At 73.3% G+C, this 54580-nt stretch carries 54 protein-coding genes and 1 pseudogene (1 of these 55 cut by a window edge); 28 read left to right on the top strand and 27 right to left on the bottom strand.

The features are described from left to right. The 7 genes from traB to ACIRRS_RS35125 all read right to left on the bottom strand — a co-directional run. On the bottom strand, positions 1-1769 hold the 5' portion of the coding sequence (gene traB / locus ACIRRS_RS35155) for a plasmid transfer protein TraB (RefSeq protein WP_402980014.1). Its footprint begins 277 nt before the window's first position; the window shows 1769 of its 2046 coding nt (coding positions 1-1769); it begins with the start codon at positions 1767-1769; the stop codon falls past the left edge of the window. Between the two features lie 134 nt (positions 1770-1903). Then, positions 1904-2536, bottom strand: a complete 633-nt coding sequence (traA, locus tag ACIRRS_RS35150; protein ID WP_402980011.1) for a plasmid transfer protein TraA — start codon at positions 2534-2536, stop codon at positions 1904-1906. Positions 2537-2558: 22 nt separating this feature from the next. Continuing rightward, a complete protein-coding gene (locus tag ACIRRS_RS35145; RefSeq protein ID WP_402980003.1) occupies positions 2559-3098 on the bottom strand; it encodes a hypothetical protein in 540 nt (179 codons plus the stop codon). Between the two features lie 18 nt (positions 3099-3116). Next, a complete protein-coding gene (locus ACIRRS_RS35140) occupies positions 3117-3476 on the bottom strand; it encodes an RRQRL motif-containing zinc-binding protein (RefSeq protein ID WP_402979998.1) in 360 nt (119 codons plus the stop codon). A 64-nt stretch (positions 3477-3540) separates the two neighbouring features. Next, positions 3541-5043, bottom strand: a complete 1503-nt coding sequence (locus ACIRRS_RS35135; protein ID WP_402979995.1) for a DUF2637 domain-containing protein — start codon at positions 5041-5043, stop codon at positions 3541-3543. Between the two features lie 101 nt (positions 5044-5144). Further along, on the bottom strand, positions 5145-5534 hold the full coding sequence (locus tag ACIRRS_RS35130; protein ID WP_402979992.1) for a WhiB family transcriptional regulator: 390 nt from the start codon (positions 5532-5534) through the stop codon (positions 5145-5147). After that, positions 5534-5791: a hypothetical protein gene (locus ACIRRS_RS35125; RefSeq protein ID WP_402979989.1), complete on the bottom strand. Its 258-nt coding sequence runs from the start codon at positions 5789-5791 to the stop codon at positions 5534-5536. Before ACIRRS_RS35125 ends, ACIRRS_RS35130 begins: the two co-directional genes overlap by 1 nt. 427 nt (positions 5792-6218) lie before the next feature. On the opposite strand from ACIRRS_RS35125, the gene ACIRRS_RS35120 reads away from it, so the two are divergent. Together ACIRRS_RS35120 and ACIRRS_RS35115 are read left to right on the top strand one after the other, a co-directional pair. Further along, on the top strand, positions 6219-7013 hold the full coding sequence (locus ACIRRS_RS35120; RefSeq protein WP_402979986.1) for a GntR family transcriptional regulator: 795 nt from the start codon (positions 6219-6221) through the stop codon (positions 7011-7013). Between the two features lie 154 nt (positions 7014-7167). Beyond that, positions 7168-7464, top strand: a complete 297-nt coding sequence (locus tag ACIRRS_RS35115; protein ID WP_402979983.1) for a hypothetical protein — start codon at positions 7168-7170, stop codon at positions 7462-7464. 60 nt (positions 7465-7524) lie between these two features. On the opposite strand, the gene ACIRRS_RS35110 is transcribed toward ACIRRS_RS35115, so the two are convergent. Continuing rightward, a complete protein-coding gene (locus tag ACIRRS_RS35110) occupies positions 7525-8142 on the bottom strand; it encodes a YdcF family protein (protein ID WP_402979980.1) in 618 nt (205 codons plus the stop codon). A 700-nt stretch (positions 8143-8842) separates the two neighbouring features. Continuing rightward, positions 8843-12361, bottom strand: coding sequence for an FxSxx-COOH system tetratricopeptide repeat protein (fxsT, locus tag ACIRRS_RS35105; RefSeq protein ID WP_402979977.1), 3519 nt, complete (start codon positions 12359-12361; stop codon positions 8843-8845). 9 nt (positions 12362-12370) lie between these two features. Here fxsT and ACIRRS_RS35100 point away from each other — a divergent pair, with 9 nt between their 5' ends. Then, positions 12371-12535 (top strand): hypothetical protein, encoded by a 165-nt coding sequence (locus ACIRRS_RS35100; protein ID WP_402979974.1) that lies wholly within the window; start codon positions 12371-12373, stop codon positions 12533-12535. Positions 12536-12600: 65 nt separating this feature from the next. Here the strand turns inward: ACIRRS_RS35100 and ACIRRS_RS35095 are convergent, their stop codons facing one another. Then, the gene (locus tag ACIRRS_RS35095; protein ID WP_402979971.1) at positions 12601-13107 is read right to left on the bottom strand and encodes a hypothetical protein; all 507 of its coding nucleotides are present in this window, start codon (positions 13105-13107) and stop codon (positions 12601-12603) included. Positions 13108-13269: 162 nt separating this feature from the next. Between ACIRRS_RS35095 and ACIRRS_RS35090 the strand changes: the two are divergent. The 3 genes and pseudogenes from ACIRRS_RS35090 (at position 13270) to ACIRRS_RS35080 (ending at position 17238) form a co-directional block, all read left to right on the top strand. After that, positions 13270-13847 (top strand): annotated as a pseudogene (locus tag ACIRRS_RS35090) (HAD family hydrolase). 72 nt (positions 13848-13919) lie between these two features. Further along, positions 13920-14648 (top strand): VIT family protein, encoded by a 729-nt coding sequence (locus tag ACIRRS_RS35085; protein WP_402979968.1) that lies wholly within the window; start codon positions 13920-13922, stop codon positions 14646-14648. Between the two features lie 85 nt (positions 14649-14733). Then, a complete protein-coding gene (locus ACIRRS_RS35080; protein ID WP_402980040.1) occupies positions 14734-17238 on the top strand; it encodes an ATP-dependent Clp protease ATP-binding subunit in 2505 nt (834 codons plus the stop codon). A 43-nt stretch (positions 17239-17281) separates the two neighbouring features. On the opposite strand, the gene ACIRRS_RS35075 is transcribed toward ACIRRS_RS35080, so the two are convergent. From ACIRRS_RS35075 to ACIRRS_RS35065, 3 genes are all read right to left on the bottom strand, one after another. Continuing rightward, complete coding sequence (locus ACIRRS_RS35075) at positions 17282-18148, bottom strand: metallophosphoesterase family protein (protein ID WP_402979965.1); 867 nt, start codon at positions 18146-18148, stop codon at positions 17282-17284. Positions 18149-18260: 112 nt separating this feature from the next. Next, positions 18261-18527, bottom strand: a complete 267-nt coding sequence (locus ACIRRS_RS35070) for a DUF4190 domain-containing protein (protein WP_402979962.1) — start codon at positions 18525-18527, stop codon at positions 18261-18263. A gap of 87 nt (positions 18528-18614) precedes the next feature. Continuing rightward, positions 18615-18770, bottom strand: a complete 156-nt coding sequence (locus ACIRRS_RS35065) for a hypothetical protein (RefSeq protein ID WP_402979959.1) — start codon at positions 18768-18770, stop codon at positions 18615-18617. Between the two features lie 130 nt (positions 18771-18900). Between ACIRRS_RS35065 and ACIRRS_RS35060 the strand changes: the two genes are divergently transcribed. From ACIRRS_RS35060 to ACIRRS_RS35035, 6 genes are all read left to right on the top strand, one after another. Beyond that, positions 18901-19530 (top strand): TetR family transcriptional regulator, encoded by a 630-nt coding sequence (locus ACIRRS_RS35060; RefSeq protein ID WP_402979956.1) that lies wholly within the window; start codon positions 18901-18903, stop codon positions 19528-19530. Positions 19531-19660: 130 nt separating this feature from the next. Next, entirely contained in the window at positions 19661-20488 is an 828-nt protein-coding gene (locus ACIRRS_RS35055) for a trypsin-like peptidase domain-containing protein (RefSeq protein ID WP_402979953.1), read from the top strand. A 283-nt stretch (positions 20489-20771) separates the two neighbouring features. Then, complete coding sequence (locus tag ACIRRS_RS35050) at positions 20772-22205, top strand: S28 family serine protease (protein WP_402980037.1); 1434 nt, start codon at positions 20772-20774, stop codon at positions 22203-22205. A 114-nt stretch (positions 22206-22319) separates the two neighbouring features. Further along, on the top strand, positions 22320-22937 hold the full coding sequence (locus tag ACIRRS_RS35045; RefSeq protein ID WP_402979950.1) for a TetR/AcrR family transcriptional regulator: 618 nt from the start codon (positions 22320-22322) through the stop codon (positions 22935-22937). After that, entirely contained in the window at positions 22921-24555 is a 1635-nt protein-coding gene (locus ACIRRS_RS35040; protein WP_402979947.1) for an acyl-CoA dehydrogenase family protein, read from the top strand. Before ACIRRS_RS35045 ends, ACIRRS_RS35040 begins: the two co-directional genes overlap by 17 nt. Beyond that, a complete protein-coding gene (locus ACIRRS_RS35035) occupies positions 24552-25493 on the top strand; it encodes an amidohydrolase family protein (protein WP_402979944.1) in 942 nt (313 codons plus the stop codon). Before ACIRRS_RS35040 ends, ACIRRS_RS35035 begins: the two co-directional genes overlap by 4 nt. Here ACIRRS_RS35035 and ACIRRS_RS35030 read toward each other — a convergent pair. Then, entirely contained in the window at positions 25486-26289 is an 804-nt protein-coding gene (locus ACIRRS_RS35030; protein WP_402979941.1) for an inositol monophosphatase family protein, read from the bottom strand. The genes ACIRRS_RS35035 and ACIRRS_RS35030 overlap by 8 nt on opposite strands. 92 nt (positions 26290-26381) lie before the next feature. Between ACIRRS_RS35030 and ACIRRS_RS35025 the strand changes: the two genes are divergently transcribed. After that, positions 26382-27365: an Lrp/AsnC family transcriptional regulator gene (locus ACIRRS_RS35025; protein WP_402979938.1), complete on the top strand. Its 984-nt coding sequence runs from the start codon at positions 26382-26384 to the stop codon at positions 27363-27365. Positions 27366-27459: 94 nt separating this feature from the next. After that, positions 27460-27882: a hypothetical protein gene (locus tag ACIRRS_RS35020; protein WP_402979935.1), complete on the top strand. Its 423-nt coding sequence runs from the start codon at positions 27460-27462 to the stop codon at positions 27880-27882. On the opposite strand, the gene ACIRRS_RS35015 is transcribed toward ACIRRS_RS35020, so the two are convergent. From ACIRRS_RS35015 to ACIRRS_RS35005, 3 genes are all read right to left on the bottom strand, one after another. Further along, a complete protein-coding gene (locus ACIRRS_RS35015; RefSeq protein WP_402979933.1) occupies positions 27879-28694 on the bottom strand; it encodes a helix-turn-helix domain-containing protein in 816 nt (271 codons plus the stop codon). The genes ACIRRS_RS35020 and ACIRRS_RS35015 overlap by 4 nt on opposite strands. A gap of 64 nt (positions 28695-28758) precedes the next feature. Then, complete coding sequence (locus ACIRRS_RS35010; protein ID WP_402979930.1) at positions 28759-29241, bottom strand: DUF2269 family protein; 483 nt, start codon at positions 29239-29241, stop codon at positions 28759-28761. Positions 29242-29442: 201 nt separating this feature from the next. Beyond that, the gene (locus tag ACIRRS_RS35005; protein ID WP_402979927.1) at positions 29443-29586 is read right to left on the bottom strand and encodes a hypothetical protein; all 144 of its coding nucleotides are present in this window, start codon (positions 29584-29586) and stop codon (positions 29443-29445) included. A gap of 100 nt (positions 29587-29686) precedes the next feature. Here ACIRRS_RS35005 and ACIRRS_RS35000 point away from each other — a divergent pair, with 100 nt between their 5' ends. Beyond that, positions 29687-30778 carry a DUF5937 family protein gene (locus ACIRRS_RS35000; protein ID WP_402979924.1) on the top strand — a complete coding sequence of 364 codons (1092 nt, stop codon included), beginning with the start codon at positions 29687-29689 and terminating at the stop codon, positions 30776-30778. On the opposite strand, the gene ACIRRS_RS34995 is transcribed toward ACIRRS_RS35000, so the two are convergent. Continuing rightward, positions 30775-31491: a 4'-phosphopantetheinyl transferase family protein gene (locus ACIRRS_RS34995; protein ID WP_402979921.1), complete on the bottom strand. Its 717-nt coding sequence runs from the start codon at positions 31489-31491 to the stop codon at positions 30775-30777. The genes ACIRRS_RS35000 and ACIRRS_RS34995 overlap by 4 nt on opposite strands. A gap of 267 nt (positions 31492-31758) precedes the next feature. Here ACIRRS_RS34995 and ACIRRS_RS34990 point away from each other — a divergent pair, with 267 nt between their 5' ends. After that, positions 31759-33348 (top strand): choice-of-anchor A family protein, encoded by a 1590-nt coding sequence (locus ACIRRS_RS34990; RefSeq protein ID WP_402979918.1) that lies wholly within the window; start codon positions 31759-31761, stop codon positions 33346-33348. A 94-nt stretch (positions 33349-33442) separates the two neighbouring features. Here the strand turns inward: ACIRRS_RS34990 and ACIRRS_RS34985 are convergent, their stop codons facing one another. Then, a complete protein-coding gene (locus tag ACIRRS_RS34985; RefSeq protein ID WP_402979915.1) occupies positions 33443-34075 on the bottom strand; it encodes a TetR family transcriptional regulator in 633 nt (210 codons plus the stop codon). 77 nt (positions 34076-34152) lie between these two features. Here ACIRRS_RS34985 and ACIRRS_RS34980 point away from each other — a divergent pair, with 77 nt between their 5' ends. Beyond that, positions 34153-35118 (top strand): SGNH/GDSL hydrolase family protein, encoded by a 966-nt coding sequence (locus tag ACIRRS_RS34980; RefSeq protein WP_402979912.1) that lies wholly within the window; start codon positions 34153-34155, stop codon positions 35116-35118. Positions 35119-35162: 44 nt separating this feature from the next. Here ACIRRS_RS34980 and ACIRRS_RS34975 read toward each other — a convergent pair whose 3' ends face one another. From ACIRRS_RS34975 to ACIRRS_RS34955, 5 genes are all read right to left on the bottom strand, one after another. Continuing rightward, positions 35163-35660: a hypothetical protein gene (locus ACIRRS_RS34975; RefSeq protein ID WP_402979909.1), complete on the bottom strand. Its 498-nt coding sequence runs from the start codon at positions 35658-35660 to the stop codon at positions 35163-35165. A gap of 121 nt (positions 35661-35781) precedes the next feature. Further along, positions 35782-36546 (bottom strand): glucose 1-dehydrogenase, encoded by a 765-nt coding sequence (locus tag ACIRRS_RS34970; protein ID WP_402979907.1) that lies wholly within the window; start codon positions 36544-36546, stop codon positions 35782-35784. Then, complete coding sequence (locus ACIRRS_RS34965; protein WP_402979904.1) at positions 36543-37178, bottom strand: TetR family transcriptional regulator; 636 nt, start codon at positions 37176-37178, stop codon at positions 36543-36545. The genes ACIRRS_RS34970 and ACIRRS_RS34965 overlap by 4 nt, the downstream gene beginning before the upstream one ends. 163 nt (positions 37179-37341) lie before the next feature. Continuing rightward, positions 37342-38574 carry a kynureninase gene (kynU, locus tag ACIRRS_RS34960; RefSeq protein WP_402979902.1) on the bottom strand — a complete coding sequence of 411 codons (1233 nt, stop codon included), beginning with the start codon at positions 38572-38574 and terminating at the stop codon, positions 37342-37344. A 62-nt stretch (positions 38575-38636) separates the two neighbouring features. Then, positions 38637-39467 (bottom strand): tryptophan 2,3-dioxygenase, encoded by an 831-nt coding sequence (locus tag ACIRRS_RS34955; RefSeq protein WP_402979899.1) that lies wholly within the window; start codon positions 39465-39467, stop codon positions 38637-38639. Positions 39468-39660: 193 nt separating this feature from the next. On the opposite strand from ACIRRS_RS34955, the gene ACIRRS_RS34950 reads away from it, so the two are divergent. The 4 genes from ACIRRS_RS34950 to ACIRRS_RS34935 all read left to right on the top strand — a co-directional run bounded on the left by ACIRRS_RS34950 (position 39661) and on the right by ACIRRS_RS34935 (position 43884). Next, positions 39661-40095, top strand: a complete 435-nt coding sequence (locus ACIRRS_RS34950) for an Lrp/AsnC family transcriptional regulator (RefSeq protein ID WP_402979897.1) — start codon at positions 39661-39663, stop codon at positions 40093-40095. Between the two features lie 213 nt (positions 40096-40308). Continuing rightward, positions 40309-40869: a DoxX family protein gene (locus tag ACIRRS_RS34945; RefSeq protein ID WP_402979894.1), complete on the top strand. Its 561-nt coding sequence runs from the start codon at positions 40309-40311 to the stop codon at positions 40867-40869. A gap of 265 nt (positions 40870-41134) precedes the next feature. After that, positions 41135-41752 (top strand): FxLYD domain-containing protein, encoded by a 618-nt coding sequence (locus tag ACIRRS_RS34940; protein ID WP_402979891.1) that lies wholly within the window; start codon positions 41135-41137, stop codon positions 41750-41752. A 293-nt stretch (positions 41753-42045) separates the two neighbouring features. Continuing rightward, on the top strand, positions 42046-43884 hold the full coding sequence (locus ACIRRS_RS34935) for a glycosyl hydrolase family 18 protein (RefSeq protein ID WP_402979888.1): 1839 nt from the start codon (positions 42046-42048) through the stop codon (positions 43882-43884). Between the two features lie 186 nt (positions 43885-44070). On the opposite strand, the gene ACIRRS_RS34930 is transcribed toward ACIRRS_RS34935, so the two are convergent. Beyond that, entirely contained in the window at positions 44071-44646 is a 576-nt protein-coding gene (locus ACIRRS_RS34930) for a MarR family winged helix-turn-helix transcriptional regulator (protein WP_402979885.1), read from the bottom strand. 154 nt (positions 44647-44800) lie between these two features. Between ACIRRS_RS34930 and ACIRRS_RS34925 the strand changes: the two genes are divergently transcribed. From ACIRRS_RS34925 to ACIRRS_RS34910, 4 genes are all read left to right on the top strand, one after another. After that, on the top strand, positions 44801-46105 hold the full coding sequence (locus tag ACIRRS_RS34925; protein WP_402979882.1) for an MFS transporter: 1305 nt from the start codon (positions 44801-44803) through the stop codon (positions 46103-46105). A 222-nt stretch (positions 46106-46327) separates the two neighbouring features. After that, positions 46328-47944: a dolichyl-phosphate-mannose--protein mannosyltransferase gene (locus ACIRRS_RS34920; RefSeq protein WP_402979879.1), complete on the top strand. Its 1617-nt coding sequence runs from the start codon at positions 46328-46330 to the stop codon at positions 47942-47944. Between the two features lie 14 nt (positions 47945-47958). After that, positions 47959-48738, top strand: a complete 780-nt coding sequence (locus ACIRRS_RS34915; RefSeq protein WP_402980034.1) for an ABC transporter permease — start codon at positions 47959-47961, stop codon at positions 48736-48738. Between the two features lie 209 nt (positions 48739-48947). Then, complete coding sequence (locus tag ACIRRS_RS34910; protein WP_402979876.1) at positions 48948-49535, top strand: TMEM165/GDT1 family protein; 588 nt, start codon at positions 48948-48950, stop codon at positions 49533-49535. A gap of 15 nt (positions 49536-49550) precedes the next feature. Here the strand turns inward: ACIRRS_RS34910 and ACIRRS_RS34905 are convergent, their stop codons facing one another. Next, on the bottom strand, positions 49551-50687 hold the full coding sequence (locus ACIRRS_RS34905) for a peptidoglycan-binding protein (protein ID WP_402979873.1): 1137 nt from the start codon (positions 50685-50687) through the stop codon (positions 49551-49553). 306 nt (positions 50688-50993) lie between these two features. Between ACIRRS_RS34905 and ACIRRS_RS34900 the strand changes: the two genes are divergently transcribed. Beyond that, positions 50994-53066: a DHA2 family efflux MFS transporter permease subunit gene (locus ACIRRS_RS34900; protein ID WP_402979870.1), complete on the top strand. Its 2073-nt coding sequence runs from the start codon at positions 50994-50996 to the stop codon at positions 53064-53066. 19 nt (positions 53067-53085) lie between these two features. Here ACIRRS_RS34900 and ACIRRS_RS34895 read toward each other — a convergent pair whose 3' ends face one another. Then, complete coding sequence (locus ACIRRS_RS34895) at positions 53086-53565, bottom strand: MarR family winged helix-turn-helix transcriptional regulator (protein WP_402979867.1); 480 nt, start codon at positions 53563-53565, stop codon at positions 53086-53088. A gap of 63 nt (positions 53566-53628) precedes the next feature. Between ACIRRS_RS34895 and ACIRRS_RS34890 the strand changes: the two genes are divergently transcribed. Both ACIRRS_RS34890 and ACIRRS_RS34885 read left to right on the top strand, forming a co-directional pair. Further along, positions 53629-54039: a cupin domain-containing protein gene (locus tag ACIRRS_RS34890; protein WP_402979864.1), complete on the top strand. Its 411-nt coding sequence runs from the start codon at positions 53629-53631 to the stop codon at positions 54037-54039. 34 nt (positions 54040-54073) lie between these two features. Further along, positions 54074-54397 (top strand): antibiotic biosynthesis monooxygenase family protein, encoded by a 324-nt coding sequence (locus tag ACIRRS_RS34885; protein WP_402979861.1) that lies wholly within the window; start codon positions 54074-54076, stop codon positions 54395-54397. Positions 54398-54580: the final 183 nt, after the last annotated feature.

Raw genomic sequence — 54580 nt, 5'->3', positions numbered from 1 at the left:
TCGACGGGCGGGAGTTCGGCGTCCGGGTCGATCCACTCGTCCTCGCCGTCCTCGTCGGCGGTCAGGTCGTAGTCGTAGGACACGGGGGTGTTCTCCTCCTGCTCGTAGATCCCGCCGTCCTCGTCGCCCATCGGTGCGGGGAGCGGGTATCGGGTGCGCTGGGTGAAGGCGGTTCCGGCGGCCTTGGCGGCGGCTGCGGCGGTGACCGGGTCGCACTCCGCGCGCAGGTGGGCGAACTCGGCGATGTTGCGCGTGATGGCGTCAACCGGGGTCAGGTAGGCGCGGCCCGGGGTGGCCCAGAACGTCTCCGGGATGCCGTTGGCGGTCAGGTAGGAGTAGCCGGGGCGCTTGTCCTTCCACGCCTGCGGGGACGCTCCGGCATCCATGGCCTCGTCCGGGAGAGCGAACATGGCATCCCGGTCGTCACGCAGGCCGAACACCCAACTGGAGCCGAGGGAAGCGCGGGTGTCGGTGCTCATCTGGTTGCCGGAGGCGCGCTGGAGAGAGATGACGATGCTGATGCCAGCGGAACGGGCTTCCTGGGCGGGGCCGGTGAAGGCGTCCTCGTCGATCTCCCGCAGGGTTTTGGCGGACTCCTCGGACCAGTAGAGCAGGTAGGGCATGCCCGGGGAGCCGTCGGCCTGGACCTCGGCGCAGGCAGGTTCCCACTGCTTGTAGCCGTACTTCGCCAGCCAGGACGTGCGGGCGGGGATGACGGCCTTGAGCGCGTTGACCATGGCCTTGGTCGACTTGATGTCGAGCGCGGCCCAGTCGATCGCGGGCAGCAGCGGGCCGAGGGTCTGCTCCGCCTTGGCGGGGTCGGACGCCCACACGATCACGTCGCGGCGGGTGATGACCTCGGTCAGCGCGGTGAGGCCGCCCTCGGACTTGCCGCTGCCGGTCATCCCCATGATCAGCAGGTGCATGGCGTTGCGGCCGGCCCCGGGGTCGCCGGGGAAGAACATCGCCATGTCTGCGCCGTCCTCGTAGATCCCGACGTGCACCGGGTCGGCGATGGAGCCTCCCGGGTAGGACGGGCCCGGGTACGGGGCTCCGGCCTTGAGCAGGTCGTTGGGCACCACGGTGAGCACGGCCCTGGACGAGTCGTCGGCATCGGGGGTCATCCGCACGGCGTTCTTGGCGACCTTGAGCGCGCCGGCGAGCCTGGGCAGGGCCTTGGACACGTCGTCCGGGGTCAGTTCGCCGCCGGGGAGCTGGAGGCCGAACGTCGCCTTGTTCGGCTGCACCGTTGCGCTGGTGACCATGGTCTTGGCCAGCCCGACCTTCTCCAGCAGACCCTTGTCCGCGCCCTCACCGGCACCTTCGGGGTTGACCCGCAGCAACTGGCGGATGTTCCACGTCGTGGCGAGCGCCGATCCCCCTATCAGGTAGAGGCCGGGCAGGGGGCCGGAGACGGGTCCGGCGAGGGCGGCGGCGGTGAACCACGACGTCCCGGCCGCGACCGTGATGGCGGAGTGGAGGCGGCGCTGCTGGCTGGTGGGCTTGCCCGCCCACCAGGTGGCGGCGGTGAGGCCGAGGGAGGCGAGGGTGAGCCCGACCGCAGCAGCGGCGGACTCGCCCCACATGGCGTGCGCGGGCAGCGAGAGGATGCCGGTGCCGGCGGCGACGATCCACGGCGGCAGGTAGGGCTTCATGCGGTGGAGCAGGTACTCGCCGACACCGCCGGCGTGCTGGTTGGGGTCGAGGTGCAGGTACCCGGCCTGCTGGCCGGTGTCGAAGTGGGCGACGGGCTGAGGCTGGCGGCGCACGGGCGGCCTCCCTGGGCAGCGCGGGAAGGGGAGCGGGGAGGGCCCGGCCGGGGCAGCGCGCGGCACAGCTCACCCGGCCACATGAGGGGCGGGGGGCGGTGCGCGCCCTGCCCCGGCCGGGGATCAGAGCGGGATCAGCCGCCGAAGTCGAACTTGCGGCGGGGCTGTCGGCGGGGCTGGGCCACGCGGGAGATCTCGGGGTCGTACTCGCGCTGGAACGCGGCGTAGGTGCGGGCGATCTCGGCGGCGCAGTCCTTCGCGTCGTCGGCGGCCTTCTTGAGGTGCCTGGCCACCCGGCGGGCGCGGGTCAGGGAGCCGAACGGGCGGCCGTCCGCGTCGGGGACCTCCTTGAGCACGGCGTTCAGCAGCTCGTAGGCCATGGCCAGGTCGAACGAGACCCGGGACAGCGCGGAGCGGCCCTGCTCGCAGTAGTTGCGCACGTCCTCGTTGGTGAAGAAGTCCGGGTCGCCGAGCGGGGAGTAGGCGGCCCCGCCTCCCGCGCCCCGGCCGCCGCCGGAGGGCTGGCCGATGCCGCCCGCCTGGGAGCCGCGACCGCCCGCGTAGCCTCCGCCCGGGGCTCCGCCGCCGGCGTACCCGCCCCCGCCGCCGGAGGTGTTGCGGGTGTAGTTGAAGTGGTAGCTCGGGCCGACGCGGGTGCGGGAGTTGCCGCCGCTCGGCGGGGACGGGGTCTTGCCACCGCTGCTGCTGTTGCCAGAGCGGCGCGGGGGCGGGAAGGGGCTGCTCGGGCTGCCGGAAGGGGTGCTCATCTGTGCTGCCTCCTAAGGGAGTTCAGGACTGCTGGGAGTCGAGCGGGGTGGTGGCGGCCTTGCGGCGGCGCTGCCACCAGAGCGTCTGCGCGGTGGCGGTGCCGGCCAGCCACGCGACGGCGAGGAGGCCGTTCACGGGGCCGAACCAGACGGCGAGCGCGGACCAGGCGAGGCCGATCGACCAGGCGGCGACGGAGCGGGTGCGGGCGCGGGCCTTGCGGCGAACGGCCGAGCGGGGGTGGCGGTGGACGATCAGCGCCCATCCGGCGGGGAGCAGCACCGCCGGGACGGCGAGGGCCAGCGCGGCGGCCGGGGCGGCGGACAGCACGCCCGCCGCCGCGAACACGCCGATCCCGGCCCACGTCGGCGCCCACGCGACCCGCCTGCGCCAGAGGGCGCGGCCGGTCGCGAGCGCCAACCGCCCGACGAGGGAGGGCTGTTGGGGGACGACGAGGACGACCGGGGCGGTGCCCCGGCCGAGGTCGACCACGTGAGCGGCGGGCGCTCCCCGCCGGCCACGCTGTGCGGGTATCTGGACCTTGGTGGTGCGGACACGAGCCATGGCGAACCTCCGGACGGGCTAGATGTCGTCACAGGTCAGGCAGGTACTGAGGTGCGCGGGCAGGACGTATCCGGCGTCCCTCCCGCAGGCGGGGCAGGTGCGGCGCGCGGCGTTGGCCTTGGCGAGGGCGGCGGCCCGCGCGGGGGTCATCGGCCGCACGGGCTTGGCGAGGGCGAGGCGGTAGAGGAATGCCGGGCGGGTGCCGCCGTAGCGGGAGCGCCACATGACCTGTGCGGCGACGTCCTGTCCGCCGGGGCGTAGGCCCTTGGCGCGGAGCTGACGGCGGGTGAAGTACCCGGCCGGGGCCATGCGCCACGGGTAGGTGGGAGTGCCGCCGTGGCGGGCGCCCTCGGGGTCCCAGTGCCGGGGGCGGCTCACCGCTCACCGTCCGGGGCGGGCAAGCGGACGCGGGCGGTGTTGTGGGCCTCGGTGCTGGTGCTGGTCACGCCTGGGTCCTTCCGAGGTTGTAGCCGGAGATGAGCAGGTCGGCGGCCTCCGCGCGGCGCCCCGAGGCGGTGGCGAGGGAGACGTCGAGGGCCTCGGCGATGGACTGGAGGGAGACGGCCTCGGCGTTGCCGCCGGCGGCGAGGATCATCCGGGCGACGCGGCGGGTGCCGCGCTGGGCGGGGGTCAGCTTCGCCGCGTCCTCCGCTTCGACCGCACGCAGCTCTGCTTCAGCCGCGCGACGGCGGGTTTCAGCAGCACGCAGCCGAGCCGCTTCGGCGGCATCTTCGGCGTCGGCCTGGGCGCGCTTGGCGGCGGCGGCGTCGCGCTCGGCTTCGGCCGTACGGCGGCCCGCTTCAGCGGTGGCCTCCTCGACTTCAGCGGCAGCCTTGGCCGTTTCAGCCGCACCGAGCCGGGCGGCCTGGAGGGCCTGCTCGTCCTCGGCGCGGGTCCGCTCGATGGCCACCGCCTCACGGTCCGTTTCAGCGGCACGGCGCCGGGTTTCAGCGGCGGTCCGCTCCGTTTCAGCGGCGGCTCGGTCGGTTTCAGCGGCGCGTTGGCGGGCTTCGGCGGCGTCCTGCTCGGCTTCGGCGGCGGCCAGTTCCTCCGTCGCCTGGTCGAGCCGCTCGGCGGCCTCCGCCTCCCGGCCAGCGGCTACGGTTCGGGCCTGGGCCTGGGCACGGGCGGAGGCCGTATCGGCGTCGACCTCGTACCCGGCGGCCTCCACCCGGCCCGCCGTACGCAGGCTGGAGATCTGCGCGTCCGCAGCCCGGGCCTCGGCCCTCACGCCGGCCTCGGCTTCGAACGCGGCTGTGCGTTCGGCTCGTCGTCGGGCGCTCTCCTCCGCCTCGATCGGCAGGGCGAGGGCCTCGTCCACGGAGAGCCCGAAGCGCTCCATGGTGAGGGGAAGGCGCTGGTCAGCGGGGGCTGTCTTGCGCCAGTTGCGTCCGTGCTGGCGTTCCAGCATCACCCGGTAGACCAGGCGCTCGCGCTCCAGCTCCACCGCCCGACCGTAGGAGGTGATGCCGTACAGGCGCATCCGCCGGAACATCATCCAGGACGGCCACGGGGCGAGCAGCCAGCGGTGCAGCGGAACGCCGTCGCGCTGGTGGCCAGCCTCGATCCGGGTGATCCGGATGACCAGGCGCCGCCCGGCCTCCACCACCGCAACGAACATGACCGGGATGACGGCGTGCATCGCCGTGCCGGTCGGGTTCTTCAGCAGCGGCCCGGCGGAAGCGGCGTTGAAGTAGATCGTCGCGCAGGTGAAACCGTGGGCCAGCAGCCGCAGCATCGGCCACGGGGCGCGCTTGCGGATCAGGTGCAGGTCCATCGCCAGCAGGGCCACGATCCCGGCATCCACACCGACCGGGAACGCGTAGCTGAAGTCCCCGAACCCGTGCCTGAACCCGAGGTCCCGCAGCGCGTTGTAGGAGCCGCTGAAGCCGATCCCGGCGAGCACCGCACCGCCGAGCGCGGCGAGGACCGTCAGCCCCAGCATCAGGGCCTTCGCGCCGTCGACCCGCGCGGTTGAAGCGGTCGGCCGCGCCGTTGAATCCGGGGCGGCCGGGGTCGAAACGCCCGTGGGCGCCGCCATCGTCGTCACCCGACACTCCCGGCGTTCGCCCGGGCCCGGTCGCGGGCTGCCCGCCGCAGCAAGCTGTTGCGCTCGTCTGCGTTCAGGCCGCCGAAGATCCCGTAGGGCTCCCGGCGGTCCAGCGCCCGGCCGAGGCAGAGCAGACGGACCGGGCACCCGGCGCAGATCATCTTGGCGCGACGCTCGGACCACTCAGCCGTCGCGAGGGCGGCCTCCATGTCCTCGGCGTCCTCGTCGACCTCCGGGTGGAACAGGCTCGGATCGACACTGGCGCAGGCGGCGCCGCGCAGGTCGCCGTCCGGGTTCGGGCGGTACTCGGCGAGCACGGTGGCCGCCGGACGGGCCCGGTGCGGGTTGCGGATGGCGGCCTTGAACCGCCGGACCTTGGCGCTCATCAGGCCGCCGCCTTCCAGGTCCGCACCCGGGAGCGCTCGGCGGTGTGCATCAGCGCGGACCCGAAGCCGGCCGCCGGGCCGTCCAGGTCCCGCAGGATGTCCCGCGCGGCGTCGAGCCGAATCAGGCGGTCCTCGTCCGACTCGTCCTCGCTGCCGATGAACAGCTCGACGTCGATGCCGACACCGAGCGCCAGCTCCATGAACTCCAGGGGCGTCAACGCCTCCTGGCCTCCGACGTACAGTTTCACTGGGTTCACCTCGTCAGATGGTGGGTGAGCCCGCAGAGCCGCCGCGCACCCGGCCAAGGACAGCGCGGCGGCTCGTTGCATGCAGGCCCAGCTACTCGTCACATCACGAGCAGCCATGGCCCCCGACCCGACCGACGAGCGGACGGATCGGGGACCAAAGACACTCGAAACGCTGCGGACGTCACCCGGTCCGCGCGGGGACGGGGCTGAGCCCCGTCGTGAAGCACTCTGTTGAGTTCTCAAAGGTCGAGCACTGCCTTCGGGGGGCTGTCACCCCACCCCTCCGGGCGCGTTTGTGCAGGTCAAAACAGGCCCCATGAGGCCTTTTGCTTCACAGTCCTGGGACTGCGGCGCTGATGAAGACATTGCCCCACGCGCCAGAGGATGTCAACAGTCCTGGGACTGTGCTTCACTGGCGGTGGATCGAGGAGGTCACATGGCGCCGAAGTGGCGAGAGCTGGCGGACCAGCTGGCAGAGCAGATCAGAAACGGTGAGTACGCCCCAGGGGAGCCGCTGCCGCACATCCGCGCCCAGGTCGACGCGGGCAAGGGGTCGAAATCCACCGTTCACGCGGCTTACAAGGCCCTGGAGGCGGAGGGGCTGGTCATCTCGTCACGCGGGCACGGGACCCTCGTCCGGGCGCAAACTCCGCTCAAGCGGATCGGCATCGAGCGCTACGACAAGGTCAAGTGGCGCGACGGGGATGAGGTCGCGTTCGTCGCCGACCGCGTGGCATCGGGGCGGGCATACCGGCGTGGCGAGCAGACCCAGACCGTCTCTCGCGTCGTCGCCCCGCCTGCCGCCGCTGCGGCTCACGGCCTGCCGGCCGGATCGGAGGTGTACGCCCGTGCACGACTGGTCAAGGAGGGAGAACAGCCCACCCACACCCTGACCAGCTACTACCGACCCGAGCACGTGGAGGGGACGAGGATCGTTGACCCGACCCCCGGCCCGGCTGGCCGTGGCGGCGGCTTCCGGGTGCTCTACGACGCGGGATACGAGATCGATCACATGCGGGAAGAGATCTTCGCTCGCGCCGCTACGCCGGATGAGGTGAAGGTGCTCCAACTTCCCTTTGGCGAACCGGTCGTAGAGCTTCACCGGACCACGTACACCGCCGACGGCACGGTGGTCGAGTTCGCCATTGGGGTGCACGCCGCTTCGTACTTCGCCTGGCAGTACGACTTCCAGGTCCCCGACTCCAGCAAGGACCGGCAGAAAGACAAGTGACCTCCCTCGTCCCCTGGGCCCCTAGAGTGGCCAGCAAGCAGCCGACCAACTCAGTCAGGAAGGTAGCAACGTGCCGAGTGAAGGCAGGCCCCGCGCGATCGACACCGCGACGATCGGCACCCCCGCCGACGTCCCACCTGCGAGCATCGGGGACATGGCTGACCGTCGCGAGCGGCACAATGCCCGGCTGACTGGCACTGGGACGGCTTGGGGTGCCCCGGAAGCCCCTGATGCCATCGCCGCTCTAGCCCTGGGTGTGGCCATCACTCAGGCCGTGGCAGCAGGGCAGCCCCTCCTCGTTCGGGAGGCCCTGCGGCATGGGAGTTCCTGGGAGCAGATCGGCGCCGCCCTCGGCACCACTCCGGCTGACGCTCGCGCGCTGTACACGGCGTGGTCCGAAAGCCTGGACCCCAAGGAGCGAGAAGCGGCCGACCAGCTAGCCGACCAGTGAACAGCCGCGCCCCCCGAGGATCCTCCGGGGGCGCCGCTCTTTGCCAGTCAGCCGGGAAGGTCAGCTGCGGATCAGACGGCTGTCGAAGCCTGCTGCGCTCAGGCGATCGAACGCGGCCCGCACGTCGTCCGGCACCTCCTGCGGGATGGTGAAGCCCTTGTCTGAGTAGAGAATCACCCGTTGCAGAGCCCCAGTGAGCATGTCGATGATCAGCTTGGCATCGCCGATGCCAGCGATATAGTCGCGGAACTCCACCGGCTCCGAGGCGCACACCACCTCCACCTCCGGCCACAACTGGCGGAAGGTCGCGAAGGACCGCCGTTCCTCGTACGGCTTGCAGACAACGAGCACCGAAGAGACCGGGATCCGCGCGGCGGCCAGTACCTCACGCGAGAAAGCGACGTTCTGGCCGGTGTTCGCAGCGTTCGGCTCAACCAGGATCGCCGAGTCGGGGACGCCGAGCTCCATCGCGCGTGCTCGGTAGTGAACGGCCTCACCCTGCGGGAAGCGGGCGGCGGTCGTCGGGCTGTTCCCTCCAGTGAACACCAGCACCGGGAACAGGCCGTCGTTGTAGAGCTCCGCAGAGTGCGTCGCCACTCCCAAGTCGTGGCTGCCCAAGCCGATCCCAGCCGAGCACGGCTTGAGCGTGTGGTGCATCAACTGGTACTCCCAGATCATCTGGGCGTCGCTCCACTCGCGGGGGGAGATCCCTCGTTCTCCGCAGTCCCTGTCCGTCAACTCGCGCTCCCTTGGCTACCGCGTCCTGTGCAGCCGCTTCCAGCCGCGTGACCACCGTATTCCTAGGCCGATGATGGTCTCAGTTCTGGTCTCAGCGCGCCCGTCAGGCGGCCTTCTTCGTACCGCCCGACTCGCCCGACTCGTCGTCGATGGAGGCTTTGAGCTGAGAGTCCTGTGGTGTCGGGCCCGGGCCGTATGGGCGCTCCGCTGGGGCCGGTGCGGGACGTGATGCTGACATCGCTTCCTGACATCAACACGCCCGGACGCCGACACACCTGCGCGTCCCCGTGAACACTCGGCGTTGGCGGGCGGGATGCGTTCGGGCCGGTCCCCAACGGCCGCGTTCGATCTTACAAAGCAGATGTCGGCGGTTCGAAACCGTCCGCGCCCACCCCCTGAACGGACAGATCTGAGGCTGCGGCCCAGGTCGGGAGCACTCTCCCGGCCTGGGCCGCAGCCGTTTGTGCATGTGCGCCAGAGCCTCGCCGGGGTGGGATGGGGGCTGTCGCGCTGATGTGTCTCCGAAAATTCTCCTAAACGATCATGGGCCGGAAGCCCCGCAGCGATTGTGCTGCGGGGCTTCCGGCGTTGGCGCGGGCTCGGGGCGGTGGCGGGTCAGCGGCGGGTCCGCGGGGCGGGGTCAGACCGGTTGGGATTCCAGGTCGCGGTCGATGGGGCGGTGGGTGTGGGCGGTGAGGGTGTCGGGGTGGGTGGGGCCGAGGTGGTGGGTGAGGGTGGTGAGGGTGTGGGTGTGGAGGGTGGCGGCGTCGGCGGGGTGGCCGAGGGCGTGGAGGGTGAGGGCGAGGTTGGCGGTGCAGACGAGGGTGTCGGGGTGGTCGGCGCCGTAGCGGGTGCGCAGGCCGGTGGCGGCGAGGCGTTGGAGGGCGAGGGCGTCGCTGTGGCGGCCGACGTCGTTGTGGGCGTTGGCGAGGTTGGTCATCGCCTTGAGGGTGAACGGGTGGTGGGCGCCGACGCGTTCGCGCAGGGCGGCGACGGCGGCCTCGCCGCGGTCGACCGCCGCCTCGGGTTCGCCGCTGGTGCGCAGGTAGAGGGCGAGGTTGGCGGCGCAGAGGAGGGTGAAGGGGTGGTCGGGGCCGAAGAGGCGGTGGTGGGCGGCCTGGACCTGGATGGTGAGGGCGCGGGCGGCCGCGTTGTCCCCGGCGGCGCTGTGGTCGGCGGCGAGGTTGATCGCGCAGATGAGGGTGTCGGGCGCGTTCTCGCCGTACCGGCGCAGGAGGCGCTCGTACGTGACGGCGTTGGTGGCGCGGGCCTCCTCCAGCAGGCCGGCGCGGCGCAGGGAGACGGCGAGGGAGGTGGCGTTGCGCAGGTTCTCGGGGAGTTCCGGGTCCTGGATGGTGGCGAAGCCCTCGCTGGACTCCCGTAGGAGTTCGATGGAGCCGGGGAAGTCGCCGAGGTCCCTGAGGTCTCGCGCGAGGCAGTACTTGGTGACGAGGGTCCAGGGGTGCAGCGGGCCGAGGACGGCCGTCTGCCCGTCGAGGGTTTCGAGGTCGAGGTCGAGGGCGGCGCGGCTGTCGCCGACGAGCCGGTGGTCGATGGCCAGGTTGTGGGCCATGGCCAGGGTGCGGTCGTTGTGGCGGCCGAAGAGCCGCAGGAAGTGGGCGTGGGTCTCGACGTCGAGGGCGAGGGCGTCCTCGAAGCGGCCGAGGCAGCGGCGGTCGGCGGCGAGGGAGCCGGCGGTCATCAGGGTGTGCCGGTGGTGTTCGCCGAGGACGGCGCGCTGCCCGGCCAGCACGGCCTCGTCCAGGGCGAGCGCCTCCTCGTGCCGACCGAGGGAGCGCAGGATGTTGGCGCGCTGGAAGCGCAGCCGCAGGTGCTGGGGGTCGTTCTCGCCGAGGTGTTCGGCCCACAGGGGGAGCAGGGCGACGGCGAGGTCGTCGGCGTGCCGGTGGTCGCCGCGGCGCCACAGGTAGCGCACCCGGTCGATGAGCAGTTGGCGGGGTTCGGGCTGGTCGCACTCCTCGACGCCGGAGGCTCCGAGGTGCGGCCAGATCTCCTCGATGACGGGCCAGTCGGCGGGCCCGGTGTCGTCCCCGGCGGCGGGGCGGGCCCCGGCGAGGACGAGGTGGACGTCGTGCCGGGCGGCGCGGCGTTCGGCCTCCGTCATCTCGGAGCGGATGACGGCCTGGACGAGCCGGTGCAGCTGGACGGTGCGGCGGGTGGCGTCGACCCGGGCGAGCGAGTAGCGGCCGATCGCGCGGATCGCCCCGGCGAGGGCGAGCGGGCCGTCGATGCGCTCGTCGTAGCGGGCGAGCGCGTCGACCATCGGCTTGCTGTAGAAGAGCCGCATGGCGATGGGCTCGGGGGCGAAGAACGCGCACAGCTGCAGCAGCCGGGCGGCCGCCGGGGCCTCGGTGCGCAGCCGGGTGATGGAGACGCTCCAGGTGGTGGCGACGGAGGCCGGGTACCCGACGGGGCGGTCGAGGGCGAGGGCCCGGGAGGCGGCGCTGCGCAGCTGGGCGAGGTAGTCGTCGACGGGCATGCCGGTGGCGTCCAGCCAGGCGGCGGCGACCTCGACGGCCAGCGGCAGGTCCCCGAGTTCGTCGGCGACGAGGTCGGCGTCCCGCGCGGTGAGGCCGGGGGCGCGCCGGCACAGGTGCTCGACGCTCTCCCGGCGGGTGAACACGTCGACGGCGAAGGCCTCGGCGATCCGGTTCCAGCCGGGGTTGCGGGAGGTGACGAGGACGTGCCCGGAGCCGCCGGGCAGGAAGGGCTGGATCTCGGCGGGCTCGTCGGCGTTGTCGAAGACCAGCAGCCAGCGTTCGGCGGGGGCTCCCCGGCGCAGGGCGGTGAGGGCGGCGTCGGAGGCCTCGGTGACGGAGTCGCCGACGGGCAGGCCGAGTTCGCGGGCGACCTTGGCCAGCGCGGTGGGGATCAGCTCAGGCTGCTCGGCGTCGATCCACCAGACGAGGTCGTACTCGGCCTTGAACCGGTGGGCGTACTCCAGCGCGATCTGGGTCTTGCCGATGCCGCCGAGCCCGAACAGGGTCTGGGAGCTCGGCAGGACGGCGGCCACGCCGCCGCCGAGGCGGCGGTGCAGGTGGTCGAGGACCTCGCGGCGGCCGGTGAAGGCGGACTGGCGCAGCGGGGCCTTGAAGTGCGCGCCGCCGGAGCCGGGCCAGCGCAGCCCGGTGAGGTCGGGCACGCGCGGGGCGCCGCCGAGGGCGTCGAGCAGTGCGGCGGCGGCGCGGGTGCCGTCCGGGCCGGTCAACTGGACGCCGGGGAGGGTGCGGTGGGCGGCGAGCGGGGAGACGCCGTCGATCCGGCCGACCACGACGCGGCCGGTGGCGGGGGCGGGCGGCCTGGGCGAGCGCAGGGAGGCGGGGGAGACGAGCAGGACGGTGCGGTCCGGCGACTCGCTCGCATCGGAGCCGTCGGCCGGCTCGGGGACGGGGGTGAGGCCGGCCCGGGTCAGCACGGCCTCGACCCACCGGGCCCAGACCACGTCCTCCGGTGCGTACCGCAGCGCCACGGCGGTGTCGGCCGGGCCCGGGGGCGCGCACAGGGGGCAGGCGGTGGTCGGCCGCCCCGTACGGGCGGGGCCGTGGCGCAGCCCGTACGGGTGCGGCGGCGCGGCGGTGGCCTCGTCGACCAGCCGGTCCGCGAGTGCGGCCAGCCGGGCGGGGTGGCCCGCCTCGCCCTCGGCGAGGGTGCCCAGCTCCGGCGCGGGCGCGTGGAGGTCGTGGACGGCGAGGCGGTCGGCGAGGAAGCCGACGGCTTCGGCGGCGGTGAAGTGCCCGACGGGGACGTGGCTCTGGCGCCGCATCCGCAGCCGCTGCGAGCTGCTGCGGGTGGTGACGAGGACCCGGCCGGTGGCGGACGGGGCCGGCCGCAGCTCGGCGAGGTCCGCCGGGGTGTCCAGCCCGTCGAAGACCACCATCCAGCGGCGGTCGGTGGTGTTGAGCCAGGCGAGCAGGCGGTCGGGGCCCTCCTCGGCGGCGCCGGGCCCGCCGAGCCGGGCGACGGCGTGGGCGTAGGCGTGCAGGACGGCGGCCCGGCTGGAGGCGTCGATCCACAGGACGACGTCCAACTCGCCCGCCTGGAGGGCGAGATGGACGAGGTGTGCGGCCGCCTGGGTCTTGCCGGTGCCGGCCGGGCCGCTCAGCAGGGCGGAGCCGCCCTGGGCCAGGCGGCCGTCCACGGACGGGCGGTGGCGGTAGCAGTCGGCGGGCGCGGGCACGGTGCCGAGCTGGACGGGGCGGTCGGGCCGGTCGGGGGCCGGGGCGGCTGCGCCGCCGTACAGGTGGACGTGGTCGACGTGCCCCGCGAGGACGCCGCGGTGGTTGGTGACGTCCCGGCCGGCGCCGACGCCTGAGGGCTGGTGCTCGTGCTGCGCCTGGCCCGCCCGTTCGGCGGGGTCGTGCTCGTCTCCGGAGCCGGTCAGCGCGGGGCCGGCCCCGGCGGGGTAGGGCGGTCGGTGCCCCCGAACACGATGCCGCCCTCGACGTCGCGGGCGATCACGCCGCTGTTGTGGACGTCCCGCCCGGCGGCCACGCCGCCGTCGGAGGCCTGCACCCCGGGCGCGGGCTCCCGGCCTTCCTCCGCGAGGGTGAGCAGTGCCCTCAACTCCCTGACGGCCTCGGCCTGTTCCTCCGCCGGGAGGTCGCCGAGGAAGACCTGCAGCCGGTCCGTCCAGCGGTCGCGCCAGCGCTCGGCGGCGGCGGGCGCGCCTTCGGCGGCGGCCAGTTCCCGGCCCGTCTCGTCGAGCCGCTCCCGCGCGGCCAGCTCGGCCCGCTCCTCCTGCTCGGCCCCCGACCGCCCCCGGCGCCACAGCCGGGCCACCCGCTCCCGCACGGCCGACCACAGGTCGGTCCCGGCGGCCTGGACGATCCCCGTGGCCGCGGCCACGGTCAGCGCGCTCAGCTCCTCGGGCAGCATTCCCGGCAACCCCCTTGTCCTGTCCGGTGAGTGTTCGCTCCCGGAGTGACGGTCGGTCAACTCCCATGGTTCCCACGGAGAGCACGGACTGGAACATCCGTTTGGGGCCCCGCCCGCACGGGTTTCGCGCGGTGGTGGTACGAAGGTGCGGTGACCAGGGGATTCGATGCGGTGTTGTGCGACGTGGACGGTGTGATCCGGTTCTTCGACGGGGCCGGGGTGGCCGCGCTGGAGCGGGAGGCGGGGCTGGAGCCGGGGAGCGTGGCGGCCGTCGGCTTGCGCCGGAGGTGGACCTGCCGCTGCTGCTGGGCCGGATCACCAAGGCGCAGTGGGTGGAGTCGATCGCGCGCGGGCTGGAGCGGGCGGTGGACGGCGAGCGGGCCCGGCGGCTGGCCCAGGCGTTCGCCGACTCGCCGTTCCGGGCGGACGGGGAGGTGGTGGCCCTGCTGCGCCGGGCGCGGGAGCACGGGCCGGTGGTGCTGGTGACCAACGCGACGCGCTGGCTCGGCGAGGACCTGGCGTCGATGGGCCTGACGGACCTCGCGGACGCCGTCGTGAACAGCTCGGAGGTGGGCAGCGCCAAGCCGGACCGGCGGATCTACGAGATCGCCGCCGAACGCGCCGGAGTGGCCCCGCACCGCTGCCTGTTCGTCGACGACCGCGAGGAGAACGTCGAGGCCGCACGGGCCCTCGGCATGACCGGCGTGCTGTACCGGGGGCCCGAGGACCTGCGCCGGGCGCTGGGCTGAACGTGTGAGTCGCCCCGCTGGCGGCCTCCCGGGAAGCGGGCGAGGATCGGGGCACCGACCCCGAGGAGCACGATGGCCCAGCAGACGGGCGAGCAGACGGGCGAGCAGACGGGCGAGTCGCGGGCGCGGCTGGCGTCGAGGCTGAACTGGCTGCGCGCCGCGGTGCTCGGTGCCAACGACGGCGTGGTGTCCACCGCGGGCATCCTCACGGGCGTCGCGGGCGCGGCCGGCTCGCGCACGGCGCTGCTGGCCGCCGGGGTGGCGGGGCTGCTGGCCGGGGCGATGTCCATGGCGGCCGGCGAGTACGTCTCCGTCAGCACCCAACGCGACACCGAGCGGGCCGCGTTGGCCAAGGAGCGGCGCGAACTGGCGGAGGACCCGGAGGGGGAGCTCGACGAGCTCACCGACTACTACCGGGGCAGCGGCCTGGGCGACCCGCTGGCCCGCGAGGTGGCCGTGGCGCTCACCGAGCGGGACGCGCTCGGCGCCCACGCGCAGAGCGAACTCGGCATCGACCCGCAGGCGTTGACCAACCCCTGGGAGGCGGCCCTGGCGAGCGCCGCCGCGTTCACCCTGGGCGCCCTGGTGCCCCTGCTGGCCGTGCTGCTGCCGCCCGAGTCCTGGCGGCTGCCCGTGACGGTGGCCTCCGTGGTGGCCGCCCTGACCCTCTCCGGCTGGGGCAGCGCCCGCCTCGGCGGCGCGGGCGCCCGGCGGGCGGTGCTGCGCAACGTCCTGGGCGGGCTGCTGGCGATGGCCGTGACGTACAGCGGCGGCGTGCTGCTGGACCACTTCACCGCCTGAGCAGGCCCTTCGCTCGACAGGCGGCGCCGACGGCCCTGTGTTTGTGTGGCAGCAAACCGCTTGGGAGAGGTGAATCGCCGTGACCATGCCCCCGTTCGGATCGAACGATCCGTTCTCCGACCTGCTCAGCCGGTTCTTCGGGATGAGCCCGCTGGCCTCCCCGCCCGCCGTGCAGAGGGTGCCGATCGGGCGGCTGCTCAGCGAGTCCTCACAGGAGCTGCTGGCACTGGCCGCGCAGCGCGCCGTGGAGGACGGCACCAACGACCTGGACACCGCGCACCTGGCCTGGGCGGCCACCCGGGTGGACCCCTCGCGCCGGATGCTGGAGCGCGCGGGCATCGACCCGGACCAGATCGCCGAGGACCTGGAGCAGGCCCTGCCCTCCGGCCCCGGCGCCGTGGAGGGGCAGCCCGCGCTCACCCCCTCCGCCAAGCGCGCGCTGCTGGCCGCGCACGCCCGCTCGCAGGCGGCCGGCGCCTCGTACATCGGCCCGGAGCACATCCTCGGCGCGCTGCTGGACCAGGAGCGCTCCGGCGGCGGCGCCGCGCTGCGCAACGCGGCGCCCTCGCAGGAGGCGCTGAAGACGGTGCTGGACGGCCGGGGCGTCGGCGGCGAGCGCAGCAGCACGGGCGCGCAGCCGAGCGAGACCCCGACCCTGGACGAGTACGGCCGGGACCTCACCGAGGAGGCGCGCTCGGGCAGGCTGGACCCGGTGGTCGGGCGGGCCGAGGAGATCGAGCAGACCGTCGAGATCCTCTCCCGCCGCACCAAGAACAATCCGGTGCTGATCGGCGAGCCCGGCGTCGGCAAGACCGCGATCGTCGAGGGGCTGGCGCAGCGGATCGTCTCCGGGGACGTCCCGCGGAGCCTTGCGGAGAAGCGGGTCGTCTCCCTGGACCTCACCGCGCTGGTCGCCGGGTCCAAGTACCGGGGCGAGTTCGAGGAGCGGCTGAAGAACGTGATCGACGAGGTCACCGCCGCCGAGAAGAGCGTGATCCTCTTCCTGGACGAGCTGCACACCGTGGTCGGCGCGGGCGGTGGCGGCGAGGGCTCGATGGACGCCGGGAACATCCTCAAACCCGCCCTGGCGCGCGGCGAGTTGAGTGTGGTCGGCGCGACGACCCTGGACGAGTACCGCCGGCACGTGGAGAAGGACGCCGCGCTGGAGCGCCGCTTCCAGCCGGTGCTGGTGCCGGAGCCGAGCGTGGAGGAGACGATCGAGATCCTCCAGGGCCTGCGCGACGCGTACGAGGCGCACCACCAGGTGCGGTTCAGCGACGAGGCGCTGGACGCCGCCGCGACGCTCTCCGACCGGTACGTCAGCGACCGCTTCCTGCCCGACAAGGCGATCGACCTGCTCGACCAGGCCGGTGCGCGCGTGCGGTTGCGCAGTCTGAGCGGCTCCACCGAGGCGACGTCCGTCCACGACCGGATCACCAAGCTCAAGCGCGAGCTGGACGAGGCCGTCGCCGACGAGGAGTTCGTCCGCGCCGCCAACCTCAAGACCGAACTGCGGCAGACCGAGGACGAGTTGGCGGCGATCGCCGAGTCCCGCGAGGAGGTCGTGGACGTCACCGCGAACGACATCGCCCAGGTGCTCTCCTCCCGGACGGGCATCCCCGTCGCCGAGTTGAACGCGACGGAGAAGGAGCGGCTGCTCAACCTGGAGGCCCACCTGCACGAGAAGGTGATCGGCCAGGACGAGGCCGTCACCGCCGTCGCCCAGGCCGTGCGCCGGGGCCGCGCCGGGATGGGCGACCCGGACCGCCCGACCGGCTCCTTCCTCTTCCTCGGCCCGACCGGAGTCGGCAAGACCGAGCTGGCCAAGGCCCTGGCGGCGCTGCTCTTCGGGGACCCGGACCGGATGATCCGCTTCGACATGAGCGAGTTCCCGGAGAAGCACACCGTCTCCCGGCTGGTCGGCTCCCCGCCCGGGTACGTCGGCTACGAGGAGGCCGGGCAGCTCACCGAGGCGGTGCGCCGCAAGCCGTACAGCGTGCTGCTCTTCGACGAGGTGGAGAAGGCGCACCCGGACGTCTTCAACCTGCTGCTCCAGGTGCTGGACGACGGCCGGCTGACCGACTCCCAGGGGCGCACGGTCGACTTCCGCAACACCGTGGTCATCATGACCAGCAACATCGGCTCGCAGCGCATCCTCGACCACGCGGGCAACGTGGAGGAGATCCGGGACGACCTGATGAGGGACCTGCGCCAGCAGTTCCGGCCCGAGTTCCTCAACCGGATCGACGAGGTGATCGTCTTCCACGCCCTCACCCGCAAGGACCTGCTCTCCGTCGTCGACCTGCTGCTGGACCGCACCCGGCGCCGGCTGCGGGCCCAGGACGTGGAGCTGGACGTCACGGATGCGGCCAAGGAGTACCTCGTCAACCGGGGCTACCAGCCGGAGTTCGGCGCCAGGCCGCTGCGCCGCACGATCCAGTCGGAGCTGGACAACCGGATCTCCAACCTGCTGCTGGACGGCACCGTCCGCGAGGGGGACACCCTGATCGCGGACACGGGCGACGGCGAGCTGACCGTCACCCTGGCCCGGCCGGAGGCGTCGGCGGCCTTCGAGGAGGCGAACGCCTGATCCCCGGGACGCACCCCCCGCCGTCGCGGGGGGTGCGCCCGTGTCACGCGCCCGGGAAGACCTCGCGCAGCAGCGGGTCCGGCAGCCCGCGCTTGCGCCACTCGCGCGGGTACCCGAGGGAGACCTCCTCGAAGGGCACCCCGTCGTACACCGTGCGGCGCGGGATGTGCAGGTGGCCGTAGATCATCGCGGCGGTGGGGAAGCGCAGGTGCCAGTCGGCGGTCAGCTCGGTGCCGCACCACTGGGCGAACTCCGGGTACCAGAGGATCTCGGTGGGGGTGCGCACCAGCGGGTAGTGGTTGACCAGCACCAGCGGGACGGACGGGTCGCAGGCGGCCAGGCGCTCGGCGGTGAGCCGGACGCGCTCGCGGCACCAGGAGTCGCGGTCGGGGTACGGGTCGGGGTGGAGCATCCGCTCGTCCGCGCAGACGATGCCGCTCTCGTACGCGGCGGCCAGCGACTCCTCCTTGGTGCTGGTGCCGGGCGCGCGGAACGAGTAGTCGTACAGGAGGAACAGCGGCGCGACGCGGACGGGCCCGCCGGCGCCGGTCCACACGGGGTACGGGTCCTCGGGGGTCAGGACGCCCAGGCGGCGGCAGAGGTCGACGAGGTGCTCGTAGCGGGCGACGCCGCGCACCGTCACCGGGTCCTCCGGGTGGGTCCACAGCTCGTGGTTGCCGGGCGCCCAGATCACGCGGGCGAAGCGCTCGGCGAGCAGGCCGAGGGCCCACTCGATGCTAGCGGAGTGCTCGGCGACGTCCCCGGCGACGATCAACCAGTCGTCCGGGTGGCCGGGTTGGAGCTTCTCGACCAGGTCCCGGTTCTCCTGGTACGAGATGTGCAGGTCGCTCACCGCGAGCAGGCGCCCGCCGTCCGCCGGTGTCGTGCCTCTGTGCTCGTCGGTCGTCACTGCCGCCCCCTGTGGTCACCCGGCCGTCTCACCCGCCACCCTACGGCGCGCGGGGTCCGGGGGAGTGAACTCCGGTGAAGCGTCGGGATCTCAGGCGCGTCTCAGGCGCGTCTCAGGAGTGGATGTCGATCAGGACGCCGTGCGAGGTGGCGGTGGTGACGGCCAGGATCACCAGCGAGGCGACGCCGAGGCAGAGCCCGAGGACGGCCCGGGCGCGCCGGCGGGTGCCGCGGACGAGGGCGAGGGCGCCGAGGACGACGGCGATCGGGCCCAGGACGATGTTGAACAGGAGCAGTCCGGGCAGGCCGAGCAGGAAGGAGGCGACGGCCAGGCCGTCGGCCTCGGCGGCGTCGGTGCGGGTGCTGACGGCGGTGCTCATGACGGTGGGTCCTCTCCGTGCAGTGGGGCGGGGTGCTCCGTGGGGCGGGGTGCTCCGTGGGGTGGGGTCTCCGTGGGGCGGGACGGCTCAGCGCTGCCGCAGCCGGGCGATGCCCTCGCGGGCGCCGAAGGCGAGCAGCCAGGCGGTGATGGCGGCGGAGGCGGTGAGGAAGACCGGGAGCGAGGTGTGCGCGGCGGTGCCGATCAGGACGCCCATGGCGACGAGGGCGGAGAACAGGATCACGGCTGACTCCTCCGACGGTGCCGGGCGCTGTGGACGGCGGCACCGATTTCGGTTGACAAGTGTTCACTGACTTCGGGCCTCACTGTACGCCGAGTGGCGCGACTCGGCAAACAACTGTTTACTGAATGGCGTGAGTCACACCGTGGGGGCCAGGCAGGCCCAGAAGCAGCAGAGCCGCCGCGCCCTGATGGACGCGGGCCTGCACCTGCTGGCCGAGCAGAACCTGGCGGGCCTCGGCGTGCGCGAGGTCACCCGCGGGGCCGGGCTCTCCCCGGCCGCCTTCTACCGCCACTTCCCCGACCTCGCCTCGCTCGGTGTCGCCCTGGTCGAGGAGTCGCTGGCCAGCCTGCACGTGATGATCCGCTCGGTGCTCGCCGAGGCGGGAGGCGCCGAGGAGCTGATCGACCGCGCGGTGACGGTGATCGAGCGGCACGTGCGCGAACACCGGGCGCACATGCGGTTCCTGACCCGCGAGCGGCACGGCGGCGTCCGGCAGGTGCGCGAGGCGATCGAGGCCGAACTCGGCGGGTTCGCCTCCGAGGTGGGCGAGGCGCTGGCGCTGCAGCCGCCGCTGCCGGGCTGGGGCGCCGAAGAGCTGCGGATGCTCGCCGAACTGTACGTGGACCACATGGTCTCCATGGCCGCCGCCTTCCTGGAGGCGCTGGAGTCCGATCCGGGCCGGGTCGAGCGCATCGCCGCCACCGCCCGGATGCAGTTGCGCCTGATCAGCATCGGTCGGCGCCACTGGCACGGGAGTTGACGGGTTTGCGGTTCGCGCCGGAAGGGCAGTGAGTGGCCCGATAGCACTGCGTGCCAGGTCTTGTGGTGACTCTTGACAGTGGGTCATGTCCGCGACAGGTTTGGTGGACCCCCACACCGAGAGGTCTCTCATGAAGAAGCCGCTCATAGGCACGTTCGCCGCGCTCGTCCTCGCCGGAGGAACCGCTCTGACGGGTGCGGCACCCGCCCAGGCCGACCCGGTCGGCGCCGTCACCTTCGCCGGGACGGTGGCGCTCAGCAACTGCTCCGGTTCGGTCGTCCGGATGCCGAACTCGGCCCCGACCGACCCGGCGCTGGTGCTCTCCAACGGGCACTGTCTGGAGACCGGCATGCCCGGCCCCGGCCAGGTCGTCACCAACCAGGCGTCCAACCGCACGTTCATCCTGCTCAACCCGGACGGCAGCGACCTCGCGACCCTGACGGCGACCCAGGTCGTCTACAGCGCGATGACCGACACCGACGTGACGATCTACCAGCTGAACACCGACTACGCCACGATCCAGTCGCAGTACGGGATCGCGCCGCTGACCGTCGCCGACACCCACCCCGTCCAGGGCGCCGACATCCGCGTCGTCTCCGGGTACTGGAAGAAGATCTACTCCTGCTCGGTCGACGGCTTCGCGTACCAGCTCAACGAGGCGGACTGGACGTTCAAGGACTCCGTCCGCTACACCCCGAGCTGCGACGTGATCGGCGGCACCTCCGGCTCCCCGGTGGTCGACGCCTCGACCGGCCTGCTGGTCGCTGTGAACAACACGATCAACGAGAACGGCGAGTCCTGCACGCTCAACAACCCCTGCGAGGTCGACCAGAGCGGCGGGGTGACGGTGCACCAGGGCATCGGCTACGCCCAGGAGACGTACCTCATCCCGGCCTGCTTCGGCCCGGGCAACCAGCTGGACCTGACGCTGCCCAACTGCGTCCTGCCCCGCCCCTGAACCCGATGAACCCGTGAACCCGATGAACCCGTGAACCCGAAGGCCCGTCGAGCACGGCAGGCGTGCCCCTGACCGGCGCCTTCACCCCGATGGGCCACCCGCGACCCGGCGGGTGGCCCATCCGGCCGTCTACCGGACGGCCACCGCACCGCCCGCACCGCACAGTCGTGACCACCACGGCGCCGTTCATGTCCGTTGACCAGATGGAGAGTTGATGAGCACCAAGTCGATAGCCAGGTTCCGAGGTCTGATGGTCACCGCCGTGCTGACCCCGGTCCTGGTGATGGGCGGGGGCCTGGCGGGCCCCGCGCTGGCCGCGGACGGCGGTGCGGCCGCGGCCGCCCACGGCCACAGCCCCGCCGACGACCCGAACGCCGACATCAAGGACCGCCTCGCGGCGATCCCCGGCGTGACGATCACGGAGGAGAAGCCGACCACCACCGGCCACCGCTTCTTCGTCGCCACCTACACCCAGCCCATCGACCACTTCCGCCCCTGGCTGGGCACCTTCCAGCAGCGCTTCACCCTGCTGCACCGCGGCTACGACCGCCCGACCGTCTTCTACACCAACGGCTACACCCTGGGCACCACGCCCTCGCGCACCGAGCCGACCCGGCTGGTGGACGGCAACCAGGTCTCCATCGAGTACCGCTACTTCACGCCCTCGCGCCCCGAGCCGGCCGACTGGACCAAGGCCGGCATCCGCCAGCAGGCCGCCGACTCCCACAAGCTGGTGACCGCCCTCAAGCGGATCTACGACCAGGAGTGGCTCTCCACCGGCGCCAGCAAGGGCGGCATGTCCTCCACCTACTACCGCCGCTTCTACCCGGACGACATGGCGGGCACCGTCGCGTACGTGGCGCCGAACAACACCAACGTGGACGACTACTCCGCGTACAGCACGTTCTTCCAGACCGTCGGCACCCCCGAGTGCCGCAGCCGCCTCGCCGCCGCCCAGCGCGAACTGCTGGTGCGCCGCGACCGGATGGAGACCCGCTTCGACGCCGCCAACAAGGCCGCCGGCTCCACCTTCACCACCGTCGGCAGCGCGGACCGCGCCTACGAGGGCGGCGTGCTGGACACCGTCTGGTCGTTCTGGCAGTACAGCCTGGAGGCCGACTGCGCCAAGGTCCCGGTGGCGGCCACCGCGAGCGACGACGAGCTGTTCAACTGGTACGACGCCCAGGTCGGCGCGACCGGCAACAGCGACCAGGGCCTGGCGAAGTACACCGCCTACTACTACCAGGCGGCCACCGAGCTGGGGCAGCCGTTCTTCGACGTCTCGAACATCAAGGACCTGCTGCACTACGACTACAAGGAGCTGTACTCCGCGCGCTCCTACATCTCCAAGGACGTCAACGTCCCCGCCTTCAACCCGTACGCGATGCGCGACATCGACCGCTGGGTGAAGCGCGACGCCGAGCGGATCATCTACGTCTACGGCGGCAACGACCCGTGGGGCGCCAAGCCGTTCCGCCCGGACGAGGAGAACGACAGCTTCGTCTACACCGTGCCCGGCGGCAACCACGGCTCCAACATCGGCAAGCTGCCGGCCGCGGAGTCGGCCGAGGCGACCGCCAGGGTGCAGCAGTGGGCGGGCCTGGGCGACCAGGCGGCGGCCGCCAAGTCGCTGACGAAGTCCCCGCAGTCCGTCCCGGCGTTCGGGCCGCTCGACGTCGAGGGCCAGAAGCTGGAGCAGGAGCACCGGCCGCTGTAACGCGGTAACGCTGCAACGCGCCGTACGTGAGGAGGCCACCCCCGAGCAGCGGGGGTGGCCTCCCCGCGTTCCCGGGTCCTTCCTGAAGTGCTGAATCAGTGCTTCAATGCTTCCATGGCCTACCGACGCACCCCCGCCGTCCAGGCACGCCTGGACGCCCAGCGGGAGGCCGTGCTCCAGTCGGCCGTGCTCCTGCTCGCGGACCGCGGCTACGGCGGCTGCACCATGGCCGCCGTCGCGGACCGCGCCGGGATCGCCACCGGCAGCCTCTACCAGCACTTCGCCAACAAGGCCGAGCTGTCCGTCGAGCTCTTCCGCCGGGTGGTGAGCCGGGAGATCGCCGCCGTCCACGAGGCCGTCGCCCTCCGGGACGATCCGCTGCGGCGCGTGGCCGCCGTCGTCGAGACCTTCGCCGCCCGCGCCCTGCGCGCGCCCCGGCTGGCGTACGCGCTGCTGGTCGAGCCGGCCGACGCGGTGGTCGACGGCGAGCGCCTCGTCTTCCGGCGGGCCTTCCGCGACGTGATCGCCACCGAGATCGCCGCCGCCGTGGCCGACGGTCAACTCCCGCGCCAGGACCCGGTGCTGACCGCCGCCGCCCTCGTCGGCGCCGTCGGCGAGGCGCTGGCCGGACCGCTCGGCGACCCCACCGAACGGGCCGCCTCCGAGGTGGTCCCCGCCCTGGTCTCCTTCACCCTGCGTGCCCTGGGAGGACGCGATGACAGCGACGCATGAGGTCACCAACCAGGTGCCCCTGCCGTACGGACACGACACCGCCGCCGATCCGACCCTGCTCGACGCCCTGCACCGCGCCGGCGCCGACTGGGCCGAGCCCGAACTGCGCGAACTCGGCCGCCTCGCCGGCTCCGAACAGGCCGCCGAGCACGGCCGGTCGGCCAACGAGAACCCGCCCGTGCTGCGCACCCACGACCGCTTCGGCCACCGCGTCGACGAGGTCGAGTTCCACCCCTCCTGGCACGAGCTGATGCGCACCGCCGTCTCGTACGGCCTGCACGCCGCGCCCTGGCGCGACGACCGGACGGGCGCGCACTCCGCCCGCGCCGCGAAGTTCTACGTCTGGGGCCAGGTCGAGGCCGGCCACACCTGCCCGGTCTCGATGACCTACGCCGCCGTCCCCGCGCTGCGCCACAACCCCGCCCTGGCAGCGGAGTTGGAGCCGCTGCTGGCCGCGAAGGAGTACGACTTCGGGCTGCGCGAGCCGCGCACCAAGCGCGGGCTGATCGCCGGCATGTCGATGACCGAGAAGCAGGGCGGCTCGGACGTCCGCACCAACACCACCACCGCCACCCCGCAGCCGGACGGCACCTACCGGCTCACCGGGCACAAGTGGTTCACCTCCGCGCCCATGTCCGACCTCTTCCTGACCCTCGCCCAGGCCCCCGGCGGGCTCAGCTGCTTCGCACTTCCGCGCGTCCTGCCGGACGGCAGCCGCAACCGGCTCCAGCTGATGCGGCTCAAGGACAAGCTCGGCAACAAGTCCAACGCCTCCGCCGAGTTGGAGTACGACGGCGCCGTGGGATGGCTGGTCGGCGAGGAGGGCCGGGGTGTGCCGACCATCATCGAGATGGTCAACATGACCCGCCTGGACTGCACCCTCGGCGCCGCCTCCGGCATCCGCCAGGCCACCACCCGGGCCGTCCACCACGCCCTGTACCGGCGGGCGTTCGGCAAACCGCTGGTCGAGCAGCCGCTGATGGCCAACGTGCTCGCCGACCTGGTCGTCGAGTCCGAGGCCGCCACGATCGTCGCCATGCGGCTGGCCCAGGCCACCGACCGCACCCTCGCCGGGGACGAAACCGAGGCGCTGGTAAGGCGGTTGGGCCTGGCCGCCGCCAAGTACTGGGTCTGCAAGCGCGGCCCCGCGCACGCCGCCGAGGCGCTGGAGTGCCTGGGCGGCAACGGTTACGTCGAGGAGTCCGGCATGCCCCGGCTCTACCGCGAGGCGCCCCTGGTCTCCATCTGGGAGGGCTCCGGCAACGTCGCCGCCCTGGACGCGCTGCGGGCCATGGCCAAGCGCCCCGAGACCGTCGACGCCTTCCTCGGCGAGCTCGACTCGGCCGCCGGGGCCGACCACCGGCTGGACGCCGCCGTCGCCGGCCTGCGCAAGCAGCTGGGCGACCGGACGGACCTGGAGTACCGCACCCGGCGCCTCGTCGAGGCCATGGCGCTGGCCTTCCAGGGCTCCCTGCTCGTCCGGTACGGCCACCCGGCCGTCGCGGACGCCTTCTGCGCCACCCGCCTCGCGGGGGGCGGGGGTTCGGCCTTCGGCACCCTGCCGACCGGCGTGGACACCGCCGCGATCATCGACCGCGCCCGTCCGGTGCCGGCGTGAGCGCCCAGGAGGCCGTGGCCGTACGGGAGTTCTGGCAGGGCCTCGGCCTGCCCGGGCTGATCGACGTGCACACCCACTTCATGCCGAAGAACGTCCTCGACAAGGTGTGGGCCTACTTCGACGCGGCCGGCCCGCTCGTCGGCCGCCCCTGGCCGATCACCTACCGCGAGGCGGAGGCCGAACGCGTCGCCCGGCTGCGGGAGTTCGGAGTCCGGGCGTTCACCTCGATGCTCTACCCGCACAAGCCCGGCATGGCCGGCTGGCTCAACGCCTGGGCTGCCGACTTCGCCGCCCGCACCCCGGAGTGCCTGCACACCGCCACCTTCTTCCCCGAGCCCGGGGCGGCGGCCTACACGGCGCGGGCGATCGAGGAGGGCGCCCGGGTGTTCAAGGCCCACCTCCAGGTCGGCGGCTACGACCCGGCGGCGCCCGAACTCGACGAGGTGTGGGGCCTGTTGGCCGACACCGGCACCCCCGTGGTCACGCACTGCGGCTCCGGCCCCGTCCCCGGCAACCACACCGGCCCCGGCCCGATCGGCGAGGTGCTCAAGCGCCACCCCGACCTGGTCCTGGTCGTCGCCCACCTCGGCATGCCCGAGTACGCCGGGTTCCTCGACCTCGCCGAGCGCCACCCGGCCGTCCGGCTGGACACGACCATCGCGTTCACCGACTTCGCCGAGGCCGACGTGCCCTTCCCCCGGGAGGAGCTGCCCCGGCTGCGCGCGCTGCGCGAACGGGTGCTGCTCGGCAGCGACTTCCCCAACATCCCGTACCGGTACGTCCACCAGCTGGAGGCGCTGGCCGGGCTGGGGCTGGGGGAGGAGTGGCTGCGGGCCGTCTGCCACGACAACGCGGCGGGGCTGTTCGGCCTCGACCTCGGCCGCGGCCACGGCCTCGAACACGGCGTCAACCTCGGCCCCGACCTCGGCGTCAGCTGACCGTCCGCAGCACCTCCAGCGCCCGCGCGTGCAGCCCGGGCGCGGCGGCGAGGAAGCTGTCGGAGCCGGCCGTCCAGGCCGCCCCGGCGGCGTCCGTCACCGCCGCGCCCGCCTCGCGGGCGATCAGGGCGCCGGGCAGCAGGTTGCCCGCGTCCACGCCGTACTGCCAGAACAGCGGCAGGTGGCCGGAGCCGACCTGGGCCACCTGGAGGGCCGTCGGGCCGAGGTTGCGTACGGCCAGCACCTCGCCCGCCATCGCGGACAGCGACTCCCCGGCGCGGCGCAGGGCCGTCGCGTCCCGCGCGACCGTCGGCGGCTGGCTGGTGGCGGCGACGGTGATCGCCAACTCCCGCTCCAGCGGCGCGATCGGGCGCCTGTCCAGCTGGGCGCCGTCGCCCAGCACCGCCCGGTACGTCCGGCCCCGGCCGAACAGCTCCGGGGCGTGCACGACGGCCAGCTCCGCCGCGCCGTCGCGCACCAGCGTGGCCGTCACCGCCCAGTGCGGTTGCCCCAGCAGGTACTGCACCGCGCCGTCGGTGGCGTCGCAGACCCACCACTCGCCCTCGGCGGGCACCGAGCCGTCCAGCTCCTCGGGCAGCCAGCCGGCCGCCGGGTACAGGGCGGTGAGCAGCTCGCGCAGCTCGGCGGCGGCCGGGCCGTCCACCGCCGCGAAGGCGGCCGCCGCCTCCTCGGCCGTCCGCGCCGCGACCGGCTCGACGGGCCGGCGCGCCACCAGCCCCGCGCCCACGGCGCGCACCGCCGCCTCCACGCCCTCCGCCATCGTCCACAGGTCCATCGTCGTCCTCCTCCTCGTCGGTAGGACAAGGAGTACCGTGTGGGCTGCCGATCAGGACGTCCCCTGCCAGTGAATGACGGAGAACGGACATCATGGACCTCTCAGCGACCGATCCGGACAGCCCGCTGGACCCTCTCGACCGCCGCCTGGTCTGCGCCCTCCAGCTCGACGGACGGGCCGAGCCCGGCCGCCTCGCCGAGGTGCTCGGCGTCTCCGCCCGGACGGTCACCCGCCGCCTCTCCCGGATGCGGCAGACCGGCGTGCTGCGGGTCGTGCGCCTCCCCGATGTCGAGGACGACGCCGTCGGCGCCCTGCTGCTGCGCGTCCGGGTGCTGAGCGGCACCGTCGACGCCGTCGCCCGCGCCCTGGCCGACCGGCCCGACGTGCCCTTCGTCGACGTCCTCCTCGGCGGCCAGGAGATCGGCGCCGTGATGCTCACCGACGCCGGCTCCCGCGACCGCCTGCTGTACGGGCAGCTACCCGCGACCAGCGCCGTCACCGAGACCACCGCCCACGCCGTGCTCCACGCCTTCGCCGACGCCTCCCAGTGGCAGGCGGGCCACCTCACCGCCTCGGAGGCCGCCGCCCTCGCCCGCCCCCGGCCGCCGCGCCCCGCCGTACGGCCGCCGCTGGACGAGCTGGACCGCGCCCTGCTCGACCGCCTCGGCGAGGACGCCCGGCAGTCCCACGCCGCCCTGGCCGCCGCCGTCGGCGCGCCCGAGTCGACGGTGCGCAGGCGCCTGCACCGGCTGGACGGGCTGGGGCTGCTGCGCACCCACGTCACCGTCGATCCCCGGCTCCTCGGCATGGCCGTGGACGCCAACCTCTGGCTGGACGTCCCGCCCGGTCGCCTCGCCGAGGTGGGCGAGGCCCTGGCCGGCCACCCCCAGGTGCACGGCGTCTTCGCCACCAGCGGCCCGACCAACCTGCTGGCCACGCTCTTCTGCCCGGACCACCCGGCCCTCTACCGCTTCCTCACCGACACCCTCGGCCCGCTGGGCGTCACCCGTGCCGAGACGACGATCACCGCGCGGGCGGTGAAGCGGGCGGGCGTGGTGCTGCGGGGGCGGCCCTGAACCGCCATGACGTGGGAGGTAATCGACGCCCGCCGCCCCTCCCGGCAGGCTGGGGGCATCCCCACCGGAACTCCCGTCAGGAGGCGAATCCGCCGTGTCCGCGCACGCGACCACCCCCGCACCCGCCCTCTCGCCCTGGACCGTCCGCGGCACCCTCGCCCTGGACGCCGCGGTGACCGGCGCCAACGGCCTGGCCTACCTGGCCCTCTCCGGCCCGCTCGGCGGCCTGCTCGGCCTGGGCCGCTCCACCCTGTTCGGCCTCGGGTTCTTCCTCACCGCCTACGCCCTGCTGGTGGCCGCTCTCGCCGCCCGCCCGCGCCCGCACCGCCTCGCCGTCCTGGCCGTCGTCGACCTCAACGCCGCCTGGACGGTGCTCAGCCTCGCGGCCCTCGCCACCCGGCTGGAGCCGACCACCGCGGGCGCCGTCTGGATCCCCGCCCAGGCCGCCGTGGTGGCCCTTTTCGCGGGCCTCCAACTCGCCGCCCTGCGCCGGGAGTCCGGGGGGTCCGGGGCCTAGGGCCGCACCTGGGAGCGCAGGTAGCGGGCCGTCCGGTCGTCCGCCGGCAGGAAGGTCTCGATGGCCAGCTCCGAAACCGTCACGTCCAGCGGGGTGTTGAAGGTCGAGATGGCCGACAGGAAGGACAGCACCAGCCCGTCGTGCCGGATCCGCAGCGGCAGCGCGAACGGGGAGGGGCCCGTGGCCTCCGCCGGGTCGTCGCCCTCCGGTTCGGGGTAGCCGAGCGCCTCCTCGTACAGCCGCCGCAGCGTCTCGGAGCGGACCAGCTCCAGCTGCCGCTCCATCCGCTCCAGCAGGTGCCGCCGCCACTGCCCGTGGTTGACGATCCTCGGCGCCAGCCCGTCCGGGTGCAGGGCGAGCCGGATCGCGTTGGGCGGCGGCTCCAGCAGGTGCGGGGCGACGCCCTCCAGCAGCAGGGCGCTCGCCCGGTTCGCCGCCAGGACCCGGAAGGCGCCGTCGACGACCAGCGCCGGGTACGGGTCGTGGGCGGCGAGCAGCTGCTCCACGCCGTCGCGCAGCGCGTCCATCGACGGGTCGTCCAGCGGCGTCTCGGCGTAGTGCGGCGCGTAACCGGCCGCCAGCAGCAGGGCGTTGCGCTCGCGCACCGGGACGTCCAACTGCTCGGCCAGGCGCAGCAGCAGCTCCCGGCTCGGCCGGGAGCGCCCGTTCTCGACGAAGCTGAGGTGCCGGGCGGAGGAGTCCGCCCGCAGCGCCAGCTCCAGCTGGCTGAGGTGGCGCCGCTCGCGCCAGCCGCGCAGCAGCGGGCCGACGCCGGTCCCTGTGGGGCTGCCCATGCCCGCCGTGATCGTCATGGTCGAGGACGGTACTCGAACGAGCCCGGCGTACGGGAGGGCGCCTCCCCGCGCGGGGCGCTTCTCAGGCGCCGGTGGTGGAGCCCGGGCGGATGATCATCAGCACCACGACCACGGCCCACAGCAGGTTGAACACCCCGGCCGTCATCGGCAGCAGCCGCAGGCCGCTCACGGCCTTGCCGTGCTGCTCGTCCTCCGGGGCCAGCTCCAGGGCGTCGACGGCGGCCTGCTGGCCGGGCAGGACGAAGAGGAGCAGGGAGAGGCCGGCGATCGCGGTGAGCACCATCGAGACGATCAGCCAGGACTGCCCCAGCACGCCCATCACCTGCGCGACGCCGATGCCCAGCACCGGGACGGACACGCCCAGCAGCGCGTAGACCTGGGTGATCCGGTGCAGCACGCGCAGCACGCCCGCCTCCCCGGCGGCGTCCGGCCCGCCCGCGAGCGCGGCCTTCGCCCGGCGCGGGAACATGCTGACGGCGACGGCGACCGGGCCTATGAACAGCACCGACACGAGGACGTGCAGGCTCAGCAGGAACTTGGCCACGGCGGGGCACCTTCGATCGGTCCGGGGGAGGGGGCGCGGGCGCGGGCCCGCGAGCAGGCACGCTAACACCTGCTTATCCGCTCATCGGCTCGTGGGAGTCCGGCTGCGGCCGTCGGGCTGTGGGAGTCCGGCGGTGGGAGCCCGGCTGCGGGAGTCCAGCTGCGGGAGCCCGGCTGCGGGAGCCCGGCTGCGGGAGCCCGGCTACCGCAGGCGCAGCGCCCGGCGGATCCGGTCGAGGACCGTCCGCAGCACGGCGAGGTCGTGGGTGCCGGGCAGGGGAGGGGCGGGCTCGCCGTGCCGGGCGGCGCGGTGGCTGTCGAGGAGCTGCTGCTGCAGTGCGTTCATGCCCCCACCCTGCGTGCGGGGCGGGCCCGAGGTCCCGTGGATTGACGGCCCTGGTCAAACGACGCGACACCCGCCCCACCCGACCCGGCACCATGGTGGGGTGAGCGTGACCATCGACATCACCGGACTGCCGCCCGAGCGGATCCTCTTCTGCCCCTCTCCGCTGGCCGAACTCGCCAACGCGCTGCACGCGCTGGCCGAGCCCGCTCACCACCCCAGGCTGCACGCCTGGACGACGGCGACCTCCGCCGCGCTGGAGCCCGAACTCGCCGACCGGCTGATCGAGGCCGACTTCATGTGGCGCTCGACCCGCTCCGACATCCTGATGCCCGCCCGGCCCCGGGAGACCCTCGCCGAGGAGCTCGACGACCTCGACCACCTGGACGACGAGACCTTCATCGGCTCGGCCCTGGAGATCTCCTGCAGCAGCAGCCTCTACACCCGGGGCCTGCTCTCACCCCTGACCGACGCCTGGTCGCGCCGCCGCGCGCTGGACCTGGCGGCCGCGCGCGGCCCGCGCCAGGCGGCCTTCGTCGAGCGGGCGCTGGCCGACCCGACCGGCACCCGCGCCTGGATCCGGCGCCTGCTGGAGGACTGCGAGCAGGCGTTCTTCGCCGACGCCTGGCGCCGCGTCCACGTCCAGCTCGCGGCAGACGCCCGGCACAAGACCGACCTGCTGCGCCGCAAGGGCCTGGCCGAGGCGCTCGCCGCCGCGTCCCCCGTCCTGAGCCTGGAGGAGGACGGGCAGGGCCGCCGGATGGTCGTCGACAAGCTGGTGCACGGCCGCACCGACGCCCGGGGCACCGGCGTCACCCTGGTGCCCACCGTCTTCGGCTGGCCGCACTTCTTCGCCCTGTACGCGCCGGGCTGGCAGCCCGTGATCCAGTACCCGGCCGCCGCCCACGAGGTCGGCGGGGCCGAGTCCGTCGAGGCGGTGAAGCTGCGCCTGGAGGCGCTGACCCACCCGATGCGGATGAGCCTGTGCCGCCACCTCGCGCGCGGCGCGTACTCGACCAGCGAGCTGGCCGACTCGCACGACCTCACGGCCCCCGAGGTCTCCCGCCACCTCGCCGTCCTGCGCAAGGCCGGGCTGCTCACCACCCGGCGCCGGGGCCGGTACGTGCTGCACCAGCTGGACCTCTCGGTGGTGGTCCGGATCGGCAGCGACTTCCTGGAGTCCGTGCTGCGCTAGAGGTTCACGAGGTCCAGGACCCGCGGCGCGGCGGTGGAGACGGCCGCGACGGCGGCGTCGTGCTCCCGGTCCGTCCAGTCGAGCAGGTGCAGGTCCTCGTACCGGCTGCGCAGCGGCGCGCCGGGCGGGACGTCCAGGGGGAGGGCGGCGAGGTCGAGCGTGCCGAGGGTGTCCAGGCGGGCCCGGCCGATCTTGATCAGCGACTCCTTGCGCACCCACTGCCGCAGGAAGGCGAGGTCCGGCTCCGCGGCGGCCTCGACGGCGGCGAGCTCCCCGGGGGTGAGCACCCGGCGGGCGACGGCGCGCAGCGAGCCGCCGCGCACGGCCAGTTCGACGTCCACGCCGATCGGCTGGAACCCGGCTCCGGCCGCGACCACGCCCCGGGTGTGGGAGAGGGTCACCTCCACGCCGGGGTGGTCGGGCAGGTACGGCTTGCCGTGGTCGGCCAGCCCGCAGTCGGGGCACTCCTGGGCGAGCACGACCGAGGCGGTCGGCACGCCGAGCAGCCGGGCGGCGCAGAGCCGGACGAGGACGTGCCCGGCGGTGTAGTCGGCGCGTGAGGTGTCGTGCCGGAAGCGGGCGGCGCGCTCGCGCTCCATGGCGGTGAGCAGGTGTTCGCCCGCCTGTTCCCCCGCCTCGGGGTGCCGCAGCACGGCGTCCGTGGACGCGACGGCGACGAGCGGGGCGCTCCGGTCCTGGGCCTCGGTGGTCATGCCCCCAACCTAGCCGGACCCGTCCTCGGCCGGGGATTCCGGCCCGGGCACGGATTCCGGCTGCGCCGTTCGGCTGACTTTCGCAAACGACCTGAGGGTCTGTAGGGTATGAATCGTCCGATTTGGGGTTGGATGCACCGAATCTGTGGGATCGCCAGCAGATCACACAGAATGCGGCAGGTACTCGACACCTGCCCTTTTCTATGCACGGAGGAAGTGTCGATGGGTCAGGGCCGCACCGGTACGCCGGATCACAGAACCACCGTCGTGAGAAGGGCTCCCGCCACGGGCCGCCGCCGGGCCGTCCGGGTCGCCGTGGCCACCGCCGTCGCCGCGCTGCCGCTGGCCGCCGTGCTGACGGTCGGCACGGCCGCGCCGCTGGCCCCGCCGCTGGGCGCCTGCACCGGGCCGGACTGTCCGGCGACCTGGCCGGAGCCGAACAACGGCGACTTCACCGGCCGGGACGCGAGCATCAACGTCTTCACCGGCGGCAACTTCACGGTCAACGGCCGGGCGGCCGAGGCGGAGGGCAAGATCGTCACCCTCGGGAACCTGACCGTCGACAAGAACGGCGGCGGCATCTACAACATGGGCGTCGTCGGTGTCGGCTCCCGCGTCGTCCCCCCGAACGGCAGCGACTTCGTCACCGCCGGCGGCAACGTCGACGCGGTGGCCGGCAACTCGATCCTCATCGGCGGCAGCGACTCGCACGGCCCGGCCTTCGGGAACCTGCGTCACGCGGGCAGCGTCACCGGCACCGTCACCATCGACCCCACCGGCGAGGCCATCCAGGACCCGAACGCCGCCGCGCCCTACCAGACCGTGCTGACCCAGATCGAGGAGGTCTCCGACTGCGTCGGCAAGGCCACCGCCACCGGCACCGTCGACGTCACCAACAGCGAGGCCACCTTCACCGGTGACGGGACGAGCATGAAGCAGGTCTTCAACGTCTCCCAGAACCTCGCCTCGCCCAGCGGCGGGCAGATCGGCCTGGTCTTCAACAACATCCCGGCCGGCGCGACCGTCGTGGTGAACATGCTCGGGGACAGCCCGATCATCAACACCTACACGGGCACCGGCCTGGCGGGGGACCAGACCACCGACATGCGGTCGAAGCTGATGTACAACTTCCCGACCGCGACCAACGCGCAGATCCTCGGCAGCGCGCAGTTCCAGGGGTCGGTGCTGGCGGGCAACCCGGGCGGTACGACGACCATCGCGCAGCCGGGCATGAACGGGCGGGTGTACCTCGCGGGCAACCTGATCCACACCGGGACGGGCGGGTACGAGCTCCACGCCTACCCGTTCGACGGGGACCTGCCGGACTGCAAGGTGTCGCCGAGCCCGTCGCCGAGTTCCTCGTCGCCGTCTCCGTCGGAGTCGCCTTCGTCGTCTCCGTCGTCCAGCCCCTCGTCTTCGCCGTCGTCGTCGCCGTCTTCCAGCCCGTCCTCGTCGCCCTCGTCGAGCCCGTCGTCCTCGCCGTCCTCCTCGCCGTCGTCCTCGCCGTCGTCCTCGCCTTCGTCGAGCCCGTCGTCCAGCCCGTCCTCGTCCCCTTCGTCGAGCCCGTCGTCGTCGCCGAGCCCCTCCTCGTCCCCCTCGACGAGCCCCTCGACCTCGCCGTCCTCCTCCCCCTCGGCGAGCGCGAGCACCACCTCGCCCTCGGCTGGTTCCAGCTCCTCGACGGCGGGCCCCGGCCCGACGAGCCACCACCCGTCCGAGCACCCCGGTGGCGGGGGTGAGCTGCCGTCCACCGGTGCGGGCAATGCGCCGATGGTCTTCGGCCTGGCGGGCGCCGGTCTGCTCGCCCTCGGTGGTCTGGCCGTGATGGCCGCCCGCCGCCGCGGTCGCCACAGCTGAGAGGCCGACCGGCCGTAACGAGTTCCACGCGAAGGCCGCCCGGGTCGACACCGACCCGGGCGGCCTTCGCCGTGCGCGCCGCCGCCGCGTACGGTCAGCGCCCCGCCGGCGGGTAGTCCGCGAGGCCAGCGCCGAGGAGGGTGAAGGCCTGGTCCACGGCCGCCTCGATCCGGGGGCGCAGCACCTCGGGCGCCTCCCCGGCCACCGTCGAGCGGCGGATCTCCGCGAGCGCCGCCCGGTGCGCCCCGGCGAGGGCGCCGGCGAGGAGCCGGGGGAGTGGGTCGGCCGGGTCGGCGCCGGTCTCCTCGGCCAGGACGTCGGCGAGGGCGGCCTCGGCCCGTTCGCCGAGGTCCAGCAGCCGGGCCCGCAGCGCGGGGCTGTCGGTGACGATCCGCCAGAACGCCGCCATCTCCGGGTTCAGCCCGACGGTCGGCTCCCCGGCAGCGATCGCGGCCAGCAGGTCGTCCCGGACGGCCCGCGCGGCACAGACGCCTTCGGGGCGGTGCCGGACGGCCTCGGCGAGGCGGGCGACCACCTCGTCCTGCCGATCGAAGAAGAGGTCCTCCTTGGTCGGGAAGTAGTTGAACACCGTGGTGGGCGCGACCCCGGCGGCCCGGGCGATCTCGGTCACGGTGACCTTGTCGAAGCCGTGCTCGGCGAACAGGCCCATGGCCGTGTCGGCCAGCAGCAGGCGGGTCTGCTGCTTCTTGGTCTCGCGAAGTCCCATGGGCGGAGCCTAGTCGAATCCTGTGGTGTCACTCCAAATTTGCAGTGACACCAAAAATCTGGAGTACGGTGTCACCCATGACCTTCTTCGGCGACGGCTTCACCTTCGGCGTCTATCCCGGCGGCCTGCTCGGCAGCGAGACCGGCCTGATCGACCCCGTCACTCCGGACGATCCGGGGCGGATCAACGAGGCGATGCGCGAACTCCAGGGCGATGCAGGTGAGTTCACCGTCCGTGCGTACCGCTCGTACCCGGAGGGCGCCCCGACCCCGGCCGACCCCGAGCAGTACCTCCACGACGGCCGCAAGCTCGACCTCGTACTCCAGTTCCGCGACCGCAGCGGCGAGTTGGGCGGCTGGCTCGACTTCGTCCGCGACGTCGTCCGGGCCGAGGGCGCGCGGATCGCGGCCCTGCAGATCTGCGAGGAGCCCAACGCGGACCTGCCCGTGCTGGACGGCAGCGTGCCCGGGGTCCGCCGGGCGCTGGTGGAGGGCGTGGTGGCGGCCAAGGAGACGGCGCTGGCCTGCGGGTTCACCGACCTGGCGGTCGGGTTCAACGCGGTGCCGACCTTCGACCCGGCCGACACCTTCTGGCCGGAGATCGGCGAACTCGCCGACGAACGCTTCCACCAGGCGCTGGACCACGTCGGCCTGGACTTCTTCCCGGACGTGTTCCGGCCCGTCCCGGCCGAGCAACTCGCGGGCGCCGTGCGGTGGTTGATCGAGGAGTTCCGCACCGGGGCGCTCCCGAAGGCGGGGATCGCGCCGGGCGTCCCGATCCGGATCTGCGAGCACGGCTGGCCCACCGGCCCCGGGCGGAACGAGGCGCGGCAGGCCGAGGTGGTCGAGCTGGTGGTCCGGACGGTCGCCGGGCTCGCCGCCGAACTCGGCGTCACCGGCTACGCGTTCTTCGACCTGAGGGATGCGGACAGCGCGGGCGCGGGGGCCTTCGACCGCTTCGGACTGCTGCGCGACGACTACTCCCGCAAGCCCGCCTTCGATGTCTTCCGGCGCCTGGTCGGCGAGTTGACCCGGACGGGCTGAACCCAGTCCTGAACCGGCCCTGAACCGGGTCCTGGACCGGGCCGTCAGCGCTCAGCGAAGAAGCGGTCCACCGTACGGCGCTCGGCGGCGACCGCGTGCACGGGCTCGCCGACCACCCGGCCGGCCAGGCTGACGGCCAACTCGCCCACGTCCTGCCGCAGTCGGGCGGACACCAGGGCGCGGTCCGCGTCCAGCGCGGCGTGCGTGGTGGCGAGCATCGCCTCCCGGTCGCGCACGGCCTCCGCGCGGGCCGCCGCGATCGAGGCGGCGCCCCGCTCGGCGTAGTCCTGGCGGATGCGCGCGGCCTCGTGCCGGGCGGCGGCGAGCTCCTTCAGACGGGCCCGCCGCACGGCCTCGGCCTCGGCGTGCAGTTCCTCCGCCCGTTGGGCCCGGCCCTCGGTGGCGTCCCAGCGCTCGGCGCGCAGCCGCTCGATGCGGGGCAGGAGGAACCGGCCGAGCACGCCCATCATCAGGAAGAGCAGGGCCAACCCGAGGACCAGCGGGGAGGGTTCGGGCTTGAGCGGGCCGAGTTCGATCTTCACGGTGGAACCTCCCCTGTGGCCGACGAACGGTCAGAGGGGAGGCTTCCCAAGGGCGATGGCGATCGAACTGTCGTCCGTCATGACGTTCGTCACGCCCGCCGCCACCGCCTCTGTGCCGCGCCTACTGGCCCAGGACGTACTTGACCGTCGGCCCGGTGGTCCAGCCGCCGTCCACGGCCAGCTCGGCGCCGTTCACGTACGAGGCGTCGTCGGAGAGCAGGTAGACCATCGCGGTGGCGATCTCGGGGGCCTCGCCGACCCGGCCCATCGGGGTGTTGGGGTAGTTGCCCTCGCCGCGCTGGATGCCCACCGAGGCCGTCATCGGGGTGTACGTCATGCCCGGGTGCACCGAGTTGACGCGGATGCGCTCGGCGCCCAGTTCGACGGCGCCGATCTTGCTGAGGCCGCGCACGCCCCACTTGGAGGCGCCGTAGCCGGCGGTCAGCGCGAGGCCCATCAGGCCGGCGGAGGAGGAGATGTTGACGATCGAGCCGCCGCCGGCCGCGCGCATCGCCGGGACGACGGTCTTCATGCCGATGAACACGCCGGTGAGGTTGATGTCCAGCACCTTGCGGAAGTGCTCGACGCTCTCGTCCGCGAGCAGCGAACCGGTGGAGATCCCGGCGTTGTTGACCAGGCCGTTCACCGCGCCGAACTCCGCCACGGCGAAGTCCACCACGCGCTGCCAGTCCTCCTCCGAGGTCACGTCGTGCCGCACGAACCGCGCGTGCTCGCCGAGTTCGGCGGCGGTGGCCTTCCCGTCCTCCTCCAGCACGTCGGTGATCACCACGTTGGCGCCGGCGGCCACGGCGAGGCGGGCGGCCTCGGCGCCCAGGCCGCGGGCGCCGCCGGTGATGATGACGGTCTTGCCGGTGAGGTCGTTCATGACGTGCTCCTTCGGGGGATGGGGGAGGAGAGCATGGCGGCGGACATCGTCACCAGGTCGATGAGGAAGGTCACCTCGTCCGTCAGGGGGGTGGCCCTGGTGAGGTACTGGTGGGCCCGGTCGGCCAGGGCCGCGCCGATCACGGTGAGGACCAGGTCGATCCGCTCCAGCCGGATCGGCTCCGGGACGTCGGCGATCCGCGCCTCGATCAGCTCGATCACCCGCCAGTAGCCGCTGCCCACGAGCGTGGGGTGCGGGGTCCGGGTGCGGACGCCGCTGCGGTGGCTGACCTGGGCGGAGATCCGCAGGCAGCGCCGCCCCTGGTCGGTGCGCAGTTCGGCGGCCTCGGCGAGGATGAGCGCGCTGAGCAGTCCGCGCAGGTCCTCGGTCTCGAGGTCGGGCAGGTACGGCGCGAGGGCCTGCTCCCCGCGCTCGTGGTGGGCGGCCATGAGCGCGTCGAGCAGGCCCTCGCGGGAGCCGAAGTGGTACTGCACGGCGGAGGGGTTGCTCTGCCCCGCCAGCCGGGTGATGTCCCTGGTCAGTGCGGCTTCCACGCCACGGTCGGCGAAGAGTTCCTCCGCCGCTCGCAGCAGCCTCTCGCGGGTCTCGTGGCCCGCTGACGTCCTTGCCATGGGCCCAAGGTTAATGCTGGGCATTATTATTAGCAACGGGAAACGGACCCCACCGCTCCGCGCAGAGCCCGATCAGGTCGGGCGGGTAGGGCAGGTTGAGCCAGATTGGATCGGATCGGATTGGATCAGACCGGGTCGTATCGGATCGATCGGGTCGATCGGGTCAGGTCACCTCGCCCCGGCGGGAGAACCGTTCCTCGCGCCACTCGCCGCTCTCCAGCACCTCGGCCAGGTGCCGCGCCGCGTCCCACACCTCGGTGTACGAGAGGTAGAGCGGCGTGAAGCCGAAGCGCATCAGGTCCGGTGCGCGGAAGTCCCCGATCACCCCGCGCGCGATCAGCGCCTGCACCACCGGGTAGCCGTCCGCGTGCCGGAGCGCGACCTGGCTGCCGCGCCGGGCGTGCTCGCGCGGCGTCACCACCTCCACGCCGTCCAGCCCCTCGACCAGCGAGACGAACAGGTCGGTCAGCGCCAGGCTCTTGGCCCGCACGGCCGCGAGGTCGGCCCGCTCCCAGACGTCCAGGGAGGCCTCCAGCGCGGCCTGGCCGAACAGCGAGGGCGAGCTGGTCAGGAACCGCCCGATGCCGGCCTTCGGGTCGTACCCCGGCTCGAAGGCGAACGGGCGGGCGTGGCCGAACCAGCCGCTCAGCGGCTGCGCGGGCCCGGCCGCCAGGTGCCGCTCGGCGACGTACAGGAACGCCGGGGCGCCGGGGCCCGAGTTGAGGTACTTGTAGGTGCAGCCGACGGCGAAGTCCGCGCCCGCGGCGCCGAGTTCGACGGGCAGGGCGCCCACGGAGTGGCAGACGTCCCAGATCATCAGGGCGCCCGCGGCCTGCACCCGGGCGGTGATGCCGGGCATGTCCAGCAGCTCGCCGGTGCGGTAGTCCACGTGCGAGAGCACGACGACGGCCACGTCCCCGTCCAGGTGCGCGTCCAGCTCCTCGGGGCGTACGAGCACGCTGCGCGCGCCCTCCACCAGGCCGGTCACGCCCTCGGCGATGTACAGGTCGGTCGGGAACGCCTCGCCGTCGCCCAGCACCGTGCGCCGGCCGGGGCGCAGCGCGAGCGCGGCCGAGAGCACCTTGAACAGGTTCACGGACGTGGTGTCGCAGACGACCACCTCCGCCGGATCCGCCCCGATCAGCGGCGCGATCCGCCGCCCCAGCCGGTACGGCTGCTCGAACCAGCCGGCGTCGTTCCAGCTGCGGATGAGGTCCCGGCCCCACTCCTGCTCCACCACCCGGGCCACCCGCTCGGGGGTGCGCACCGGGAGGGCGCCCAGCGAGTTGCCGTCCAGGTAGATCACCCCCGGCGGCAGGGCGAACTCCCCGCGGAACGCCGCCAGCGGGTCGGCGGCGTCCAGTGCGGCGCAGTCCTCGCGCGTGGTCACGGCCATCGTCACGGTCCCCTCGGTCACAGCTCGTCCGCCCACCGTTCGTCCGCTCACAGCTCGTCCGCTCACAGCTCGTTCCTGATCGTCCACAGCTCCGGGAACACGTCCTGCTCCGCCGACTTCCGCAGCCAGGCCAGCCCGCTGGAGCCGCCCGAACCCGGCTTGGCGCCCATGCTGCGCTTCACGGCGGACAGGTGCCGCTGGCGCCAGCGGGTGACCCGCTCGGCCACGTCCAGCAGCGCCTCGCCCAGCGGCTGCAGCTCGGCGAACTCCGGCTCGGTGTACACCCGCTGCCAGGCCGCGGCCACCTCCTCGGACGGGCGGTGGCGCTCCGCGGAGGCCGTCGCGGGCACCGCCAGGCCACGGCGGGCGAGCAGGGCCAGCGCCTCGTCGTACAGGCCGGGGGAGCGCAGCGCCTCCTCCAGCCCGGCCAGGGTCTCCGGCATGCCGGCGTACATCGTCAGCAGGGCGGCGTTCTTGTTGCCGAGCATGAACTCCAGGTGCAGGAACGCGGCCGACTGGAAGCCGGAGGCCTCGCCGAACAGTGCGCGGAAGGAGTTGAACTCCTGCGGCGTCATGGTGGCCAGGAGGTCCCAGGACTCCACCAGCACGTCCTGCGCGTGGGTGCCCCGGCGCAGCGCGGCCAGCGCGGAGGGCAGGTCGTCCTCGCGCAGGGCGCTCCGGGCGATCGTCCACTCGTGCCGCAGCAGGTCGAACAGCAGCTCCATCACCTGGGTGGTGACGATGAACGACAGCTCGGCCGGCTCCTTGCTGCGCGGATTCTGCAGGCTGTGCAGCTCCTCCAGGCGCACGTACTGCGCGTACGGGGTGCCCCGACCCGGCTCGCCGCCCCGACCGAATGACAGGTTGGGTGTCTCCACCGTGTCGTGCCCCATCCCGATCCCTCCTGACTCCGCTCCGGGCCACGGACGGCCCGGTTCCACCGAACCCCATTGTGCGGCGGTGCCACCCCCCGGTTGAATGGTCGACGGGCACCGCAAGCGCACTTCGGGCTGTCGTTCACGAGGTGTTTCGCGGATTCCCTTTACGAACGGGAAAACCGCCGACCACCAGTGCCCGGGAGCCCCCATGGACGCCGTCGACCGCCGCCTCCTGGCCGAACTGCAGGCCGACGCCCGGCTCTCGTACAACGAACTCTCCCGCCGGGTGAGCCTCTCCGCACCCGCGGTGGCCGAACGGGTCCGCCGCCTGGAGGCGGACGGCGTGATCACCGGCTACCACGCCCACGTCGACCTCACCCGGGCCGGCCTGCCCATCACCGCACTCGTCCAGATCCAGTGCTACGGCCCCCGCTGCGTCCTGCGCGACCCCACCGTGGCCACCTGGCCCGAGGTGCTCCAACTGCACCGGGTGACGGGCGGCGCCTGCTGCGTCCTGCTGGTCGCGGTGCCGACGATGGCCGACTTCGAGGCCCTCTGCGACCGCCTCGGCGGCTACGGTCAGCCGAGCAGCTCCATGATCCTCTCCAGCCCCGTCCCCTGGCACCCGGTCACGGCCCCCTGAGCCCGGCCCCGGCCGTGCGCTCCCGCTCCCGCCCCGCCCCCCGCCCCCGCTCCCGCCCCCCGCCCCCGTGGGGCGGGGGCGAACCTCGTCGGGGTGGCGGTTCATTCCCGGCCGGTGTCGGATTCGCTCGGATGGCGGCCCCAGGTCGAGAGGGTGGGTGGGCTCGGGTGCCATGGAGGCAGGACGACTCCGGTGCGGAAGCGAGGACGCGGCATGTGCCTGAACCGTAGGGACCTGGGCCTGTTGGCCCTGCGCGGCGCGGTCGGCGGGGTGCTGATCGCGCACGGCACCCAGAAGCTGTTCGGCTGGTTCGGCGGCGGTGGGCTGGAGGGCACCACCAAGGCCATGGAGCACATGGGCTTCCACCCCGCCCGCCAGAGCGCCCTCGCGGCGGGCCTCGGCGAGGCCGGTGGTGGTGCGCTGCTGGTGGCCGGGCTGGCCACGCCGGCGGCGGGCGCGGTGGTGGCCGGGACGATGGCCGGGGCGGTGGCGGTGCACGCCCCCGCCGGGTTCTTCGTCACCTCCGGCGGCTACGAGTACCCGGCCTTCCTCGGCGCGACCGGCCTCGCGGTCGGCCTGGCCGGGCCCGGCCGCTACTCGCTGGACCACCTGACCTGCCACGCCCTCGACCGCCCCTGGGTCGGCCTGGTGGCCTTCCTGGCGAGCGCCGCCGGCGCGTACGGCGTGGTGGCCCGCCGCCGCCACGTGGTGCGGCTGCGCGAGGAGCGCGCGGCGGTGGAGTCGGACGAGCAGGAGGGCGCCGGTCTCTCGTAGCCGGCGCGCACGAACTCCCGGGCGCCCGGGGGCCGTTCGCCGTTCGTGCCCCGGCTCGGCCGCGAACCCCCCGCCGCCGCCCCGCCGCCCGGTCGCGGCGGTGCGACGAGCCCCGGGCGCGCGAACTCCCGTACGCCCGGAACCCCTTGGCCCCCGTTCACCCGGACGCACCACCCCTGCTGGCGCCCGCCCCCCGCTGCTCCGAGGGTGGGCGGCAGGGTGTGCCGGGCAGTGGCCCGGTGCCGGGACGGAACGAGGGACCCGCATGGACCGCCAGCCGCTCACGCGCCAGCCGCTCGCGCACCAGCGCGTCACCCAACGGCCGCCGGACGCGCCGCTGTTGCGCCGTCGCCGGGCCGTTGCCGGGGTGCTGGTCGGGGCGGTGCTCGGGGCGGGGGTGCTGGCGGGGTGTTCCTCGGGCAAGAGCGCGAGCAGCACCGCCTCCTCGGCGATCGGCGAGATCGAGAAGGGTGTGAGCGCCGCGGCCTCCGCCGCCTCCGCGCTGGCCTCGGTGGCGGGCGGGGCCGGGGCGGCGATCTCCTCGGCGCAGGCGGAGGCCTCGGCGGCGGTGTCGGCCGCCTCCTCGGCGATCGGGGGGATCAAGGGCGGGCTGGACGCCAAGGGGGACGTGGCCCTCGGCGAGGTGGGCGCCGGCTCGGACGGCAAGGCCCAGGTGGCGCTGACCGTCACCAACCACGGGCAGCAGTCGTACCGGTACGTGATCCAGGTGAACTTCACCGACGAGTCCGGCAAGGTCCTGGACGCGGCGGCGGTGACGGTCAACGACGTGGCGGCCGGCCAGAACGCCCAGGCCACCGCGCGCAGCAACCGGAGTCTGACCGGCACGGTGAAGGCCGAGGTCGCGAACGCCGTCCGGTACTGACGCCCAGGTGGGGGCGGGGATGGAACCTTAAGCGCGGCTCAAGGCCCAACAGCACCCCTTGACGGGGGAGTTGGTCTAGTCCATTTTTAATGCCCAGGTGCAGGGAGCCCCTGAACCGGCGTCACCGGCCTCACGGCCGGGGGCGCCGGTTCGGCACATCCCGATGTCCGTCCGTCAAGACCTGATCGCTCTCCACTCCCCACCCCTGATCTGTCATGTCCCGGTCGTCCGGCCCCACCCCGGACGCGCGCCCCCGGGGCGACGGAACCCCCACAACCAGGAGTCACGCACCCATGCTGCGTTCACGCATCGAAAGGGCCGGGACGCCGGCTCCCCAGGACGGCCGTCCGCGCCGCCCCAGGAAGAGCCTGGCCGCCATCGCGGTCGGGACCACCGCCTCCCTGCTGCTCGGCGCGGGCCTCGCGCTGACCGGCGGCGGCGCGGCCAACGCCGCGACCACCAACTCCACCGGCGCGCCCGCCACCAGCGGCGGCCTGAAGGTCGCCTACTTCGACCAGTGGTCGATCTACCTGAACGCGTACTACCCGAAGACCATCCAGGACACCGGCGTCGCCGGCCAGCTGGACTACCTGCAGTACTCGTTCGCCAACATCCACCCGACCGACCTGGGCTGTTTCGAGGCCAACAAGGCCGCCGACGGCAACGACAACAACCCCAACGCGGGTGACGGCGCCGGCGACTCGTTCGCCGACTACCAGAAGAGCTTCGGCGCGGACATCTCCGTCGACGGCGTGGGCGACGTCTGGAACCAGCCGGTCGCGGGCAACTTCAACCAGATCAAGAAGCTGAAGGCGAAGAACCCCAAGCTCAAGGTTCTGATGTCGATCGGCGGCTGGACCTACTCCAAGTACTTCTCCGCGGCCGCCGCCACCGACGCGTCGCGCAAGCACCTGGTGTCCTCCTGCATCGACATGTTCATCAAGGGCAACATCCCCTCCGAGGGCGGCTTCGGCGGCCCCGGCACGGCGGCCGGCATCTTCGACGGCTTCGACCTCGACTGGGAGTACCCGGGCGGCGGCGGCCACACCGGCAACCTCTCCAGCCCGGCCGACAAGCAGAACTTCACCCTGCTGCTGGCGGAGTTCCGCAAGCAGCTCGACGCCCAGGGCCAGACGGACCACAAGACCTACGACCTGACCGCGGCCGTCGGCGCCGGCCAGGACAAGATCATGAACGTCGAGACCGACAAGATCGGTCAGTACCTCACGTTCATGGACGTCATGACCTACGACATGCACGGCGGCTGGGACGCGCAGGGGCCGACCAACCACCAGTCCGCCCTGTACTCGGGCCCGAACGACCCGGCCCCGCCGGCCAAGCCGGGCCACGGCAAGTACTCGATCGACAACGCCATCAAGGCGTGGACGGTCGGCGACCCGGACTACGGCATCCCCGGCGGCTTCCCGGCCAACAAGATCAACATGGGTGTCCCGTTCTACTACCGCGGCTGGACCGGCGTCCAGAACAACGGCAAGAACGGCCTCTTCCAGCCCGCCGCCAGCCCGGCCACCGGTTCGGCGAACTCGGGCAACGTCGCCGGCATCCAGATGTACAAGGAGCTCGCGGGCTTCGTCGACAACCCGTCCAAGACCTTCTGGGACGACGACGCCAAGGCCACGTACTTCTACGACGGCACCACCTTCTGGAGCGGTGAGGACACCCGTTCGATCCAGGCCAAGATCGACTACGCCCACTGCAACGGCCTCGGCGGCGCCTTCGCCTTCTCGCTGTACGACCTGGGCACCAAGACCACCCTCTTCGACAAGATGGTGACCGCCGTCAACGGCTCCGCCAGCGGCTGCCCGGCCCCGCCGACCGGCACCCCGAGCAGCACCCCGACCGGTACGCCCACCGGCACCCCGACCGGCACCCCCACGGGCACGCCGACCGGGACCCCGACCGGCACGCCCACCGGGACCCCGACCGGCACTCCGACCGGGACCCCCACCTGCACCGCCGCCCCGGCCTGGAACGCGAGCACGGTCTACGCGGCCGGTGGCACCAAGGTCTCGTGGAAGGGCCACTACTACAGCAACAAGTGGTGGACCCAGGGCGACGACCCGAGCCTGAGCGGCCAGTGGGGCGTCTGGACCGACAACGGCGCCTGCTGACCCGACCGGGACCGAGGGCTGACGGACCCTCGCACCACACCTGAGCAGTGAACGGTCCGGCCCGCCGGGGGATCACCCCCGGCGGGCCGGACCTTTTTCGCCGTGCCTCGCCGTGCCTCGCCGTGTCCAGCCGTGCCTCGTCGTGCCCAGTCGTGCCTCGTCGAGCCTGGTCGCGCCTGGTCGCGCCTAGGAGTTCGCCGCGCGCGCCGCGTCCGGCCGGCTCTCCTCGATCCGCAGCAGCATCCGCTCCAGCAGGCCCGAGAGCACCGAGCGCTCCTCGCCGACGACGTCCTGGAGAAGCTCCTCCTCGAACACCGCCGCCATCCGCATCGACTCCAGCCACTTGTCGCGGCCGTTCTCGGTCAGCTCGATGATCACCCGCACGCGGTTGGACTCGTCCCGCTCCCGGGTGACCAGGCCGTCCGCCACCATCCGGTCGATCCGGTGCGTCATCGCCGCCGGGGTGAGCCCGAGCCGCTTGGCGAGCTCGCCGGGGCCGAGCCGGTACGGGCTGCCGGAGACCACCAGCGCCTTGAGCACCTCCCACTCGGCGGAGGTGATTCCCAGCACAGTGAGCTGCCGGTCGTAGGCCACGCCCATCCGCCGCGAGACCCGGTTGAGGGTCTGCACGATCGTCTCCACCTGCGGGTCCACCAGGGGGAACTCCCGCTGGTAGAGGGCCACCTGCTCCGCGATGCCGAACTCCAGGGGGGTGGCCGGCGCGGGCTTCTCGGCCGTTCTCGCCGGCTTGTCCGTAGTCATGCGGACCAGTGTCGCACGAGCGTGCACTCCTTAAGCCTTTGACTCCGCACTCTTGGGGTGCTAAGACTTTATCTCGTCACAGTTTAGGTCTGAAATCTTCTGGGCTTAAGAGTTCCAGAGGAAACACCGGACGAACCAGGAAGGGATGTGCACGGTGATCGGCACGGTGAAGCAGCAGAGGCGGCAGCGTGGAGCGGGCGGCCCGCTGCGCCGCGTCCAGATCGGTAACGCGCTCAGCGCGTTCGGCGGCGGGTTCACGATGCCGTACATGTTCGTGTACGTGGACCAGGTGCGCGGGCTCGGGTCGCTGGCGGCGGGGATGGTGTTCACCCTCTTCGCGCTCGCCGCGCTGGCCGTGCTCCCGTTCACCGGCCGCGGCATCGACAGGTACGGCCCCCGCCCGGTGCTCCTCGTCGGCGCCGCCCTCGCGGCCACCGGCGCGTTCGCCTTCGGCCATGCCACCGGCACGCCGGCCCTGCTGGTCTCCTCCTTCCTGTTCGGCGCGGGTGTCACCACCTGCCAGCCGGCGCTCGCCACGATGATCGTCCGCTGCTCCACGGCGGCGACGCGTTCGCACGCCTTCGCGCTGCAGTTCACCCTGGTCAACCTGGGTATGGGCATCGGCGCCCTGGTCGGCGGGCAGATCGTCAACGTCAACGACCCGGCCAGCCTCACCCGGCTGTTCACGATCGAGGCGGTCACCTTCCTCGGCCTCGCCCTGGTCACCGGCACGGCCCGGATACCGCGGGCGCAGCTGAGCGCCGTCCAGGGGAAGAGCGGCGGCCCGACGGGCCTGCGCGCGCTGCTCGCCGACAAGGCGATGGTGCGGCTCAGCCTGCTCGCCGGGCTGATCTTCTTCACCTGCTACGGCCAGTTCGAGTCCGGCGTCGCGGCCTTCGCCACCGACACCGTCGGCACCGCCCCCTCCACGCTGGGCTTCGCGATCGGCGCCAACGCCGTGACGATCGTCGTCCTGCAGATGTTCGTGGTCCGCCTCACCGCGCGCCGCCGCCGCACGACCGCGATGGCCGCCGCCGCCGTGGTCTGGCTCGGCGCCTGGACGATGGCCCTGGTCGCCGGCCTGATCCGGACGGAGGCGATGGCCGCCACGGTCGCGATCGTCTCGGTCTACGCCCTGTTCGGCGTCGGCGAGTCGATGCTCGCGCCCACCATGGGCCCGATGGTGGCGGACCTCGCCCCGGCCCGGCTGCTCGGCACGTACAACGCCGGGTACGCCCTGGTGAAGCAGATCGCCGTCGCGGTCGGCCCGGCCGTCGGCGTGCTGATGGTCGGCTCCGGCACCTGGCCGCTGTACCTGGCGGCCATGGCGGGCTGCACGCTGCTGATCGTCTGGATGGCGCTGCGCCTGCGCACGCACCTGACGCCGGAGCAGGACAACGCGGCCCCCGCCGTGGTCCACGCCCCGGCCCCGGTCCGCGAGCTGCAGACGGCCGCCTGACGCACCCCCGCGCGGGTGTTCGACACGGGCTCCGACCAGGTCACCTGGTCGGAGCCCGTCGCGCTTGGTTTCCCGGGCACCGGCACATAGTGTCGGTGCCTGTCGCCCGTCCGGCCCCCGGCCGGTGGAGCCGACCCGGGGCGGACCGGCGAACGGACCGGCGTGGCCGCCCGGGCGGGGCGGACGACGCGACCCGGCGAAGACAGGCGAATCGGCGAGGCAATGACCCAAGCGGCGCTCACGCACCCCCCGGTGGCCCCGGCCGCCGAAGCACCGGCTCCGGCCCCGCGCCGACTGCCCCCGTGGCTGTTCCGGTACGCCGACTGGCTCGGCCCGATCGCCGTGGCCGTCTTCGCCGGCCTGCTGCGCTTCTGGAACCTCGGCTACCCCAACGCCTTCGTCTTCGACGAGACGTACTACCCCAAGGACGCCTGGTCCCTGCTCCAGCAGGGCTACGAGGGCACCTGGCCCGACCACGCCAACACCGACATCCTGGCCGTCCCGCAGAGCATCCCGCTCAGCTCCGCCCCCGAGTTCGTCGCCCACCCGCCGCTCGGCAAATGGGTGATGGCGCTCGGCGAGCAGATGTTCGGCCTCCACCCCTTCGGCTGGCGGTTCGTCACCGCCCTGCTCGGCACCGTCACCGTGCTGATGCTGGCCCGCATCGGCCGCCGCCTCTTCGGCTCCACCCTGATCGGCTGCACCGCCGCCCTGCTGCTGTCCGTCGACGGCCTCCAGCTGGTGATGAGCCGGGTCGGCCTGCTCGACGGCATCCAGATGTTCTTCGTCCTCGCCGCCTTCGGCGCCCTGCTGATCGACCGCGACCACGCCCGCGCCCGGCTCGCCGCGGCGGGCGGTACGGACGGCGACACCGTGCGCCTCGGATGGCGCCCCTGGCGGATCGCCGCCGGCGTGCTGCTCGGCGCCGCCTGCGCCGTCAAGTGGAACGGCGCCCCGATCCTCGCCGCCTTCGGCATCCTGACCGTCCTGTGGGACCAGTCCGGCCGCCGGGGCGCCGGCGCCCGCCGCCCCTGGCTCTCCATGCTGCGCCGCGACGCCGGGCCCGCCCTGCTCGCCATGGTCGGCTCCGCCGCCCTCGTCTACGTCGGCTCCTGGGGCGGCTGGCTGGCCGGCGGCGCGAACGGCGACGGCGGCTACGACCGGCACTGGGCCGACGGCCGGGCCGGCCTCTCCCCGGACAGCTTCCTCGGCATCCCGCTGCCGCAGCTCCCGATGAGCTGGGTGCCCGCGCCGCTGCGCAGCCTGTGGCACTACCACTCGCAGATGTACGACTTCAACACCGGCCTGAGCACCCCGCACACCTACCAGTCCAACCCCTTCGCCTGGCTGGTCGACGGCCGCCCCGTCTCCATGTACTGGGAGCAGGTCCCGCAGGGCCAGCGCGGCTGCACGGCCTCCGGCGGCTGCGCCTCGCAGATCCTCGGCCTGGGCACCCCGTTCCTGTGGTGGGCCGCCTGCTTCGCGCTGGCCTACCTGCTGTGGCGCTGGTTCTTCCGCCGGGACTGGCGCTCGGGCGCCGTGCTGTGCGCCGTCGCCGGGATCTACCTGCCCTGGTTCCGCTACCAGGAGCGGACGATCTTCTCCTTCTACATGGTCGTCCTGGTGCCGTTCCTGTGCCTGGCCGTCGCCCAGATGCTCGGCGCGATCCTCGGCCCGCCCGGGTGCAGCCGCGAGCGCCGCCGGTACGGGGCGATCGGCGCCGGGCTGATCGTGTTCGCGATCGTCGGCTGCTTCGCCTTCTTCTACCCGCTGTACACGGCGGAGGTGATCCCGATGTCGTCCTGGCAGGACCGGATGTGGTTCACCAGCTGGATCTGATGCGCCTGGATCCGATGCGCCTGGCCGCCTCCGGCAGCGCGCAGCTGCTGCCCGTCACCCCCGTGCTCGGCGTCGTCACCGCCGTCCTGCTGCTGGCCGCCGTGGCGGTGGCCGGGTGGGGCCTGCTCGGCCACGGTCACGCCGTCCTGCGGGCCGGGCTGCGGGCGGTGGTGCAACTGGCGGGCGTCGCGGCGGTGATCGCCTGGGTGGTCGGTTCGCTCTGGTGGTCGGCGCTGTTCGTGCTGCTGATGTTCTCCGTCGCCGTGCGCACCGCCGGGCGGCGGATGACCTCCGGCCCGGGCTGGCTCTGGGCGGCCGCCCCGATCGGCGCCGGGGTGCTGCCGGTGCTCGGCCTGCTGCTGGCCGTGGGCCTGCTGCCGCTCAAGGGCCTGTCCGTCATCCCCGTCGCCGGCATCCTCATCGGCGGGGCGCTCACCGCGACCTCGCTGGCCGGCCGGCGCGCCCTGGACGAGCTGCGCCAGCGTCGAGGCGAGGTGGAGGCGGCCCTGGCGCTCGGCTTCGAGGAGCGCGACGCCCGGCTGGAGATCTGCCGCACGGCGGCGGCGACCTCGCTCGTCCCCGCGCTGGACCAGACCCGGACGGTCGGGCTGGTCACCCTGCCCGGCGCCTTCGTCGGCATGCTGCTCGGCGGTGCCTCGCCCGTCCAGGCCGGCGCCGTGCAGCTGTTCGTGCTGGTCGGGCTGCTGGCGGTGGAGTCGGTGGCGATCGTGGTGGTGCTGGAGCTGGTCGGGCGGGGGCTGGTGCGGGCGGAGGAGCCCGGAGGCGTCCGGTAGGCTGGTCGGCGTTGAAGGGGAGTAGCCCTCCACCGGACCGTCGACATACTGGCCCCCAGGGGCCCGGCGCCCGGGGCACCTTCGCCCGTACGGGCGGTGCCGGCGAGACCTTCGGCCGCAGTGCTGTGACCATTTCCAGTGCTGTCGGGCCGAAGCGTCCCCTCCAGGGAGCCGCCGGAGCCCGGCAGCCCGACCGAGGATCTCCCACGATGAGCCTGACCATTGCCGCCCTCACCTTCGGCGTCATCTTCCTGGCCGAACTGCCGGACAAGACCGCGCTGGCCAGCCTGGTGCTCGGCACCAAGTACCGCGCCCGGTACGTCTTCGCGGGCGTCGCCGCCGCCTTCCTCGTCCAGGTGGTGATCGCCCTCGCCGCCGGGCAGCTGCTCTCGCTGCTGCCGCACCGCTGGGTGGAGGGCGTCACCGGCGCGCTGTTCCTGGTGGGCGCCGCGATGCTGCTGTTCCACGGCGGCGGGGACGACGAGGAGGGGCACGAGGCCAAGGAGCCGTCCTCCAACAGCTTCTGGAGGGTGGCGGGGACGAGCTTCGTCGTCGTCGCGATCGCCGAGTTCGGCGACCTGACCCAGATCATGACCGCCAACCTGGCCGCCAAGTACGGCGATCTGCTCGCGGTGGGCCTCGGCTCCTGGCTGGGGCTGTGCGCGGTCGGCGGGATCGCGATCGTGGGCGGTCAGAAGCTGCTCAAGGTCGTGCCGATGAAGTGGATCGTGCGGGTGGCCGCGGCGATCATGCTGGTCCTCGCGGGCGTCAGCATCGTCGGGGCGATCACCGGCTGACGCGGCCCCGGACGGTCAGCAGGAGGCGGGGCGACTCTCCAGCGCGGCACGGGTCTTGGGCCCGTAGACGCCCTGCTTCTCGCCGCGGACGCCCTGGATCGACTGGAAGTAGGCGACGGTGTTCACGGTGTCGTCGTCGTACGTGCCGTTCACCGGCACGTACGCCCAGCAGATGACCTTGGCGAGCTTCTGCTGCATGGCGAGCACGTCGGGGCCGCTCATGCCCGCCTGCAGCACGCGCAGGGTGGGGGTGGGCGAGGGGGTGTCGACGGTCGGCGTCGGGGTCGGCGTGGGCGTCGGGGTGGGTACGGGGGCCGCCGCCTGCGTCGTCGGAGCGGCCGTCGTCCTGGTGGGGCTCGGCTTGTGCGTCGGGCTCGAGGTGGGGCTCGGCGCCTCGCTGGTCGGCGCGGCGGTGGGGGAGGGCGTGGCCAGCGTGGGCGGGTCGACCGGGGCGGGCGCCAGGGTGGTGGTCGGCAGCGGGTCCGCCTGGCGGGTGGGCTCGGAGGAGGGCGTGACCGCGTAGGCGACACCGATGGTGAGCGCCACCAGAGCGGCCCCGACCCCGGCGAGCAGCACCTTGCGCCGGCCGAGGGGGCCCTGCTCGGCCTCCCGTCCGGCCGCGCGGCCGCCGCCGCCCTCGGGGGCGTTCTCGAACGGGAAGAAGCCGAGTTCCTCCCCGCCGGGGCCGTTCGGCGGCACCGGCGGCAGCAGGGTGGTCGCCCCGGCGTCCGGCGGCCCCTGGTGGACGGGCGGCAGCAGGGTGGTCGCGAACGGGTCGACCACGGGCGGGGCGTCCGGCGCGGGCTCCTCGGCGACCTGTCCGAAGACCTCCGGCACGTACGGGCGGACCAGCGGCGGGCCCTCGATGTGCGGCAGGACGGCGGTCTCGGTGACGCTCGGGTCCTGGTACGGGCCCGGCTGCTCGGCGTACGGGCCCGGCGCGGCCCCGGGGCCGGGGTTCGGGTCCCGGTACTGAGGGGCCTGGTACTGAGGGTCCTGGTACTGAGGGTCCTGGTACTGAGGGTCCTGGTACTGAGGGGCCTGGTGCTGCGGCGGGTACAGCGGGTGGCCGGGGACGTGGCCGGGTGTCGGGACGCAGCCGCACCCGGTGGAGCGTGCGGCGCCGCACGTCGGGCAGTGCTGGTCCGGCATCGGCCGGTCCTCCTCGGTCTCGGGTGGTCCGCGACCGGCCCGGGAGCTCCCGGGCGGCGCGCGATCGCGGTCGATTATGCAGGACGCTCCCGGGGCGGGACAGGGGCATCCGGTACCGGGTGGGGGTGTTGTGCCGGTTGGTGGTGGTTGGCTCCGGATGAACCGCCGGTGATCGCCGACCGGCCGGTTCGCTTACGTTCGGCTCAACCCGGCGGCGCATAACGGGACATATCTGTCAGCATGGTGAGCTGGGAGTGATCATCCGCACGGGGCCCGTGACCGGGCCCGTGACCCTACGGAGACGCCATGACGGACTCGCTCGCCGCCTCCGACCGCAGCCCGGCCCCCGAACCCGGCCCGCCCGAGGCCGCCGCCTCCGGCCTCTGGGTGCCGATCGGCGCCCTGCTGCTGGCGATGCTGCTCGCCGCCCTCGACCAGACCATCGTCTCCACCGCGCTGCCCACCATCGTCAGCGACCTCGGCGGCCTCGACCACCTCTCCTGGGTGGTCACCGCCTACCTGCTGGCCTCCACGGCCGCCACCCCGCTCTGGGGCAAGCTCGGCGACATGTACGGCCGGAAGCGGTTCTTCCAGGCGTCCATCGTGATCTTCCTGCTCGGCTCGGTGCTGTGCGGAATCGCCCAGAACATGGGCGAGTTGATCGCCTTCCGCGCCCTCCAGGGCCTGGGCGGCGGCGGGTTGATGGTGCTCTCCCAGGCGATCGTCGGCGACCTCGTCCCGCCCCGGGACCGCGGCCGCTACCAGGGCCTGTTCGGCGCCGTGTTCGGCGTCACCAGCGTGCTCGGGCCGCTGCTCGGCGGGCTGTTCGTCGACCACCTCAGCTGGCGCTGGGTGTTCTACGTCAACCTGCCGGTCGGGGCCGTCGCCCTGGTGGTGATCGCGGCCGTGCTGCACGGGCGGGAGGTGCGGCGCGAGCACCGGATCGACTACCTCGGCACCGCGCTGATCGCCGCCGTCGCGACCTGCCTGGTGCTGATGACCTCCCTCGGCGGCACCACCTGGGAGTGGAGCTCCTGGCAGATCGTCGGCCTCGGCGTGCTCGGGCTGGTGCTGCTGCTCGCCTTCGTCCTCGTCGAGCGCACGGCCGCGGAGCCAGTCCTGCCGCTACGGCTGTTCCGGTCGCGGACGTTCAGCCTCGTCGCGGTGATCTCCTTCGTCGTCGGCTTCGCGATGTTCGGGGCGCTCACCTACCTGCCGACCTTCCTCCAGGTGGTCCAGCAGGTCACGCCGACCATGTCGGGCATCCACATGCTGCCCATGGTGATCGGCATGCTGCTCACCTCGATCGGGTCCGGTCAGATCGTCGCCAGGACCGGGCACTACCGGATCTTCCCGATCGCCGGGACGGCCGTGACGGCGATCGGCCTGCTGTTGCTCTCCCGGCTCGACGAGCACAGCAGCACCGGTGAGATGAGCCTCTACTTCCTGGTGTTCGGCCTCGGGCTGGGCCTGGTGATGCAGGTGCTGGTGCTGATCGTGCAGAACTCGGTCGGCTACGAGGACCTCGGCGTCGCCACCGCCGGAGCCACCTTCTTCCGCTCCATCGGGGCCTCCTTCGGCGTCTCCGTCTTCGGGACGGTCTTCGCGAGCGGCCTGCGCTCCCGGCTCGCCGACGCCCTCGCCGGGCTGCCGCTGCCGCCAGGGTTCTCGCCGGAGGCCGTCACCGCCGACCCCCGGGTGATCGCCGGCCTGCCCGCCGCCGCGCAGGCGGGCGTGCACCACGCGTACGCCGAGTCGATCACCCGGGTGTTCCTGTACGCGGTGCCCGTCGCGGTGGTCGCCTTCGTGCTGGCGCTGTTCCTGCGGGAGCAGAAGCTGCGCACCACCGTCACCGCGCCCGACCTGAGCGAGTCCATCGCCGTCAACCCGGTGGAGCGCTCCTCGCTGGACGAGATCGCCCGCGCCCTGTCCGTGCTCAGCACCCGCGACGCCCGTCGCGACCTCTTCCGGCGGATCACCGCCACCGCCGGGCTGGACCTCCTGCCCGCCTCCAGCTGGCTGCTGCTCCAGATCCACCACCAGGGGTCGGTGGAGCCGGCGGAACTGGCCGAGCGGCGGATCGTCCCCGTCGCGGTGGTGGAGGAGGCCGTACGGGAGGTGGAGGGGCGCGGGCTCGCCGCGCGCAGCGGCGGGCTGCCGCTGCGGCTCACCGAACCGGGGGAGCAGGCGGCGCTGCGGCTGGTCGCGGCGCGGCGTGAGCAGCTCGCCGAGCTCCTCGGCGACTGGGACGAGCGAGGGCACGCCGAACTGGCCGACCTGCTCACCCGGCTCAGCGGGGCGCTCTGTTCGGACCCGCGGGACCGGCCGGATCGGCCGGGCTTCGAGCCGCCGTACCGGGGCGAGGGGCGCTCCTTCTAGCTCCTCACGTTCCAGCTCCTCACGGGTTGCCGAACCAGCGGGGCGTGTCCAGCCGGAACGGGTCACCGGGGGCGAGGAGCCGCAGGCCGTCCTCGACCTGGCGCAGCTGCTCCTCGCCCAGGGTGGCGGCCCACTCGGCGCGCAGCTCGTCGAAGATCCGCGCGGAGCGCACCAGGCAGTCCACCCCGCGCTCGGTCAGCCGGACCACCTTGCGCCGGGTGTCGACGGGGTCGCTGCCGCGCTCGACGTACCCGAGCTTCTCCAGCGCCTCGACGGTCTTGCCCGCCGCCTGCTTGGAGACGCCGAGCGTACGGCCCAGGTCGGCGGCGGTGGTGCCGTGCGGGCCGATGGCCTGGAAGACGAACCCGTGCATCGGGCGCAGGTCGGGGTGGCCTTCGCGGGCGATGCGCTCGTGCAGCTCGTCGATGATCGTCCGGAAGGCGAGGAGCAGGCGCAGGGGCAGCTCGAAGCCGGGCGGGGCGGGTTCCGGTGTTGACATAGAACGACAACCTCATTGACCATATAGACAACGTCATTGACCATCTTAGGGGGTTCCTTCGCCATGCCCGTGATCCGCCGGGACGACGCCCGCCGCACCGAGACTCCGAACGCCGTCATGACCACCTACGCCTCGCCCACCCAGGGCTCCACCGCCCTCGCCCTCTGGCGGGTCGACATGCCCGCCGACCGGAAGGGGCCGGTGCACGCGATGGACACGGAGCAGATCTGGACCTTCCTCACCGGCTCCGTCACCGTCGACCTGGACGGCGAGACCCTCCACGTCGCCGCCGGGGACACCCTCGTCCTCCCCGCCGCCGTCCGCCGCCGACTCGCCACCGCCGAGGGCTTCACCGCCGTCGTCGCCTCCCCGTCCCCCTCCCGCGCCTACAACCCCGAGGCCGTCACCCCGCCCGACGCCTGCGGCCTCGCCCCGCGCGACGACGAGCGCGTCCTCCCGCCGTGGATCGCCTGACCGGCGCCGTGTGAGGTGGGGCAGGATGGGAGCCATGAGCGTAGTCAAGATCAACGTCCTCACCGTCCCCGCCGAGCAGCGCGAGGTGCTGGAGCAGCGCTTCGCCTCCCGCGCCGGCTCCGTCGAGAACTCCGACGGCTTCGAGTGGTTCGAACTCCTCCGCCCGGTCGAGGGCACCGACCAGTACCTCGTCTACACCCGCTGGCGCGACGAGGCCTCCTTCCAGGCCTGGATGGAGGGCCCCATGAAGTCCGCCCACCAGCACGGCACCCCCGGCGAGGCCCCCAAGCGCCCCGCCGCCTCCGGCTCCACCCTCTGGTCCTTCGACGTCGTCCAGTCCGCCGGCCCCAAGGCCTGACGACACGAAGCCTGACGGCACGATGGCCTGACGATACGAAGGCCTGACGACACGACGAACGGCGGGGCCCCCCCCCCCCGGGGGCGCCCGGGGGGGGGGGGGGGGCGGGGCGCGCGGGGGGGGGGGGCGGGGGGGGGGGGGGGCGGCCCGCGGGGCCGGGGGGGGGGGGGTGGGGGGGTGGGG

It is taken from the genome of Kitasatospora sp. NPDC101183 (assembly GCF_044767945.1).
Taxonomy (GTDB): Bacteria; Actinomycetota; Actinomycetes; order Streptomycetales; family Streptomycetaceae; genus Kitasatospora.
The sequence above is the reverse complement of the archived record's forward strand: the minus strand, read 5'-3'. Positions and strand labels throughout refer to the sequence as shown.

Coding starts and splice junctions, on each gene's coding strand:
- ACIRRS_RS34940 (WP_402979891.1), top strand. CDS start 41,135: ATGGACCGCCAGCCGCTCACGCGCCAGCCGCTCGCGCACCAGCGCGTC.
- ACIRRS_RS34895 (WP_402979867.1), bottom strand. CDS start 53,565: ATGTCAACACCGGAACCCGCCCCGCCCGGCTTCGAGCTGCCCCTGCGC.
- ACIRRS_RS35040 (WP_402979947.1), top strand. CDS start 22,921: ATGACAGCGACGCATGAGGTCACCAACCAGGTGCCCCTGCCGTACGGA.
- ACIRRS_RS34995 (WP_402979921.1), bottom strand. CDS start 31,491: ATGACCACCGAGGCCCAGGACCGGAGCGCCCCGCTCGTCGCCGTCGCG.
- ACIRRS_RS34965 (WP_402979904.1), bottom strand. CDS start 37,178: ATGGCAAGGACGTCAGCGGGCCACGAGACCCGCGAGAGGCTGCTGCGA.
- ACIRRS_RS34905 (WP_402979873.1), bottom strand. CDS start 50,687: ATGCCGGACCAGCACTGCCCGACGTGCGGCGCCGCACGCTCCACCGGG.
- kynU (WP_402979902.1), bottom strand. CDS start 38,574: ATGGCCGTGACCACGCGCGAGGACTGCGCCGCACTGGACGCCGCCGAC.
- ACIRRS_RS35070 (WP_402979962.1), bottom strand. CDS start 18,527: ATGAGCACCGCCGTCAGCACCCGCACCGACGCCGCCGAGGCCGACGGC.
- ACIRRS_RS35085 (WP_402979968.1), top strand. CDS start 13,920: ATGGCCCAGCAGACGGGCGAGCAGACGGGCGAGCAGACGGGCGAGTCG.
- ACIRRS_RS34910 (WP_402979876.1), top strand. CDS start 48,948: ATGAGCCTGACCATTGCCGCCCTCACCTTCGGCGTCATCTTCCTGGCC.
- ACIRRS_RS34930 (WP_402979885.1), bottom strand. CDS start 44,646: ATGACTACGGACAAGCCGGCGAGAACGGCCGAGAAGCCCGCGCCGGCC.
- ACIRRS_RS35130 (WP_402979992.1), bottom strand. CDS start 5,534: ATGAGCGCCAAGGTCCGGCGGTTCAAGGCCGCCATCCGCAACCCGCAC.
- ACIRRS_RS35120 (WP_402979986.1), top strand. CDS start 6,219: ATGGCGCCGAAGTGGCGAGAGCTGGCGGACCAGCTGGCAGAGCAGATC.
- ACIRRS_RS34950 (WP_402979897.1), top strand. CDS start 39,661: ATGGACGCCGTCGACCGCCGCCTCCTGGCCGAACTGCAGGCCGACGCC.
- ACIRRS_RS35005 (WP_402979927.1), bottom strand. CDS start 29,586: ATGAACGCACTGCAGCAGCAGCTCCTCGACAGCCACCGCGCCGCCCGG.
- ACIRRS_RS35110 (WP_402979980.1), bottom strand. CDS start 8,142: ATGATCTGGGAGTACCAGTTGATGCACCACACGCTCAAGCCGTGCTCG.
- ACIRRS_RS35045 (WP_402979950.1), top strand. CDS start 22,320: ATGGCCTACCGACGCACCCCCGCCGTCCAGGCACGCCTGGACGCCCAG.
- ACIRRS_RS35115 (WP_402979983.1), top strand. CDS start 7,168: ATGGCTGACCGTCGCGAGCGGCACAATGCCCGGCTGACTGGCACTGGG.
- ACIRRS_RS34935 (WP_402979888.1), top strand. CDS start 42,046: ATGCTGCGTTCACGCATCGAAAGGGCCGGGACGCCGGCTCCCCAGGAC.
- ACIRRS_RS34980 (WP_402979912.1), top strand. CDS start 34,153: ATGACCTTCTTCGGCGACGGCTTCACCTTCGGCGTCTATCCCGGCGGC.
- ACIRRS_RS34920 (WP_402979879.1), top strand. CDS start 46,328: ATGACCCAAGCGGCGCTCACGCACCCCCCGGTGGCCCCGGCCGCCGAA.
- ACIRRS_RS34890 (WP_402979864.1), top strand. CDS start 53,629: ATGCCCGTGATCCGCCGGGACGACGCCCGCCGCACCGAGACTCCGAAC.
- ACIRRS_RS35025 (WP_402979938.1), top strand. CDS start 26,382: ATGGACCTCTCAGCGACCGATCCGGACAGCCCGCTGGACCCTCTCGAC.
- ACIRRS_RS34970 (WP_402979907.1), bottom strand. CDS start 36,546: ATGAACGACCTCACCGGCAAGACCGTCATCATCACCGGCGGCGCCCGC.
- ACIRRS_RS35135 (WP_402979995.1), bottom strand. CDS start 5,043: ATGCTGGGGCTGACGGTCCTCGCCGCGCTCGGCGGTGCGGTGCTCGCC.
- ACIRRS_RS34955 (WP_402979899.1), bottom strand. CDS start 39,467: ATGGGGCACGACACGGTGGAGACACCCAACCTGTCATTCGGTCGGGGC.
- ACIRRS_RS34900 (WP_402979870.1), top strand. CDS start 50,994: ATGACGGACTCGCTCGCCGCCTCCGACCGCAGCCCGGCCCCCGAACCC.
- ACIRRS_RS35145 (WP_402980003.1), bottom strand. CDS start 3,098: ATGGCTCGTGTCCGCACCACCAAGGTCCAGATACCCGCACAGCGTGGC.
- ACIRRS_RS34885 (WP_402979861.1), top strand. CDS start 54,074: ATGAGCGTAGTCAAGATCAACGTCCTCACCGTCCCCGCCGAGCAGCGC.
- ACIRRS_RS35050 (WP_402980037.1), top strand. CDS start 20,772: ATGGGCGGGGGCCTGGCGGGCCCCGCGCTGGCCGCGGACGGCGGTGCG.
- traA (WP_402980011.1), bottom strand. CDS start 2,536: ATGAGCACCCCTTCCGGCAGCCCGAGCAGCCCCTTCCCGCCCCCGCGC.
- ACIRRS_RS35015 (WP_402979933.1), bottom strand. CDS start 28,694: ATGACGATCACGGCGGGCATGGGCAGCCCCACAGGGACCGGCGTCGGC.
- ACIRRS_RS34915 (WP_402980034.1), top strand. CDS start 47,959: ATGCGCCTGGCCGCCTCCGGCAGCGCGCAGCTGCTGCCCGTCACCCCC.
- ACIRRS_RS35080 (WP_402980040.1), top strand. CDS start 14,734: ATGCCCCCGTTCGGATCGAACGATCCGTTCTCCGACCTGCTCAGCCGG.
- ACIRRS_RS34985 (WP_402979915.1), bottom strand. CDS start 34,075: ATGGGACTTCGCGAGACCAAGAAGCAGCAGACCCGCCTGCTGCTGGCC.
- ACIRRS_RS34945 (WP_402979894.1), top strand. CDS start 40,309: ATGTGCCTGAACCGTAGGGACCTGGGCCTGTTGGCCCTGCGCGGCGCG.
- ACIRRS_RS35055 (WP_402979953.1), top strand. CDS start 19,661: ATGAAGAAGCCGCTCATAGGCACGTTCGCCGCGCTCGTCCTCGCCGGA.
- ACIRRS_RS35030 (WP_402979941.1), bottom strand. CDS start 26,289: ATGGACCTGTGGACGATGGCGGAGGGCGTGGAGGCGGCGGTGCGCGCC.